55 protein-coding genes and 1 riboswitch (1 of these 56 running past the window's edge) are annotated in these 57,671 nt (G+C 63.0%); of the genes, 39 read left to right on the forward strand and 16 right to left on the reverse strand.

Annotated elements, in window-relative coordinates:
• Positions 1-560: the start of an ABC transporter ATP-binding protein gene (locus M4J40_RS16780; protein WP_251755530.1), read on the reverse strand. The gene continues 1,000 nt to the left of window position 1, outside the view; only the first 560 of its 1,560 coding nucleotides appear in the window; the start codon lies at positions 558-560; the stop codon falls past the left edge of the window.
• Positions 557-1,669, reverse strand: coding sequence for a BMP family ABC transporter substrate-binding protein (locus tag M4J40_RS16785; protein WP_251755531.1), 1,113 nt, complete (start codon positions 1,667-1,669; stop codon positions 557-559). Before M4J40_RS16785 ends, M4J40_RS16780 begins: the two co-directional genes overlap by 4 nt.
• 181 nt (positions 1,670-1,850) lie before the next feature.
• Between M4J40_RS16785 and M4J40_RS16790 the strand changes: the two genes are divergently transcribed.
• Positions 1,851-2,873 (forward strand): LacI family DNA-binding transcriptional regulator, encoded by a 1,023-nt coding sequence (locus M4J40_RS16790; RefSeq protein ID WP_251755532.1) that lies wholly within the window; start codon positions 1,851-1,853, stop codon positions 2,871-2,873.
• Positions 2,874-3,000: 127 nt separating this feature from the next.
• Here the strand turns inward: M4J40_RS16790 and M4J40_RS16795 are convergent, their stop codons facing one another.
• The 5 genes from M4J40_RS16795 to deoC (M4J40_RS16815) all read right to left on the reverse strand — a co-directional run bounded on the left by M4J40_RS16795 (position 3,001) and on the right by deoC (M4J40_RS16815) (position 7,351).
• On the reverse strand, positions 3,001-3,903 hold the full coding sequence (locus M4J40_RS16795) for a sugar phosphate isomerase/epimerase (protein ID WP_251755533.1): 903 nt from the start codon (positions 3,901-3,903) through the stop codon (positions 3,001-3,003).
• Positions 3,904-3,976: 73 nt separating this feature from the next.
• Entirely contained in the window at positions 3,977-5,080 is a 1,104-nt protein-coding gene (locus M4J40_RS16800; RefSeq protein WP_251755534.1) for a Gfo/Idh/MocA family protein, read from the reverse strand.
• Between the two features lie 67 nt (positions 5,081-5,147).
• Positions 5,148-5,648: a D-ribose pyranase gene (gene rbsD / locus M4J40_RS16805; RefSeq protein ID WP_251755535.1), complete on the reverse strand. Its 501-nt coding sequence runs from the start codon at positions 5,646-5,648 to the stop codon at positions 5,148-5,150.
• Positions 5,649-5,705: 57 nt separating this feature from the next.
• The gene (locus M4J40_RS16810) at positions 5,706-6,620 is read right to left on the reverse strand and encodes a ribokinase (RefSeq protein ID WP_251755536.1); all 915 of its coding nucleotides are present in this window, start codon (positions 6,618-6,620) and stop codon (positions 5,706-5,708) included.
• Between the two features lie 29 nt (positions 6,621-6,649).
• Entirely contained in the window at positions 6,650-7,351 is a 702-nt protein-coding gene (gene deoC / locus M4J40_RS16815) for a deoxyribose-phosphate aldolase (RefSeq protein WP_251755537.1), read from the reverse strand.
• A 375-nt stretch (positions 7,352-7,726) separates the two neighbouring features.
• Between deoC (M4J40_RS16815) and M4J40_RS16820 the strand changes: the two genes are divergently transcribed.
• On the forward strand, positions 7,727-8,809 hold the full coding sequence (locus M4J40_RS16820) for a LacI family DNA-binding transcriptional regulator (RefSeq protein WP_251755538.1): 1,083 nt from the start codon (positions 7,727-7,729) through the stop codon (positions 8,807-8,809).
• A 59-nt stretch (positions 8,810-8,868) separates the two neighbouring features.
• On the opposite strand, the gene M4J40_RS16825 is transcribed toward M4J40_RS16820, so the two are convergent.
• The 5 genes from M4J40_RS16825 to M4J40_RS16845 form a co-directional block, all read right to left on the reverse strand.
• A complete protein-coding gene (locus M4J40_RS16825; protein ID WP_251755539.1) occupies positions 8,869-9,768 on the reverse strand; it encodes a dihydrodipicolinate synthase family protein in 900 nt (299 codons plus the stop codon).
• Between the two features lie 85 nt (positions 9,769-9,853).
• The gene (gene fucO, locus M4J40_RS16830; RefSeq protein WP_251755540.1) at positions 9,854-11,005 is read right to left on the reverse strand and encodes a lactaldehyde reductase; all 1,152 of its coding nucleotides are present in this window, start codon (positions 11,003-11,005) and stop codon (positions 9,854-9,856) included.
• A 25-nt stretch (positions 11,006-11,030) separates the two neighbouring features.
• Complete coding sequence (locus tag M4J40_RS16835; RefSeq protein WP_251755541.1) at positions 11,031-11,903, reverse strand: amidohydrolase; 873 nt, start codon at positions 11,901-11,903, stop codon at positions 11,031-11,033.
• A gap of 132 nt (positions 11,904-12,035) precedes the next feature.
• The gene (locus M4J40_RS16840) at positions 12,036-12,986 is read right to left on the reverse strand and encodes an aldo/keto reductase (RefSeq protein ID WP_251755542.1); all 951 of its coding nucleotides are present in this window, start codon (positions 12,984-12,986) and stop codon (positions 12,036-12,038) included.
• Between the two features lie 35 nt (positions 12,987-13,021).
• On the reverse strand, positions 13,022-14,167 hold the full coding sequence (locus M4J40_RS16845) for a mandelate racemase/muconate lactonizing enzyme family protein (RefSeq protein ID WP_251755543.1): 1,146 nt from the start codon (positions 14,165-14,167) through the stop codon (positions 13,022-13,024).
• 212 nt (positions 14,168-14,379) lie between these two features.
• Here M4J40_RS16845 and M4J40_RS16850 point away from each other — a divergent pair, with 212 nt between their 5' ends.
• Positions 14,380-15,156 carry a FadR/GntR family transcriptional regulator gene (locus M4J40_RS16850; protein WP_251755544.1) on the forward strand — a complete coding sequence of 259 codons (777 nt, stop codon included), beginning with the start codon at positions 14,380-14,382 and terminating at the stop codon, positions 15,154-15,156.
• Positions 15,157-15,191: 35 nt separating this feature from the next.
• Here the strand turns inward: M4J40_RS16850 and M4J40_RS16855 are convergent, their stop codons facing one another.
• Positions 15,192-15,545, reverse strand: coding sequence for an L-rhamnose mutarotase (locus tag M4J40_RS16855; RefSeq protein WP_251755545.1), 354 nt, complete (start codon positions 15,543-15,545; stop codon positions 15,192-15,194).
• 78 nt (positions 15,546-15,623) lie between these two features.
• Positions 15,624-16,916 (reverse strand): MFS transporter, encoded by a 1,293-nt coding sequence (locus M4J40_RS16860; RefSeq protein WP_251755546.1) that lies wholly within the window; start codon positions 16,914-16,916, stop codon positions 15,624-15,626.
• Positions 16,917-17,831: 915 nt separating this feature from the next.
• Between M4J40_RS16860 and M4J40_RS16865 the strand changes: the two genes are divergently transcribed.
• The 28 genes from M4J40_RS16865 (at position 17,832) to M4J40_RS17000 (ending at position 48,232) form a co-directional block, all read left to right on the forward strand.
• A complete protein-coding gene (locus tag M4J40_RS16865) occupies positions 17,832-18,854 on the forward strand; it encodes a LacI family DNA-binding transcriptional regulator (RefSeq protein WP_251755547.1) in 1,023 nt (340 codons plus the stop codon).
• 22 nt (positions 18,855-18,876) lie between these two features.
• Complete coding sequence (locus tag M4J40_RS16870) at positions 18,877-19,875, forward strand: ABC transporter permease (protein ID WP_251755548.1); 999 nt, start codon at positions 18,877-18,879, stop codon at positions 19,873-19,875.
• Positions 19,872-21,368, forward strand: coding sequence for a sugar ABC transporter ATP-binding protein (locus M4J40_RS16875; RefSeq protein ID WP_251755549.1), 1,497 nt, complete (start codon positions 19,872-19,874; stop codon positions 21,366-21,368). The genes M4J40_RS16870 and M4J40_RS16875 overlap by 4 nt, the downstream gene beginning before the upstream one ends.
• Positions 21,369-21,450: 82 nt before the next feature.
• Entirely contained in the window at positions 21,451-22,413 is a 963-nt protein-coding gene (locus M4J40_RS16880; protein ID WP_251755550.1) for a sugar ABC transporter substrate-binding protein, read from the forward strand.
• A 148-nt stretch (positions 22,414-22,561) separates the two neighbouring features.
• Positions 22,562-23,506: a ribokinase gene (locus tag M4J40_RS16885; protein WP_251755551.1), complete on the forward strand. Its 945-nt coding sequence runs from the start codon at positions 22,562-22,564 to the stop codon at positions 23,504-23,506.
• Positions 23,503-23,976 carry a D-ribose pyranase gene (rbsD, locus tag M4J40_RS16890; protein ID WP_251755552.1) on the forward strand — a complete coding sequence of 158 codons (474 nt, stop codon included), beginning with the start codon at positions 23,503-23,505 and terminating at the stop codon, positions 23,974-23,976. The genes M4J40_RS16885 and rbsD (M4J40_RS16890) overlap by 4 nt, the downstream gene beginning before the upstream one ends.
• Complete coding sequence (locus M4J40_RS16895; protein ID WP_251755553.1) at positions 23,976-25,133, forward strand: uroporphyrinogen decarboxylase family protein; 1,158 nt, start codon at positions 23,976-23,978, stop codon at positions 25,131-25,133. The genes rbsD (M4J40_RS16890) and M4J40_RS16895 overlap by 1 nt, the downstream gene beginning before the upstream one ends.
• Before the next feature lie 59 nt (positions 25,134-25,192).
• Positions 25,193-26,251 (forward strand): uroporphyrinogen decarboxylase family protein, encoded by a 1,059-nt coding sequence (locus M4J40_RS16900; RefSeq protein ID WP_251755554.1) that lies wholly within the window; start codon positions 25,193-25,195, stop codon positions 26,249-26,251.
• 133 nt (positions 26,252-26,384) lie between these two features.
• On the forward strand, positions 26,385-27,032 hold the full coding sequence (locus M4J40_RS16905) for a corrinoid protein (protein WP_251755555.1): 648 nt from the start codon (positions 26,385-26,387) through the stop codon (positions 27,030-27,032).
• A 74-nt stretch (positions 27,033-27,106) separates the two neighbouring features.
• Complete coding sequence (locus M4J40_RS16910) at positions 27,107-27,988, forward strand: AraC family transcriptional regulator (protein WP_251755556.1); 882 nt, start codon at positions 27,107-27,109, stop codon at positions 27,986-27,988.
• Positions 27,989-28,116: 128 nt separating this feature from the next.
• Positions 28,117-28,818, forward strand: coding sequence for a deoxyribose-phosphate aldolase (gene deoC / locus M4J40_RS16915; protein WP_251755557.1), 702 nt, complete (start codon positions 28,117-28,119; stop codon positions 28,816-28,818).
• A gap of 58 nt (positions 28,819-28,876) precedes the next feature.
• Entirely contained in the window at positions 28,877-30,559 is a 1,683-nt protein-coding gene (locus M4J40_RS16920; protein ID WP_251755558.1) for an ASKHA domain-containing protein, read from the forward strand.
• Between the two features lie 12 nt (positions 30,560-30,571).
• Entirely contained in the window at positions 30,572-31,285 is a 714-nt protein-coding gene (locus tag M4J40_RS16925; RefSeq protein WP_251755559.1) for a DUF1638 domain-containing protein, read from the forward strand.
• Between the two features lie 145 nt (positions 31,286-31,430).
• Positions 31,431-31,633: riboswitch (cobalamin riboswitch) on the forward strand.
• Positions 31,634-31,917: 284 nt separating this feature from the next.
• Positions 31,918-33,756 carry a TonB-dependent siderophore receptor gene (locus tag M4J40_RS16930; protein WP_251755560.1) on the forward strand — a complete coding sequence of 613 codons (1,839 nt, stop codon included), beginning with the start codon at positions 31,918-31,920 and terminating at the stop codon, positions 33,754-33,756.
• 13 nt (positions 33,757-33,769) lie between these two features.
• Positions 33,770-34,684 carry an ABC transporter substrate-binding protein gene (locus tag M4J40_RS16935; RefSeq protein WP_251755561.1) on the forward strand — a complete coding sequence of 305 codons (915 nt, stop codon included), beginning with the start codon at positions 33,770-33,772 and terminating at the stop codon, positions 34,682-34,684.
• A complete protein-coding gene (locus M4J40_RS16940; protein WP_251755562.1) occupies positions 34,681-35,679 on the forward strand; it encodes an iron ABC transporter permease in 999 nt (332 codons plus the stop codon). Before M4J40_RS16935 ends, M4J40_RS16940 begins: the two co-directional genes overlap by 4 nt.
• Complete coding sequence (locus tag M4J40_RS16945; protein WP_251755563.1) at positions 35,676-36,467, forward strand: ABC transporter ATP-binding protein; 792 nt, start codon at positions 35,676-35,678, stop codon at positions 36,465-36,467. Before M4J40_RS16940 ends, M4J40_RS16945 begins: the two co-directional genes overlap by 4 nt.
• On the forward strand, positions 36,468-37,193 hold the full coding sequence (locus tag M4J40_RS16950; protein WP_251755564.1) for an adenosylcobinamide amidohydrolase: 726 nt from the start codon (positions 36,468-36,470) through the stop codon (positions 37,191-37,193).
• Complete coding sequence (locus M4J40_RS16955) at positions 37,190-38,176, forward strand: TonB family protein (RefSeq protein ID WP_251755565.1); 987 nt, start codon at positions 37,190-37,192, stop codon at positions 38,174-38,176. Before M4J40_RS16950 ends, M4J40_RS16955 begins: the two co-directional genes overlap by 4 nt.
• Positions 38,177-39,176: 1,000 nt before the next feature.
• Entirely contained in the window at positions 39,177-40,199 is a 1,023-nt protein-coding gene (locus M4J40_RS16960) for a substrate-binding domain-containing protein (RefSeq protein WP_251755566.1), read from the forward strand.
• Positions 40,200-40,414: 215 nt separating this feature from the next.
• Positions 40,415-41,680 (forward strand): sugar ABC transporter substrate-binding protein, encoded by a 1,266-nt coding sequence (locus tag M4J40_RS16965; RefSeq protein WP_251755567.1) that lies wholly within the window; start codon positions 40,415-40,417, stop codon positions 41,678-41,680.
• A 147-nt stretch (positions 41,681-41,827) separates the two neighbouring features.
• Positions 41,828-42,859 (forward strand): carbohydrate ABC transporter permease, encoded by a 1,032-nt coding sequence (locus M4J40_RS16970; RefSeq protein WP_251755568.1) that lies wholly within the window; start codon positions 41,828-41,830, stop codon positions 42,857-42,859.
• Positions 42,859-43,737 (forward strand): carbohydrate ABC transporter permease, encoded by an 879-nt coding sequence (locus M4J40_RS16975; protein ID WP_251755569.1) that lies wholly within the window; start codon positions 42,859-42,861, stop codon positions 43,735-43,737. Before M4J40_RS16970 ends, M4J40_RS16975 begins: the two co-directional genes overlap by 1 nt.
• Positions 43,738-43,804: 67 nt before the next feature.
• Complete coding sequence (locus tag M4J40_RS16980; RefSeq protein WP_251755570.1) at positions 43,805-44,782, forward strand: hypothetical protein; 978 nt, start codon at positions 43,805-43,807, stop codon at positions 44,780-44,782.
• 73 nt (positions 44,783-44,855) lie between these two features.
• Positions 44,856-45,980, forward strand: a complete 1,125-nt coding sequence (locus M4J40_RS16985) for an ABC transporter ATP-binding protein (RefSeq protein ID WP_257235235.1) — start codon at positions 44,856-44,858, stop codon at positions 45,978-45,980.
• A 474-nt stretch (positions 45,981-46,454) separates the two neighbouring features.
• Positions 46,455-47,489 (forward strand): fatty acid desaturase, encoded by a 1,035-nt coding sequence (locus M4J40_RS16990; protein WP_251755571.1) that lies wholly within the window; start codon positions 46,455-46,457, stop codon positions 47,487-47,489.
• A gap of 201 nt (positions 47,490-47,690) precedes the next feature.
• Positions 47,691-48,053, forward strand: a complete 363-nt coding sequence (locus M4J40_RS16995) for a PilZ domain-containing protein (RefSeq protein ID WP_251755572.1) — start codon at positions 47,691-47,693, stop codon at positions 48,051-48,053.
• Positions 48,050-48,232, forward strand: a complete 183-nt coding sequence (locus M4J40_RS17000) for a hypothetical protein (RefSeq protein ID WP_251755573.1) — start codon at positions 48,050-48,052, stop codon at positions 48,230-48,232. The genes M4J40_RS16995 and M4J40_RS17000 overlap by 4 nt, the downstream gene beginning before the upstream one ends.
• A gap of 64 nt (positions 48,233-48,296) precedes the next feature.
• Here M4J40_RS17000 and M4J40_RS17005 read toward each other — a convergent pair whose 3' ends face one another.
• Entirely contained in the window at positions 48,297-48,926 is a 630-nt protein-coding gene (locus tag M4J40_RS17005) for a response regulator (protein ID WP_251755574.1), read from the reverse strand.
• Positions 48,923-51,037, reverse strand: coding sequence for a 7TM diverse intracellular signaling domain-containing protein (locus tag M4J40_RS17010; protein ID WP_251755575.1), 2,115 nt, complete (start codon positions 51,035-51,037; stop codon positions 48,923-48,925). The genes M4J40_RS17005 and M4J40_RS17010 overlap by 4 nt, the downstream gene beginning before the upstream one ends.
• Positions 51,038-51,289: 252 nt before the next feature.
• Here M4J40_RS17010 and M4J40_RS17015 point away from each other — a divergent pair, with 252 nt between their 5' ends.
• The 8 genes from M4J40_RS17015 (at position 51,290) to M4J40_RS17045 (ending at position 57,634) form a co-directional block, all read left to right on the forward strand.
• Positions 51,290-51,571, forward strand: a complete 282-nt coding sequence (locus tag M4J40_RS17015; RefSeq protein ID WP_251755576.1) for an HdeA/HdeB family chaperone — start codon at positions 51,290-51,292, stop codon at positions 51,569-51,571.
• Positions 51,572-51,850: 279 nt separating this feature from the next.
• Positions 51,851-52,177: a hypothetical protein gene (locus M4J40_RS17020; RefSeq protein ID WP_251755577.1), complete on the forward strand. Its 327-nt coding sequence runs from the start codon at positions 51,851-51,853 to the stop codon at positions 52,175-52,177.
• Between the two features lie 257 nt (positions 52,178-52,434).
• Positions 52,435-52,569: a hypothetical protein gene (locus tag M4J40_RS22435; protein ID WP_257235236.1), complete on the forward strand. Its 135-nt coding sequence runs from the start codon at positions 52,435-52,437 to the stop codon at positions 52,567-52,569.
• A gap of 298 nt (positions 52,570-52,867) precedes the next feature.
• Positions 52,868-53,956, forward strand: coding sequence for an HD domain-containing phosphohydrolase (locus M4J40_RS17025; protein WP_251755578.1), 1,089 nt, complete (start codon positions 52,868-52,870; stop codon positions 53,954-53,956).
• A gap of 468 nt (positions 53,957-54,424) precedes the next feature.
• A complete protein-coding gene (locus tag M4J40_RS17030) occupies positions 54,425-54,742 on the forward strand; it encodes a hypothetical protein (RefSeq protein ID WP_251755579.1) in 318 nt (105 codons plus the stop codon).
• On the forward strand, positions 54,739-55,107 hold the full coding sequence (locus M4J40_RS17035) for a response regulator (RefSeq protein ID WP_251755580.1): 369 nt from the start codon (positions 54,739-54,741) through the stop codon (positions 55,105-55,107). Before M4J40_RS17030 ends, M4J40_RS17035 begins: the two co-directional genes overlap by 4 nt.
• Positions 55,104-57,134: a chemotaxis protein CheA gene (locus M4J40_RS17040; RefSeq protein WP_251755581.1), complete on the forward strand. Its 2,031-nt coding sequence runs from the start codon at positions 55,104-55,106 to the stop codon at positions 57,132-57,134. Before M4J40_RS17035 ends, M4J40_RS17040 begins: the two co-directional genes overlap by 4 nt.
• Positions 57,131-57,634 (forward strand): chemotaxis protein CheW, encoded by a 504-nt coding sequence (locus M4J40_RS17045; protein ID WP_251755582.1) that lies wholly within the window; start codon positions 57,131-57,133, stop codon positions 57,632-57,634. Before M4J40_RS17040 ends, M4J40_RS17045 begins: the two co-directional genes overlap by 4 nt.
• Positions 57,635-57,671: the final 37 nt, after the last annotated feature.

A 57,671-nucleotide genomic window follows, 5' to 3' on the forward strand; every position in this document is an offset into this window, starting at 1 on the left:
GGAGACAAGACGGCGGTCGGCTCATCGAGGATGAGAACGCGGGTGTCGCGCGACAGCGCCTTCAGAATTTCCACCTTTTGCTGGGCGGCAACCGGCAGCCGCCCGGTGATGGCGTCGGGATCGACGGCGAGGCCATATCTTTGCGACAGGGCCTCGACTTTGGCCCGGGCGGCGGCGCGATCGATCAAGACGCCTTTCTTGGGCTCGTGGCCGAGGATGATGTTCTCGGTCACCGACAAGGTCGGGATGAGCGAGAAGTGCTGATGCACCATGCCGATGCCGTGGCGCCCGGCGAAGTCGCGCGTGGCGGTCGATACCGGCTGGCCATCGAGCAAGACCTGACCGGACGTCGGCCCTTCGAGGCCGAACAGGATCTTCATCAGCGTCGACTTGCCGGCGCCGTTCTCGCCGCAAATGGCATGAATGGTCCGCGCAGGGATCGAGAAGGACACGTCGCGGAGCGCTATGGTTCCGTTGGCGTAGGTCTTTGAGATATGGTCGAACGCGACGACGGGCGCAGGCCCGGCGGCTCGCTCCCCATCGTCGCGTCGATCTGTCATGGCTTCACGGAGTTGCGCAGGGCATTGAGGTCATCACTGGACATGCCAAAGGCGCTTGGCACCTCGACCTCGCCACTGGCGATCTTTTCCTTTGCCGTCTTGATGGCGGCAAGGAGCTTCGGCGTCGCAAGCTTCTCGAAGTTGCCGCTTTCCACCAGACCGACGGCGCCTTCCGCCAGACCGAGGTTTTCGACGGACCCGAACTTCAGTTCGCCCGCAACATACTTGTCGTAGGCCTGCAACAGGCTGACATCGACGTTCTTCAGAACCGAGCTGACCACCTGGGAGGCGATGGCCGGATCGCTGGCGGCAAAGATGGCTTCCTGGTCGGAATCGACGCCGAGCACATACCTACCGGTCTCCTTGGCGGCCGACAGCTGCCCCAGGCCGGCCTGGGAAGCGGCGGTGAAGCCGATGCCGACGCCGGCACGATACTGGGCCAGGCCGAGTTCCTTGCCCTTGGCGGCGTCAGTGAACGAGCCGACGTAGGAGACAGCCACCTTGATGTCCGGCGTCACCGACTTGGCGCCGGCGATGTAGCCGACCAGGAAATCGTTGATGACCGGGATGTCCATGCCACCAAGGAAGCCCAGCGAAGAACCGATATCTCCCTTGAGCTTGCCGGACTTCAACAGCTCGGCATTGTAGACACCGCCGAGATACGAACCCTCGTTCTGCTTGTAGGAAATCGAGTAGACGTTCTCGTAGCCGCCGTCCTCGTAGGGAACCGAGGCATCGAACAGAATGTACTTCTTGTCCGGATACTGCGTGGCAACCTCGGCCAGCGTTTCCGAGATCGAATAGGTTCCGAGGATGATCAGGTTCCAATCCTGCTCGGAGGCGTCGAGCAGCGCCGGCTCCCACTTGGTTGCGTCGTCACCGATTTCGAGAACTCGGGTTTCGACCTTGTCGGCATACTTCGCCTTGATCAGCTCGATGCCATGGTTGGCGGAGTCAAAGAATGACTTGTCGCCGAGCGCCCCATTGATGATGAGTAGAATCTTGTCGGCAGCCGAAGCCTCGGCGACGGTGACGACGCTCAGAAAGCCGGCGGCGGCGAGAGCCAGACCGGCGCGCAAGGCGGAGCGCCTCGTCTCGAAACGGATCATGATTTCCCCTTCTTATTGACGACACGCGCATTCCCTCACGCTGACGAGCCGTCGTGCCGTTGCCGGGTCGCCAGAGCAGCGCCTAATTTAAACGTGTAAACGAAGATTTCTTGATCTCCGCAGCCTTGTCAAGGCTGGATTTACACGATTAAACCGAAATGGTTAGCTTCTGAGTGACGTAATGGCGGCGGGAAAGTCCGGCGAGAGAACTCCAACGATCAAGGACGTGGCGAAGGCGGCAGGCGTGTCGCAAGCGACGGTCTCCTACGTTCTCAACAACCTCAACAAGGTGACGCCGGAAGTCGATGCGCATGTACGCCGGGTGGCTCGCGAGCTCGGCTACAGCCGCAATCGAGTGGCGCGCGCCTTGAAGACCGGACGCAACAACGTCATCGGCTGCATCATGCCCTCGCTGCTCAGCCCGGTGTTTCCGGAAATCGCCCAGGCGGTTCAGCAGCGCGCCGAGGAGCACGGCTTTGCCACCTTCGTCATCGACTCCGGGCTGCAGACCGCCACCCGGGAAGCCGAGGCGATCCGCATGCTGGCCGACCACGGCGTCGATGGCGCCATTGCCGTTCTTGCTTCGCCACGAGCCGTTTCGGACCGCCGGGCCCTGCCCCTGGTCGTCATCGACCAGCCGATGGACGGGATGGATTCGGTCTATGCCGACCATCGTGGCGGCGGGCGATTGCTGGCCGACTATGCGATCGGCCTCGGCCACCGCCGCGTCGGACTGCTCTCCGGGTTGCAAAACCTCTACAGCAGCCGCGAGCGGCGAGAGGGATTCATCGAAGCGGCACGGGGCAGCCTCGACATCGTCTGGGACATCGAGGTCCCGCTGGTTCCCAGCCTTCCGTCGGAAGCCTTCGACGCCCTGGGCCGGCGCGACGCGTCGCTGGTCGTCTGCGTCAACGACCTGATCGCCATGACCGCACTCAGCGCCCTGCGGCAAATGCGCATCCGCGTGCCGGAAGACATGTCGGTCATGGGGTTCGACGACATGCAGTGGTCGGGTTGGCCGCTTCTCAACCTGACGACCGTACGGCAGCCGCTCGGCCAATTGGGCCGAGACGCCGTCGATCTCCTGGTTCGCCGTCTTGACGCACCGGACGCGGAGATCTCCAACATCACCCTGCCGGTTTCCCTCGTCGAGCGCGGCTCGACCCAACCGCAGGTGAAAGATCAGGAACCTCGCCCCACCTGAGATCGAGGAATGCGCCGGCCGGCACTGTCCGACCGGCAAATCGCGACGATCCAGCCCTCTCATGCGCCTCAAACGGGGGGATTCTGGGCCGACCGGCTGCTGGCTCAGCCGGTCGGCATGCGCCTGATCAGGCGCCGATCTTGCGCAACACCCCGTCGACGAAGCGCTTGGCGCGGGGCACGTCGGCTTCATCGAGGTGCTCGATGATCAGGGGCATGTTGGGATGCAGGACGGCGAGACGCTTCAGGTAGAGCTCGTAGTTGAGCGAGCCGAGGCCGGGAGCCGGCAATTCGACCGCGCCGGCGCCCCGGAACGTGTGGGCTTCGGACGCGTCGATGTGGGCGTGCTTCTCGGCGGCATTTTCGGCGCGCTTGCAGTCCTTGGCATGGGCAATGCGGATCTTCGGACCGAGCGCATCGAAGATCTCGTTCAGCGTCTCGTCGATGTGGCCGATATGGGCATCGTCGAAGTAGTTCGTCGGATCCATCAGCAGGCCGAGACCGGGATGCGGCACATCGGCGAACAGTCGCTGCAACTCGCGCACCGAGCCGATGACGTTGTTGACGTAGTTCTCGACCAGGAACACCGCGCCGTGGTCATAGGCTTCCTGGGCGAGCTCCTCGATTACCTTGACGCAGGTCTCGTAGCCTTTCTCGGTCTTGTTTTTCGGGTCATGCACCCAGTCGCTCTCCGTGTTGTAGGTGCCGGTTTCGGAGATGACGTAAGGCGTGCCGAGGTCGCGGGCGTGACGGATGATCTCCTTCAGAGCTTCCACCCGGCGGCGGCGCTCGGCAAGGTCGGGATGAATGATGTTGGTGTAGCCGGAGATGCAGCTGATCGGCAGGTTGGCGTCGCGGAAGGCGTCGCGCACCTTGTGGCACTTGTCCTTCGTCACTGTGCCGGGCGTGAAGTCGATGTCCTTGAAGGCCAGATCGAGCTGAACGGTACTAAAGCCGTGCCCCTTCAGCTTGGAAATGGTTTCGGCGAGAGCATAGGGGAAATAGCCGGTAAAAATGCCAACGGGGATCATGTTGTTTCCTCCCTTTTTGCAAGGTGTTGATGGTGCCGTCCGGATCCTCCTCCGGACGGTCCGCCGTCGTTGATCAAAGATCGAACTCGTCGAAGCGCACGGTCCGTTCCTCGGCAATCGACCGATAACAGGCCTCGACGCAGGCGAGCGTCTTGAGGTTGTCTCGACCCGACAGTTCCGGTTCGGTGCCGTCCTCGATGGCGCACATCAGCTGGGCCATGGGGCCGGCAAAGGCATCCGGGAACCACACGGCATCCCAGCTCGGCGCGATCCAGGCCTTGGGCGTGCGCTTTGTCGTGAAGGCGAAGGTCGAGGGGGTACGAGCCGGGTACTTGGGCCAGCCGATGCTGCCCTTCGCCAGTCCCTCGGTCCCCTCGACGCGCCAGCGGATGTAGATGTCGTCGTCGCTCTCGCCCTTGGGGCCGGTCCAGACGTCATCCAGGCTGGTCGCCATCACGCCGTTCGCATACTGGAACGTGTACTGGGTGATGCCGTCGATATGCTCGAACTGCGTCCTGGGATCGCGGCGGGCAAGGCAGGTGATCTTCTCGGGATCCCCGAACAGGAAGCGGAAGGCATCGATGTGGTGGATGCCCATGTTGATGAGCTCGACCCGGCTATACTTGTGCAGGAAATCCTGCCAATGGGGGATTGCCCGCATTTCGATGGTGGCCAACACCGGCTCACCGAGCCAGCCGCGATCCAGCACCGACTTCAGCGCCCGCATCGACTGGTCGTAACGCATGTTGGAGTTGACCGAGAGGGCGATGCCGGCGTCGGCGGCGATCTTGACGGCCTCGCGGGCATCGTCGAGCGACATGGCGAGCGGCTTCTGCGCCTGGATGCCCCGGATATGCGAGGCCTGCCGCGCCGCCGCACGAATGACGTCCACCTGCAGGTCCGGCGGAATGGCAATGTCGAGGATCTCGACCCGAGGGTCGGCGACAAGATCCTGCCAGCTATCGTAGACGACGCCTATGCCGTGGCGAGAAGCCGCAGCCTCGGCGTGCGCACGGTTGCGGGACGCAATGGCGTAGGGATTGAAGCCGACCTGCCCGTAAGCTTCCAGATGGCAGTCGTTCATGATGAAGCCAGAACCGATGCAGCCGATACGCATCGAACGGTCGCGCGGCATCTTCGGCGTGATCCCGAAGTCGAGATCGATATCCAGGGGCATGCAGGTCTCCTCCCTTTTGGTGTCGGAGCCGGCCTCCACCGGCTCCGCTTATCGTTCCTGGTGCGGTTCAGCCGAGAGCCGGCACCTCCTTGGCGGTCATGCGGGCGCGGCGCTCCACATAGGCCGGCAGCGGTTTCACTCCCGAGTTCGCAGTGAACCAGGCAAAGGGATCGGTGCTGGCGACAAGCGCGAAGTTGGCCCAGGGCTCGAAGGAGCCCGAGCGGATGACGACCTTGGCGCGGTGGGCAAAGTCGCCGCACAACGTCTCGTGGGTCGTTCCCTTGAAGGCCGCGCCGGAACCGGTGAAGATCTTCTGGACATCGGCATAGAGCGAGGGATGACAATCGCGGACTTCAGTGGCGAAGTGGACCTCTTCGAAAAAGGCCTCGCCGACGATGACCCGCAGAATGTCGCGAACATCCGGGATTCCCTCCCAGAAGCCGAGATCGATGCGATTGGCGTCCTGCGGAATCGGGAAGCCAGCGTCGGTGACCATCACGATGTCGGTGTGCCCGAGCGTGGCGATCGCCTCGGCCAAGGCCGGATGGATGATACGTCCTGGTCTCATTTGTCTTTCTCCCGACAGAGCGCCTCGCGGCGCCCCGCCTCCAGTTATCGGTCGCGTTCACTGGGCGGCCAGGAACGCGTCCACTTCGTTGCGATTGTGATAGGAGGGAACGGTCTCCCAGCGTGTGCAGCAAAGACCGGCGACGGCGTTGGCAAAGCGCGCCGCGTCCGGCAGGGACTTGCCCTCCGACAGCGCCACGGCGAGACCGGCGTTGAAGCTGTCCCCGGCGCCGTTGCTGTCGACGACGTCGACCGGGCACGGGGCAATGGCGGTCGAGCCTTCATGGGTAAAAACCCGGGCGCCTGCGTCGCCAAGGGTCATCACCACGGCGCGGCAGCCCCGATCCAGCAGGATGGCGGCAATGTCCGACAGCGGCACATCCGCTTCCGGCGGCAGGCCGGCGACGATGCGCGCTTCGGTCTCGTTCGGCGTGACGATATCGACGGACGAAAGATCGGCGTTGCGCAGGTCGCGGGCGGGCGCCGGGTTGAGGATGGTGGTCGCTCCCGCCGCCTTGGCCTTGGTGAGGCCGTAGAGAGCCGTTTCCAAGGGGATTTCGAGCTGTGCCAGCGCCACCTTGGCGCCCTTGAGGATCGGCTCCGACGCATCGACGTCCGCCTTGCCGAACAGGCCGTTGGCGCCCATGTCGACAACGATGGCGTTGTGGCCGCGCGTGTCCTTGATGATGATGCCGACGCCGGTTGGCTTGCCGGGGTCGACCCGCAGACCGGTGACGTCGATCTTCTCGGACCGCATCAGCTCGGCGAACTCGCGCCCGTGGGTGTCGTCACCGACGACCCCCACATAGGCGACCGAAGCGCCGAGGCGGGCAGCCTGGACAGCCATGTCCGACCCCTTGCCGCCATAGGTTTCACGATAGTCGCTGCCGAGAAGCGTCTCACCCTCTCCGGGAATACGATCGGCGGTGATGACCAACGCCTTGGCATAACTGCCGATGACGACAACAGACATGGCTGTCCTCCCTTGCCTCTTATGCCAGCTCAGTAGTTCGCCAGGTCGCCGACGCGGCTTTCGACGATTTCCGGACCGGAACTGGTGCCGACCAGCTCGGCGCCGGCTTCGAACATGGCCTTCATCTTCTCGATGGTGTTGACCTTGCCGGACACCTTGACGCGGCACGGCGCCTTGATGTTGGCCTTGAGGATACGCACGTCCTCCTCGGTGGCCGCGCAACCGCCCTTGCCCCAACCGCTCGACTGCTTCACCCAGTCGATCCCGGCCTCGCAGGCGTAGCGGGCCGCCTTGATCTTCAGCTCTTCGGTGGTGATGTAGCCGAACTCCAGCATGGCCTTGACCTTCATGCCGCCCTCATGGGCAGCTTCGGTGACGGCCTTCAGCTCCTCGAAATACTCCTTCTCCATTCCACCGAGCAGGAAGCCGGGGTTGGGCGGGAAATCGAACTCGTCGGCGCCTTCCTTGGCCAGCTCGCGAACGACGGCGACCTTCATGGCGGTGGTGTCGTTGGCGATCGGAAAGTTGCAGGTGGTGGCAACGCGCACGCCGGTGCCCTTCAGCACGTCCTTAGCAAGCTTCACCCAGCAGGGTCCGATCATCGCGGCGTCAAAACCATACTTCTGGCAGATCTCCAGATGCTTCAGCAGGCCTTCGCGGGTGAGGTCGGGGTTGACGTTGGTGAACTGAATTGCCTTCGCGACCTGCTTGGGATCGTTGAAGTCGATCATCTGACTCTCCTTGCGCAGCCCTCAATGAGGAGCGCCAAGCGCAACCCCGGGACTGAGTGATGCATTTTGAAACTAAAATTTCAGAAAGGACCAAAATCCTTCTGCAAGTGACGTCTATATTCGACGCTAAATGGTGTCAATTATGGAATCATGGGTGTTGCGAAATGGTGTTTTTTGATGCTATGTCACGGTCCATCGGCTTGAGCAGCAACGCGTTGTCAAAACTGCCGAATTGGAAGCCATCGGTGAAAGCCACTAAGCCTAAAGGCTGAGGTAGTCACCGTCGGAACTCGCCGCCCGCAAGCAAGGCGAAGGCGTTGGACATCATTTAGGTTCGCTCGGGGCATGCCTCGCGGGAAACCTTCGGGGGTGGAATTGGACAACAGACGAGCCACGCTGACCGACATCGCCGCCAAGGCCAAGGTCTCGAAGACGACGGTCGACCGCGTGCTGAATGGCCGGGATGGCGTTAAGGAGCGGACGCGAGCGCAGGTTCTGTCAACGGCAGTTGCTCTTGGCTATCTCTCGGAAGAGGAAGCCGGCCTGCAGAAGCCGGCCATCGCGATCGAAGCCAACACCGATGTGCCCCCTGCGGTATCGGCCCATCCAGCGGCGCTCGATTTCGTGCTGCCCGGGGGGGCCAACACCTTCATGACCATGCTGGCGACGGGCATCGTCCGCGCCGCCCAGAAGGAGGGCGTCGAGGCCCGCGTCCGCTCCATCAAGGGATTCGACTCCGAGGCGCTCGCCCAGGTCCTCTCCGGCCTGGTCGGCAAGTCGGAAGGCATCGGGGTCATCGGCATCGACCATCCCACGGTGCGGGAGGCCATTCGCAGCGTGGTGCGTTCGGGCGTCCCGGTCCTCACGCTGGTCTCCGACATCTCCAACGTGGCGACGGCCGGCTATGTGGGAATCGACAACCGGACCGCGGGGCGGCTTGCCGGCCATCTGCTCGGCCGGTTCGTCGGCAAGCGGTCGGGGTCGGTAGCGCTGTTCGCCGGCGCTTTGGCCTACAGAGGACATGAAGAGCGCGAGATGGGATTCCGCCATATCTTGCAGGAACGCTTTCCCAATCTTTCCATCGCCGTGCATCGCGAAATTCAGGACGACCCATCCCGCGCCTACGACGAGGCCAAAGCGGTCCTGGCGGACCTGCCCGACCTCGTAGGACTCTACAACATCGGCGCCGGCAATCGGGGTATCGGACAAGCGCTCGGGGAGTCGGGCCGGGCCGGCGAGATCGTCTTCGTCGGGCACGACCTGTCCGAGCACACGAGACGCCTGTTGCTCTCCGGGGTGATGGACGTGGCGATCGATCAGAATCCGGAGTCTCTCGCCCGGCTGTCGGTTCAGCGGCTGATTGCCGCCGTACGAGGGGACGCGCTGCCGACCTTGTCGCCCCTGCCGGTTTTGCCGGTGTTCAGCGAGAACATTCCCGCCGACTTCGAGGACCTCTAAAACAAAAAGCGGACAGCGACAGCCGAGCGACCAGCCGGCGTCGCCATCCGCTCATCCTCTCAGAGAAGACCTGCTCTCCGGAGCGCAGCTTCAACCACCGGCTTGTTCGCCGGGTCGATGGGGGCGGCCGGTGGCAGGACCGCCCCGGAAATATCCTGGCCAGTGAGGCGCATGGCCTCCTTCACCACCGCGTAGAACGGATTTTCGATGGCGTAGAGGTTGGGGATGTGCACGAGCCGCTGCTGCAACGCCACAGCCGTGGCGTGGTCGCCCTTCCGATAGGCCTCGTAGATGCCAACCGTCAGCTCCGGGGCGAAGTTGGCCGAAGCCGGAACCACACCGTCGCCACCCATGATCAACGTGCCGTAGAGATACTCGTCGTAACCGGCGAACACCAGGAAGTCGGGGCGGGCTTCCTTGATAACATGGATCGACCTGCGGATATGGCTCAGGGTGTCGACCGTGTCCTTGAGGCCGGCGATAACCGGGCAATCGACGGCCAGGCGCTTCAGAAGGTCGGGCGACAGGTCCTGCTTGGTGACGCCGGGGAAGTTGTAGATCATCAAGGGCAGCTCGACCGCTTCCGCCGTGTCGCGGAAATAGCGGTAGATGTTCGCCTCGGACAAGGCCGCGTAATAGGGATTGATCGCCACCACGCCATCGGCGCCGTGGGCCTTGGCATGGAGACCGAAGCGGATGGTCTCCCTGGTGCTGGGCCACGAGATGCCGATCAGCGTCGGCAGGCGACCGGCGACCTTGTCGAGACAGAACTCGGCGATCTCGAGACGCATCTCGGCTGACATGTGGGCCGTTTCGCCGGCACTGCCGAGAAAGAACAGGCCATGCACGCCGCTGTCGACGAGACGGTCGATCAAGCGACCCTGACCTTCGCGATCGAACTTGCCTTCATCGGTGAACAAGGTGACGACCGGGGGGATTACGCCGTGAAAGAGTGACAACAGACCATCTCCTCTCTGGTTCATGGTCGAGGGCGCGGCCAGTCGGTGACCGCGCCCTTCGGAAAAAACAAGGAATTAACCTCTCTCAGAGGATCGACCTGTAGAGCGCCTCGATCTCCGCCACGTTGGTATCGCGCGGATTGCCGCCGGTGCAGACATCGGCGAAGGCCGCCGGGGCAAGCGCCGGAATGTCCTCGGCCTTGACGCCCACTTCCGAGAGCTTGGCGGGAATGCCGACATCCTTCGAAAGCGTCTCCACCGCCGCGACCGCTGCCTTGCGCGCCTCGGCGATCGGCATGGCCTCCGTGCCCTTGACGCCGAGGGCGGCGGCGATCGCACGGTACTTCTCACCCGTGTAGTCGGCGTTGTAGGCCATCAGCGTCGGCAGCAGCACCGCGTTGGCGACGCCATGCGGCGTGTTGTAGAAGGCGCCGAGCGGGTGGGCCATGCCATGCACCAGACCGAGACCGACGTTGGAGAAGCCCATGCCGGCCACATACTGGCCGAGCGCCATGTCCTCGACGCCCTTGGCGTCGCCCGCACAGGAGGCGCGCAGCGACCGACCGATGATCTCGATCGCCTTGATGTGCAGCGCGTCGGACAGTTCCCAGGCGCCCTTGGTGATATAGCCCTCGATGGCATGGGTCAGCGCGTCCATGCCGGTTGCGGCCTTGAGCGGCGTCGGCATGGTGGCCATCAGCTCGCTGTCGATGATGGCCACCACGGGAATGTCATGCGGGTCGACGCAGACAAACTTGCGGCGCTTCTCCTCGTCGGTGATGACGTAGTTGATGGTCACCTCGGCGGCGGTGCCGGCGGTGGTGGCCAGCGCGATGATCGGCACCGACGGCTTCTTGGTGGGGGCGACGCCTTCAAGGCTGCGCACGTCGGAGAACTCTGGATTGTTGGTGATGATGCCGATCGCCTTGGCGGTATCCTGAGGCGAGCCGCCGCCAATGGCGACAAGATAGTCGGCCTTGGCCTCGGCGAAAGCGGCGACGCCTTCCTTGACGATGCCGATCGTCGGGTTGGGCATCACCTTGTCGAACAGTTCGTAGGCAAGGCCGGCCGCGTCCATCAGGCCGGTCACCTTGGCCACCGTGCCGGCCTTCACCAGCACCGCGTCGGTGACCACCAGCGCCTTCTTGTAGCCGCGACGCTGCACCTCGCCGATCAGTTCGGCGCGGGCGCCGGCGCCGAAATAGGATGTCTCGTTGAGAATCATGCGATGGGACATTGGATTCTTCCTTGTTGCGGGCGGATCAGCCGGCGATCCGGTAGACGCGGGCCGCGTTGAGCGCGAAAACCTTCATGAGGGCAGCTTCCCCGCGCGGAGCGACGGCGCCATGAACGGCGTCGAGCCATGGACGGAGAGGCGTGCCGAGGTTGCAAACGGGGTAGTTCGACGCCCAGATCAGCCGATCCTCGCCAAAAACGTCGAAGAGGTAGTCCACGCCGCTCTGGACCGTCTCCCTGTTCGGACCGAGGTCCAGGCCCGAAAGTTTGCACACAACGTTGGGGCAGCCGCCCAACCGGGAGAGGCCGGCGCACCAGGCTGCCAGCTTGGAACTCTCCGGTCCTTCGCCGAGAAAGGTGGGGCCGGGATTGCCACAGTGATCGAGTATGATGCGCGTCTCGGGGGCGGCCTCGGCAAGAGACGCGAGATCGCCAAGTTCGTCTTGGCGCATGCAGGCGTCAAACGCGAGATCCAGTTCTCCGAGACGCTTGATATTGGACGCGAACTCCGGCTTGAGGCAGGTACCCGCCGGGCTGGCTGGCGTGTGGAGCACGTGCCGGATGCCCTTGAGGCCCGGGTCGCCAAGCCAGGGCGCCAGTTCACGGCGCACATCCGCGCCCAGAATGTCGGCTGCGATGACAGCGCCGGCCAATGGGCTGTCGCCCTTCCTTATGCGATCGAGGATCTGACGGTTCTCGCGCGGCCTGTCTTCCGGCGCCGCGTCGATCTCCACGTAAATGGCGCGATCAAGCTGCCAACCGTCACCCGAGAACCCAGTGGAAGCGTGCCAGTCATCCAGGGTGAAGGTGCGTAGAAGCGAGGGAGCCTCGGGAAGCCAGGGCGGCACGAAGTCGGCCGTATCCCAGAGGTGCAGGTGGGCATCGATGATAGGAAGCATGGAAATCCCTCCGGGACGATCTCAGCCGGAGGCGTGCTGTCCTGACCGAGGGCAGACCGTCGCTTCGGGCATGTTGGCGGTCATCCGCCAATCGCCGACCGGATGGACGGCGAGGCGGATGCTCCATGGCGGTCAGCCGCCGGCCTTGCCGCCGTTTCCGGGCAGAACGTCCCAACCGGCATCCATCACGGGAGCCAGGATTGCCTCCACCTGCCCGAGCAGATCGGCATCGGGTGCGCTATCGGCCCAGCGGGCGTTTTCCCTGACATTGCGGGCGTTTGCCGTACCGACCACGGTGGTGGCGATACCGTGCCTATCACCCGTCGTCAGCGCGAAGCGCATCGCCAGCTCGGAGATGTCCGTGCCCGCGAGCGTACAAAGGCGCGCCGCCGCCGCCACCAGCTCGAAAACGCGCTCGTTGCCCGGATGCCAGGATGGCGCGCCACGCGTCGTCAGCAACCCCATTCCGAGCGGACTGGCATTGAGCACACCGATTCCAGCAGCGGCGAGACGCTCGGCCACCGGCGCCAGCCGGCGGTCCTGCAAGGTGTAGGTGCAATAGGCCATAACCGTATCGACCTTCTCATCGAGAGCGACTTTCTCGATGATATCAAGACGATAGCCCGTTATGCCGACGAAGCGGACAACACCCTCTTCCTTGAGCTTGCGTAGCGTCGGAAGTGCCTCGTTCCTGAGCTGGTCGAGATTGCCATATTCGATGTCGTGGCACTGGATGACGTCGATATGATCGGTTCCCAGGCGCCCGAGACTGGCCTCGATGGAGCGCTTCGTCGCATCGGCGGAGAAATCCCAGTCCTGATCGCCATACCGGCCGATCTTGGTGGCGAGCGTGTAGCTCTTGCGATCGAAGCCCTTCAACGCCTTGCCGAGGGCCGTTTCGGCCGTCGTCAGGCCATAGTAGGGCGCAACGTCGAAATAGTTCAGCTCGCATTCCAGAGCCGCCGCCACCGTGGCGTCCGCTTCGTCCTGCGATACGGGATGATAGATGCTGCCGAGCGATGCGGCTCCCATCGCCAAGGCCGGAACGCGAATCCCGGTTCTCCCCAGATCATGGCGCTTCATTTTGTTCTCTCTCCTCGATGTGATTTCGTTTGGACCTATTCCTCGCCGTCGGGAACCAGCCGCAACCCGGCACGCTCTGGCCTGACGTGCGGCCCCTGCGGGACCGTCCATGCTCCGCTGCACTGGCGAGCCCCGATTGCCGCCTCGTCGATGCCGATGCCGAGCCCCGGCTCGTCGCCGAGCCGAATGCCGCCGTTCTCGATCTCCTGGTCGAGCCTGACGCCGAAGGGTGGCTCCAGATTCTGGATTTCGTGGGCGATGTGGTTGGAAACCGAGGCGGCGGCGTGCGACACGGGGTTGCCGTTGTACCCGACCGGGCTGATCGGCAGATCGAAGGCGCGGGCGAGATTGGCGACGCGCAGAAAATGGGTGAGCCCCCAGCAACTGCCGGTCTGGAGAATGTCGATGGCCGCGGCCGCGACGAAGGGGCGGAACTGCTCCAGGCCCGTCAGGTTCTCACCGGAGGCGACGGAGGCACGAATGCCTTCGGTGACTGCGCGATGGCCATCCACATCCCACCGGCGGACAGGCTCCTCGATCCAGGTGAGATCGACGTGTTTCTCGATGGCCGAGACGTGGCGAATGGCCTGCTTTCGGGACCAGGCTTCGTTGGCGTCGAACATCAAGGCAGGCTTGCGGCTGTTGACCGACAGTACGTCCCGGATGGCGAGCAGGCGGCGGATATCGGCATCGACATCACGCCCGCCTTTCAGCTTGGCGGCCGAGAATCCCCGTTCCGCCCAGTCCTTGTAGAGCGCCAGGAGGGCGTCGTCGTCCAAGCCGCCGTCGAGCGCCGAGGCGTAGCCCGGAACGAAACGATCGGCGGCGCCGAGCAAACGCCAGACCGGTTCGCCGACGAGCTTGCCCTTGATGTCCCACAGCGCCATGTCGGCAACGCCGATGGCACCGAAGACGCTGCCGCAATGGCCGCTCTTGAACACATGCGCCTGCATGCTGTCGTAAAGGGAAGTTACGGCACGAGGGTCATTTCCCTCCAGCGCCTGGAAGATGCGATCGATATCCGCATGACCGCCAAGGCCGACCCCCTCAACACCGACATCCGTCTCCAGTATGAGGACGGGAACCTCGGTGACACCCGACGCGATCACCCCGTTGACATCACCAATCGGGCGGTTCCATTCGCAAACGGTCGTAAGGCTGCGGTAGCCGGTGATCTTCATGAGTTTTCCTTTCGCGTGCAGCGACAAGATGATAGGAGACTCTCGCCCGCAGCAGTCGTGATACATAATATGTATTATGATTCTGCGAGGCAACCCTTGTGGGGTACGTCGGACCGCGTAGATGTGGTCAGCGGCGCTTCTTGGCGACGATCGGCTCGCAAGAATCGTCCTGTTGTTGACGATTCAAGTGACGTGATATGAGGATGGTCTCAATGGCTGACGGCGGACGAGGGGCAGAGGTGATCGACAGGCAGGAGACGACGGCTGATCCGGCCGCACCCGATCAGACCGCGTTCGCGCGACGGCCGCGCTTGGCCAATGCAGTCGTCGACCACCTGACGCATGCGATTGTCACCGAGATCTACCCGGCAGGCACACCGCTGCCGACGGAAAGCGCCCTCTGCGACATCTACAAGGTCAGTCGGACGGTCATTCGGGAGGTGTCGACGACGCTCGCCGAGAAAGGGCTCGTCAACAGCCAGCAAGGCCGCGGCACCATCGTCCTCGATCAGCTTCACTGGAACATGCTGGATCCCACGGTGCTTTCGGCACTGTTCCAGCGGCGCGATGGCGTGGAGTTCCTCGACAACATGATCGAAATCCGCACGTTGCTCGAGTGTGCGATGGCCGCCAAAGCAGCTGACAGGATCAATGACGTCGAGATCAGCGAGCTCGGACGTCTTCTCGGGCGGCTTGAGGGGATGATGGATGATCCGGTGGCCTATGCCGCTGGCGACATCGAGTTCCACAACTTCATCATGTCAGTGTCGAGCGACCGGCTTGGCAGAGCCATCGTCACCGGGCTTCAAGGGCAAGCTCTGGCGACCCGGGGCTACAGCGGGCACCCGACAATTACAGACATTGCCGAAACGCATCGGGCCCACGTCGCCATTGTCTCTGCCATAGCGCGTCACGATGCGACCGCGGCGTCGACCGAGATGGGCGCCCACATAGCGAGCGCCTGGAAACATCGTCGCCAGGCGCCCTGAACCATTTGCTGGGCACCCCCAGGCCCGCCATGCCGTCACGGCTGTTCGGTCAGCGAGTAGATGCGCTCCGTCTCGAGCCAGGTCGACCCCTCCGGCCCGAAGGGCAATGTCTTCTGGAACGTGCGCATCAGCGCATCCCAGGCCGTGACGTCCTCGTTCGCAGCGTCGCGCTTCGCCTTGGCCAAGGAATCGAAGTTGTCGCCCTGCTCCATGATCATGAACATGCGGTTGCCGATCAGGTAGATCTCCAGCTCGCGAATGTCATCGGCGCGGATCGCCGCCGTGACGGCCGCCGGCGGTCCGCCGGCCCGATGCCAATGGCGATAGCGGGCGATGAGTTCGGGATCATCGTGCAGGTCGACGGCGAAGCATTTGCGTGTGGTGGTCATGAGTTCCTCAGCTAGATAGCAAGCGCCCGCCCCGACGGACTCGACAGGGCGGGCGGATTATCCTTTCTTCACATAGTGTTACTTCACCGACCGGATCGGCAGGACGAAGAAGGAGCCGAGGCCGACGAAGATGACGGCGGCGATGAACAGCACCTTGTAGTCATGACCGAACATGCCGAGCAGTACGGCGGCCATCGGCGGGCTGATGATCTGCGGGATGTTGATGGCGGTGGTCAGCACGCCCAGATCCTTGCCCGCCTCGCCCTGCTCGGTCTTCGGCAGCACCTGCGTCATCAGGGCCAGGTCGATGGACATGAAGGCGCCATAGCCGATACCGATCAGCGCGGCATAGACGTACATGCCGTTCATGTTGGGCATCCACAGCGGCATCAGCATGGCGAGCGCCATGATCAGGCTGGCGAAGAAAACGAACGGTTTGCGGCGATTGCACTTGTCGGAGAGATAGCCGCCCAGCAGCGAGGAGACGACCACGAAGACAAACGTGACGGACGACAGGTTGCCGATGCTGATGTTGGCTTCCTCGTTGGACAGCTTGATGTAGTCCTGGAGGATGTACAGCAGATAGGTGGCAATGGCCTGATAGCCCATGTAGATCGCAAAGCGCCCCGCAAAGGCCCATGCGAAGTCATGCGACTTCAGCGGCCGCCAGAAGCCGTTGAGGAAAGAGACGAAATCGAACTTCTCGGACTTCATCTCGACCGACGGCGCTTCCCGGTTGATCAGTACGAATGCGAGACAGGTCACGGCGATGGCAATGGCGAAAAGGCCATAGGCGGCGACGATGTCGCCGGCCATGCGCCCGGCGACCACGGCGCCGGCCGCCACGCCGGCCGTCATGCCGGCGCCGACGAAGCCGCCTGCGAGACCACGGTTACTTTCCGAAAACCGATCGGCCACCACCGTCGTCAACGCTGGTTGCATGGAGTTGAGGGCCACGGCCGCCATCACCCAGATGACGGTGATCGATACCAGGCTGGTCATCAGGGAGACGCCGAACAGCGCCGCCGCGCCGACCAGAGCTCCGATGGCGATCCACGGCGAACGGCGGCCCCAGCGGCTGCGCGTCCGATCGGACAGAGCACCGGCGATCGGCGTCGTCAGTGTCGAAAAAATCGAGGTGATGGCGAAGACGATCGCGAGGTTGTTCGCCTTGTTTTCCGGGTCGAGCGCGGCGATCTGGTTCGGAAGCAGCACGCCGAGAACGCCGACGTAAAGCGCCAGCAAGACGAAATTGTTGATCAGAAGCGAGATCAACAGGGTCCACTTTTGTGATCCCGCCACGTAGGGCGTGCCACTGGCCGGGTCGTAGTTCGCCTCGACCAGCCGGCTGGCTGGGCTGATGTCCGACATAAAGGGGTCCTCCACTTTGTAATATATAATATGTATTACAAGTATGGTGATGACGCGCAAGGGCCTTTCAATGCGACCAAATACGTAGCGCCGACTGGAGCGGAAGCCCTCTCACGCAAGGCCGCGACTCGGGAGCACGGGGCTCGCCCCCTCCCCGACCATCCACGGCGCGTCACTTGGGCGAGGGGTCATCCCCCTACGATGTCGACCGATTACCCGCCCTCACCTTTGCATTAGCATTTGGGCTAATGCCCACGTCAAAGGGAGCAGGAACGCCGGCTTGGCAGGACAAGATCTTTGCTGCCTCGCTCAGTCCGGAATTTGCCAAGGCTTTCCGGGGATTGTCGCGTCCGTCGCTTCCGAAGGCCATGGCCGGCTCCGTCGGGTTTCGCATAAGGACCGCGCATGACGCCACCTCCTATGGCCGGCAAATGAAACTCCTTCAAGCCAGTCAAGAATTTATATGTTCTTGACGGGAGAAAGTATTGATGCCAACATTCGGATTAAGAGAGAGTAAACGTTTACGTTGACCCCGCAGGGAAGGAAATGAAGCGGAAGATCAACGGAGACGCGTCGCGCCAGACGGAGGAGCACAGCTTGGGCGCGGCACTCAGTGAGCCAGAAACTACGGAACGACAAGGCGTCGCCTTGTCGAAGGGTTGGGTTTTGCCTTGAACAGATGAGCCAGCGGAGCGGTGTGCCTCCGCGGACTGTCATTGCGCCTCATAGGGACAGGGGTGCTGCATTGGGCCGCCCCACCGCGCCGAACGGCGCGGTGGATTGACCAAAGGGGACCAGCCCCCGTCACGAATACCGCCTAGATGTCCGGAGACTCCCACGACCCCGAGAGGGGGAGAAACCTGACAATCCCAAGAGAGAAAACGTTTACTCGACCATTACGAAAGGGGAGATAACATGGCCGAACCGATCACGATCAAAGACATCGCGAACTTGTGCGGCGTCTCGATCGCAACGGTCTCCCGCGTGGTCAACAACAGCCCCAAGGGTGTGGGCGAGAAAACCGTCGAGCGCATTCGCAAGGTGATCGAGGAGGTCGGCTATCGCCCCAACCGCCTCGCCCAGAGCATGATCACCAAGGTGACCCATACGATCGGCCTGGTCATTCCGGATGTGCGCAACCCGTTCTTCTCGGAGCTGGTGCGCGGCGTCGAGGACGTCTGCAATGAGAACGGGTACAGCTGCTTTCTCTGCAATACGGATGGAAAGCTAGACAAAGAGAACGAGTATATCGACATTCTCCGCGACCGTGTTGTCGATGGTTTGCTGTTCACGACGCAGAACGACAAGGAATTCAATCCGGCTTTCCTTGATTTTCACAAGAACAGGACCCCCCTTTGCTTCATCGAACGCTACGTCGACGAGCTCCCAGAAACGCCCGGCGTATTCTTCGACAACGAAGGCGGCGCGGCCCTGCTCACCCAGTTCGTTCTGGACAAGGGACACCGGCACATCGCCTTCGTTTCCGGACCTCTCAGCACCATGAACGCGCGGATGCGCAAGTCCGGTTTCATGGCGACGATGCAGAACAACGGCGTCGAGGTCGACGACAGACTCGTCGTTGAGGGCAACTACAAGCTCGACAGCGGGTATGCGGCAGTCGACCAACTCCTAGCCCCTGGCAAGCCAAAGTTCACCGCCCTCATCGCCGGCAACGACCTGATGGCGCTCGGCGCATACCAGGCCCTTGTCGAGCGCGGCTACGAGGTGCCGAACGACATCTCCATCGCCGGCTTCGACAACATCACCTATCCGGCGGTCTTCCGGCCCCTGATCACCACCATCGAGATCCCCGGCTACAAGCTCGGATCTTGCGGAACACAGATGCTGATCGCCCAGATGAAGGGACAGCCTCTCGCGGTTACGCGGCAGGTCTTCGCTGCCGCCCTGCGAGATAAGGGAAGCATCATCCAAATATAATATTCTACTGGGAGGTCACACCGTGAGTGTCGAAGCCGAAGTCCACGTTTCCCGTCTGAAAGGCGTGCTCACCTCCAAGAAGGAGGTAGGCATATTTATCGCTTTCGTCGCGATATTTTTGTTCTTCTCCGTCATGTCGCCGTATTTTTTCAATGTTGAGAACCTGATCAACGTCCTGCGTCAGGTTTCCCTTCTTGGCATCATAGCCATGGGAATGTGCCTTGTGATCGTCTGCGGCGAGATCGACCTTTCCGTCGGCTCCATTTACGGAGCCTCGGCGATCCTGACCGCCGTCATGATGATGAACGGCTTCCCTATCTGGCTTGCGTTCGTGTTGGGCATCGCGGCCGGTACGCTTTTCGGCCTGATCAACGGCGTCCTGATCACCTACACCAAGATTCCCGCCCTGATCGTCACCCTCGGCATGATGAACGTCGTGCGCGGCATTTCGCTGATCATCAGCAGCGGCCGTGTCGTCAACATCTCGCCCCGGACGGTCGACGATCCGACCCTGCCCCTGTTCCTGTTCCTCGGCCAGGGCAAGATCGCCGGCATCCCCGTGATGTGCCTGTTCTTCATCGCGACGGCGATCGGCGCCTACTTCCTCTACAGCAAAACCCTGCTCGGCTTCCGCATGAAGGCGGTTGGCGGAAGCGCCAGGGCGGCCCGCGCCAGCGGCATCAACTCCAACATCGTCAAGACGGCCGCCTTCGCCATCGTCGGCTTTCTGTCGGCACTGGCCGGCCTGCTCAACATCGCCTTCCTGGGCAGCGTTCAGGGCACCACCGGACAGGGCATGGAGCTCAACGCCATCGCCGCCGTGATCATCGGAGGAACCTCACTGGCCGGCGGCCAGGGAACGATCATCGGTACGGTCATCGGCGTCCTGATCATGGGTGTGCTCAACAACGGCATCATCCTGCTCGGCATCTCCCCCTTCTGGCAAATGACCATCGTGGGCGCCGTGATCATCCTTGCCGTGGCCCTCGACATCTGGACACGAAAGAGCGGCCGGTCATGAGCAACATCATCGACTTCCGCAACATCACCAAGATTTTCGGAGCAGTCACCGCTCTCGACAATGTCAGCTTCTCCATCCAGGAGGGTTCGATCCACGCCATCGTGGGCGAAAACGGCGCCGGTAAGTCGACGCTGATGCACATTCTCGGCGGCGAGTACACGCCCGACGGTGGCGAGGTCGTCTATCGCGGTCAGCCGGTGCGGCTCGACAGTCCGCATGCCGCTCATGAGATCGGCGTTGCAGTCGTCTACCAGGAGTTCCGTCTCTGCCCCAATCTCACCGTGACCGAGAACCTCTTCCTCGGCCGGGAGAAGGAACTCGGCAACGGCAAGGTCGACTGGCCGCAGATGCAGACGCGAACCGCCGAGATCCTCGCCGGCCTTGGCAGCTCGATCCCGCCTGCGGCCCTGGTGGACGATCTCAGCATCGCCGACCAGCAAATCGTCGAAATCGCCCGGGCGCTCGCTCTCGACGCCGAGGTGATCATCATGGACGAGCCGACCTCGGCACTGACTCTCAAGGAGGCGGAGGAGCTGTTTGTCAACCTCAAGGCACTTCGCGCCCGGGGGGTGACGATCCTCTACATCTCGCATCGGCTCGAGGAGATCTTCCCGCTTTGCGACCGCATCTCGGTGCTGCGCGACGGCAAGTTCGTTGGCGGGTTCGAGATCGCCGACATCGATCAGGCTGGCGTTGTCCGCCTGATCGCCGGCGGCGACCTCGCCGACCTCCATGCATCCGAGGTCCGCGACCATACCAGTCGCCAGAAGGTACTGGAGGTCAACGGCCTCAGCCGGCCCGGATGCTTCTCGGACGTCTCCTTTTCGGTACATGAAGGCGAGATCGTCGGCATCTACGGTCTGCAGGGATCTGGGCGAACGGAGGTGCTCGAAACCATCTTCGGACTGGCGCCCGAGTGGACGGGATCGATTTCCGCCTTCGGCAAACCGATGCACAACCGCAGTCCGAGCGACGCCATTCGCAACGGCATCGCCATGATCCCGGAAAACCGCCGCGACGCCGGCATTTTCCCCGACATGAGCATCATGGACAACGTCAACACCGCCAATGCGGACGACATGAGTGGCTTTGCCGGCGTTCTCCGGAGCCGCTTCATGGCGGACACGACGGAAGACTTCATCCGGAAGCTGAAGATCAAGACCAGCTCTCGCTTCAAGAAGATCAGCCAGCTGTCAGGCGGCAATCAGCAGAAGGTCATCATCGCGCGCTGGCTCGCGTCTCATCCGCGGATCGTCCTCGTCGACGAGCTCACTCGCGGCATCGACGTCAGCGCCAAGTTCGAAATCTACAAAATTCTGAAATCTCTGCGCGAGTCCGGCCTTTCCATCCTGATGGTCTCGTCGGAACTCGCCGAGATCCTCGCCGAAAGCGACCGCATCCTGGTCATGAAGAACGGCGCAATGGTCGCCGACCTTCGCGGCGAGAAGAGAACAAAGGAACAAGTCATCCGCCACGCCCTGTCGGGCCAGTAAACGCAAGGAGACAGTATAGAAAAAATCTCGATCTCAACTGGTACACAAAATACGTTCTGATTTCTTATGGGAGGTTACACGAATGAGGAGTAAGTCTTTCCGCATCGGCATCGGCTCGGTACTTTTTGCCGCTGCCATGGGATCCGCCGCTTTCGCCGGCCCGGACGCCAAGGACATCGACATTACCGTGGTCTATCATGACACCGGTATCGAGTTCGCCCAGGTCATCAAGGCAGGCGCCCTCGCCGCCGGCAAGGAACTCGGCATCAACGTCGAGTTCGTCGGCCCGATCGGCATCAAGGTCGATGAGGAAGTGGCCTTCATCGAGAACGCCATTACCAAGAAGGTCGAAGGCCTGGCGATTTCCAACGTCAACGGCGAAGCCTTGAACCCGGTGATCGACAAGGCCATGGCCGCCAACATCCCGGTCGTGACCTTCAACAGCGAGGCGCCCGGCTCGAAGCGCATTGCCTTCTTCGGTCAGGACCTGATCTCCTCGGGCAAGGCTGCGGCCGAGTCTCTGGTCAAGACCATGGGAACCGATGGATCGGTGCTGATCATCACCGGCGAGGCCGCCGCCTCGTGGTCGCAGGACCGAGAGAATGGTGCTCGTACCGAGCTCGCCAAGTATCCTGGCATCAGCGTCGTCAACACCATCAGCACAGGCTGGGAAGAACAGGCCCAGTACGCCGCCATCGAGAACGCCATCCGGGCCAATCCCGACCTCAAGGGCATCATCTCGCTCGATGCCGCCACGACTCCGGCCACCGGCCGCGCGCTGCAGCGCGCCGAGCGCGCCACCAAGATCCACCACGTCGGTTTCGACCTCATTCCCGAGACGCTCGACAACGTCAAGGCGGGCGTGACCGACGCGGCCCTCAGCCAGAACCCCTACATGCAGGGCTACCTGCCGGTGAAGGCTCTGTTCGACTTCATCACGACAGGTCAGGCGATCGAGAACGTCGACACCGGCATCCTGCAGGTCGACCAGTCCAACATCGACGAATATCTCGAGAAACTGAAGAAGGGCGAACCGATCGGCTGATCGAAATCGCCTCGGAGCCGTCCGCCGAGCCAGAGCCGGACGGCTCCCCCTTCCTCAACGAAAACATCCCTTTCTCAGGTCCCATTTGCCCCCAAGTCCGGCCCATCCGCTCCGGGGGAACGACCATCCATTTTTCAGGATCAAGGACATGGACGGCGGAAAAGCTCGTATTACCGTCATCGGCAGCTACGCGGTCGGCATGACGATCTCGTGTGCCCGCTTCCCCACCGAGGGCGAAACGGTGCCGGGCAGAAACTTCAACATGCTGCACGGCGGCAAGGGATCGAACCAGGCCATCGCCGTTGCCCGCCTGGGAGGCGCGGCTGTGTTCGGTACGGCCGTCGGCACCGACACTTTCGGCGACAAGGCCATCGCCATGCTCAGGGACGAGGGCATCGGCATCGATTTCGTGACCCGCAAGTCCGGTCACTCCACTGGTGTCGGCCTCGTCATGGTTTCCGACAAGGGCAGCAACGAGATCGTCATCGACCTCGGAGCCAACGATGCCCTGTCGGTCGCCGATATCGATGCCATGAGGGACACCATCGCCGCGAGCGATCTCCTTCTGGTGCAGCTCGAGTGCAATCTGGACGCCGTGATGCGCGCGGTCGACCTCGCCGCCCAAAGCAACGTGCCGATCATCCTCAACCCGGCACCGTTCCGCAAGCTTCCGGACGCCACCCTCTCCAAGGTCACCTACCTCACGCCCAACGAGACCGAGGCCGCCGCGCTGCTTGACCTGCCGCAGGACAGCGTCGTCGAAGGCTCCGTTCTGGCCACGCGCCTGTTCGAGCGCTTCGGCACGACCGTCGTCGTCACTCTCGGCGAGAAGGGGGCACACGTCCGCTCGGCCAACCTCGACCGCGCCGTTTCGACCTATCCCGCCAAGTGCATCGACACCACCGGCTCGGGCGACACCTTCAGCGGCGCCCTCGCCGTGGCACTCGGCGAAGGCAAGGACCTCATCACCGCCGTTTCGTTCGCCAACATGGCCGCCAGCATGTCCGTCGAGGTCGAAGGCGTTGTCGAAGGCATTCCACATCGCGCCGACGTCGACGCCCGGCTCGCACAGGCTTCCAGGAGCAGCAAATGAAGAAGAGCAGAATCCTCAACAGCTATCTCAACGCGGCGATCGCCGACCTTGGTCACGGCGACCTGATCGTCATCTCCGATGCCGGATTTCCCATCGGCGACAATGCAAAGCGCGTCGATTTGGCGCTTGAGCAGGACGTGCCGGGCATCGTCGACATCCTCGACCTCATGATGAGCGACTTCATATACGAGGCCTGCTACGTCGCCGAGGAGCAGAAGAACTTCAACCCTCAGCTTTTCGCCAAAGTCAGCGCCCTGTCGACCCGCTGTCCGGTGACCACCGTTCCCCATGAGAAGCTGATCGGCGAGATGCGCAGCAAGCTGAAGTACGTGATCCGCACCGGTGCTTTCGAGCCATGGGGCAACGTCATCCTTCAGTCGGGCATCGACGCTCCCGTCTGGTTCGAGAAGCCCGGCGCGATTGCACCCAGCTACTACGAAGACCGCGTAAATTACAAGGAACCGAAATAATGTCTTCGAGACAGCGCGTTGAAACCGCACTCGCCCACCGGCAGCCGGATCGCACACCCGTCGACTTCCTGGCCGTGCCGGAAATCTGGCACCAGTTGGTCGACCATTTCGGCATCGAGCGGGCGAAGCCCGGCGACGATCAGTTCTTCGACCCGGTATGGGAAGCGGTGCTCGACAAGCTCGACGTCGATTGCCGAGTCATCTCCTTCGATCAGTTCTGCGTACCGCCGGCCAGTGCGTTCGCCCCGAAAGGGCGCCCCGAGGTCTGGAATGTCCAGAGCCGATCGACCCCGGCCCGCATGTGGCGCTGGAAGACCGACGGTTTTGCGACCGACATCTTCGGGCGTGGGTTCCGCGAAGTCGCCAATGCCTCCGGCGTCTATGAGGAAAACATCGCCACGCTCGCCGGGGCCAGCACGCTCGCCGAGATTCAAGCCCACACGTGGCCCGATCCTGACTGGTGGGACTTCAGCTCGGCCAAGTCGGTCGTCGAGGCGCTGAACCGCAACGGCGCCAAGCACATCCGCTTCCGCATGGGCACGGTCTTCGAACTGGCCTGGCAGATGCGCGGCATGGAGAAGTTCCTGATGGAACTCGCCGGCGAGCCGGAGATCCCCGTCTACATGATGGAGCGCATCACCGACATCACCATCGAGGTCACCAAGCGAGCTCTCGACGCCGTCGGCGATGCCGTCGACATGGTCTACTTCTACGACGACCTTGCGGCCAACGTCAGCTTGCTGATGTCGAAGAAAATGTGGCGCACCCATATCCGACCGCTGCATGCCAGGCTGGTCGAAGTGGCCAAGAGCTATGGCAAGAAGGTGATGTATCACACCGATGGCGCCGTCAGGCCGCTGATCCCCGACCTGATCGAAATGGGCGTCGACGTGCTCAACCCGATCCAGCCGGGCGTTACCGGCATGGAGGCGGATGGCCTGAAGCGTGACTTCGGTGACCGGCTGGCCTTCCATGGCGGCGTCGACATCGTCGGCCTCCTGCCCAAGGGCAGCCCCGACGACATCCGCACCGCCGTCAAGGAGCTCACCCGCGTGTTGGGAACCAATGGAGGATACGTGCTGGCAAGTTCGCATCACATCCAGTCCGACACCCCGCTTGCCAACGTTCTGGCGCTCTACGAGATCGCCCTGCGTTGAGCCGCGGTCGGTCCGGGGGACGGGCCCGGACCAGCCGCCGCTACGGAAAGACCGCCATTATGAATCGCAGCTTCTACATAGACCTGGCAAACCGCGGCCTGAAGATGCCGATGGGAACCGACATCGTCCTCAACGAGCACCCCGATCCCGAAGCGATCCGCGTCGATGGCCAAAAGCTCGGCGAGGTGATGATTGAAGCGGCCAGGCGCTATCGCACGCCGCTAGCCTTGCCGCAGATGAATCTCACCCTCGAGAAGGAGGCCCTGCTCGTCTTGATGGGCCTCGACGGCGGCACGGGCGAGTTCCACTTCTCGGCTCCCCCGTCCGCCGAAGTGCTTGCTCGCTTCGAGGCAGGCTTGAAAGGGCGACTCACGCCGGGCTGCGAAGCCAACATCGAGGCAATCGCCCACGTGGCCCGCTCTTCCGATCTCGTGCCGCTCGGAATGTGCATCGGCCCGTTCTCGCTGATGACCAAACTCCTGGCCGACCCGATCATGCCCGTCACGCTCGCCGGCATGGGCAACACCGCCGCCGAGAACGAGGAAGTCGCCTTGATGGAGGCGGCACTCGACGTGTCGACCCGCCTCGTACTCGAAATCATCGACCGCCAGATCAAGGCGGGCGCCAAGATGATCGTCATCGCCGAGCCGGCAACCAACAAGGTGTTCTTCTCGCCCAAGCTGATCCGGCGCGGATCGGACATCTTCGAGCGCTTCGCGCTTGCTCCCAACCGCAAGATCGCCCAGTTGCTGAAGGACAATGGCGTCGAGCTGTTCTTCCACTGCTGTGGGGAGCTGATCGACGAAATGGTGACGGCCTTCGCCTCCCTCGATCCGGCGATCCTCAGCCTCGGCAGCTCGCGCGTCCTGTGGCAGGACGCCGCTCTGGTGCCCAAAACCACCATTCTCTACGGCAACCTGCCCAGCAAGAAGTTCTACTCGCCGACGCTGTTCACGCGCAGCCAGGTCTCGGACAGCTCGCGCGAACTAATCGCCCGCATGCGAGAGATCGGCCACCCGTTCATCCTGGGAACCGAGTGCGACGTGCTTCACGTACCGGGCTGCGAGTGCACCATCCAGAGCAAGCTCGACGCCATCATGGAGGCGGTCGCGGTCTAGAGCATGTTCGGCGAACCCTGGGTCGCCAACATGCCCTATCTCTTTGTTTTTCATGAAACTCCGGACGCAGAATCGGCTCCACTTCTGCTGGAGTTTCTCTCGCGCCCCCGATCACGAAGAAAGAGAACTGTCCATGCAAGATTGGTCCAAACTCTACGATGCCATCGTCGATGGAGACGACAAGACCTCCGCCAAACTGACCAAGGAAGCGATCGAAGCCGGCGAAGACCCGTCAACCCTGATCTCCGAAACCATGGTGCCGGCCATGGCCGAGGTTGGCCGGCTATTCGAAATCGAGGAATACTTCGTCCCCGAGCTTCTGCTGGCCGGGCGCGCGATGAAAGCCGGACTCGAGCTGTTGCGGCCGATCCTCGCCGCCTCGGGCGTCGAGCCGACGGGCCGGATCGTCATCGGCACCGTCAAGGGAGACCTCCACGACATCGGCAAGAACCTTGTGGTGTCGATGATGGAAGGAGCGGGGTTCGAGGTCATCGATCTCGGCATCGACGTACCGCCGGAGACGTTCATCGAAGCGGTTCGCGACAAGAAGCCGCAGATCGTCGGCATGTCGGCCTTGCTCACGGTCACCATGCCGGCCATCAAGACCACCATCGAGGCGATGGTCGCCGCCGGCGTACGAGATGGCGTCAAGATCATGGTTGGCGGCGCTCCCGTGACGGAGGAGTATGCCCGAGAGGTCGGCGCGGATGCTTTTGGCGAGAACGCATCCGTCGCGGCAACCATAGCCAAGCGTCTTTGCGCCGAGGCCAAGGCGGCCTGACGTGGCGCAGCCGGAGGCGCGCGTTCCCCCCCCCAACGCGCCTCCGGCCAGTCTCGCCATAGCGAGGAGAATGGATGAGCAACAACGCGCCCCCGACCGATGGCGGCCCCTCCTCGCGGCCCATGCGCGTTTTCGAGTCGCACTATAGCGGCCTCGACACCTGGTCGAGCCCCTTCAACTATCGCCTGCTTCGGGCGGGCCACATCGCCGCGAGCGCCGACTATCGCATCGAGCGCGAGCGGGCGCCCGGCCACGAGTTCATCTTCTGCCTGGATGGCGCCGGCCATGTCCGGATCGGGGGTGCGATCCACCGCGTCGAGCCGGGGCAGCTCGCCTGGATCCCCGTCCAACGGCCGCATGCCCATTTTGCCGATCCGGTCACGCCTTGGGAAATCCTGTGGCTGCGCATGGATGGCGCCAACCTCAACCGCCTTGAGACGGCGCTCGCGGTCGAAGCCGATCCGATATTCGCCTTCACCGACGCCGCCCCCATCCAGGAGCTGATGCGCGACGCCCTGCGCCAGATCAGCACACACTCGATGCAGGCAGCGGCGGCCACCGAGCGGATCGCGGCCACGTTGCTTGAAAAGCTGACCGAGAGCCGGAGATCCCATCTGCTCGACCCCGTCGAGGCAAGTCACCGCGGCCTGGCTCGCCTCGTGCGCGAAGTGCGCTCGCACTATACGGAGGCCTGGACAGTCGACCGCTTCGCCGAGACATGCCGGGTCAGCAAGTCCCATCTGTTCCGGCTGTTCAAATACGGATTTGGCCAGACGCCGCACAACTGGCTGCGTGGCTACCGCCTCTCCCAGGCCAAGCGGCTTCTGGTCGAGACCGACGAGACCGTCGGCGCAATCGCCCTTGCCGTCGGCTACGACGACCCTCTGCATTTCTCGCGCGATTTCCGAAAGAACGTCGGCGTCTCGCCCCGCCAGTTTCGCGCCCTGGAGCGCTGATCGGAGGCCGTCACGGATACCCGAAACAAATGAGATTCCTATCCATGTTTTTGAGAGAGCCCACCATCCACCGCCATCGGAAACACCGCTAGATTCCTGGGCGAAGGACAAAACAGGAGGTTCATTCCATGATCGATTTCACCGACAAGAAGGCCGTTGCCAAGGCAATCCAGTACACGAACGTCAGCTCGGAGCTGACGCGAGAGGGCATGGCCGCCCATCTCAAGACCTGCGTCGCCTACGGCTTCCAGGCCGCCATGATAGCGCCCTGCTTCGTATCGTTCGCCAAGAGCGTGCTGGCCGGCACCGGCATCAAGATCGCCTCGACGGTCAACTTCCCGACCGCCAACGACACTTTGGAAATGAAGATCGCGGTGCTGCGCCTGCTGGCCAAGGAAGGCGCCGACGAGCTCGACTTCCCCCCCAACCCCGGCCTGCTGCTCGGCGGTCAGGAGAAGGAGTATTTCGAGGAGCTGCGCCAGATGGCCCATGTCGCCCACGAAGAGGGCATGGTCATCAAGTCGATGCTGGAGTTTGGCTACATCACCACCCCCGAGCTGCAGGCCAGGGCCGGACGCTACTCGAGCGAGGCCGGTATCGACTGGGTTAAGCAGTCGAGCGGCTGGGGCAAGGGCGGCTGCGAGGCCATCGTGGAGCACGTCAAGATCCTCAAGGCCAACGTCGAGTTGCCCTGCCGCGTGAAGGTGTCGGGCAAGGTCAACACCCGCGAGAAGATGCAGGCGCTGTTCGAGGCTGGCGCCGAACTGGTGGGCACCAGCTCCGGACCGGCCATCGTCGACGGCGTGGTCGGCAACCCCAACGCCTACTGATCCAGACCTTCGGATATCCCGGGCGATGCGTCTCGTCTCGCATTGCCCGGGAAGCCCGATGGCCAGAGCGGCCAAAGCGGGCGCCGCCGCGAACATCGACGAGATCATGTCCCAACTGCATGCGATTACCTTCCAACCCTCGGGTCTTGCCGCGAGCACTGACGGCAACCAGTCGATTCTGACCATTGCCCGCCATGTGGGGCTGGCCCTCGAGTCGGCATGTGGCGGGCATGGAACCTGTCGATCCTGCGCCGTTCGCATAGAGGGGCGGGGCCTTCCCGCTTCGTCTTCGCAGGAGCATGGATTTACCGACGAGGAGATCGCCGCCGGCTGGCGGCGAGCCTGCAAGACCTTTCCGGCCGGCGACTGCACGGTTCACGTTCCCGAACGGGGCAGCGTCCGTTCCGTCTCGGCTGGCAAGCAAGCGACACTCGACCATGTGCCCATCGAGAGACCGCTTCTTGTGCCGGCCATGGACCGATGCTGGCGGCGCGGCGCAGCGCTCGTCGGCCCCGTGGCAGGACCGGCGCCCCTCGGGCTCGCCGTCGACCTTGGAACCACCAACCTCGCGGCGGCCGTCGTGGACATGACGTCCGGACAGGTGTTGCGAAGTGGTTCGCGGCCCAACCCCCAGACCGTCTTCGGAGGCGACATCATCGGTCGGCTCACCCATGCGCTGGCCGGCGACGAGCAGCGACGTCAACTGCAGGCTTCCGCCGTGAGCGGCATTGCCGCCCTTGCCGACGAACTCACCGATGGCGAAACGACACGGATCGGCGAAGTCGCCGTAGCCGGCAACACCGTCATGCAGCACCTGCTTTTGGGGCTCGCCGTCGATGGTCTCGCCAAAGTGCCGTTCACCCCGACGACCAAGGCGGCGGTCGAGCGACCGGCGGCCGATTTCGGCCTCGCCGTCGCACCGGGCGCTCAACTCTATTGCGCCCCGAGCATTGCCGGCTTCGTTGGCGGCGACCACATCGCCGCCCTGATCGCGGTTCTTGCCAATCCGCCGTCCGGAACCTGGGCGCTGCTCGACATCGGCACCAACACCGAAATATCGCTCCATGCCAACGGCAAGCTGACGAGCGTGTCCTGTGCCTCCGGTCCGGCCTTCGAGGGGGCGGGCCTTTCCTGCGGAATGCGCGCGGCTCCAGGGGCGATCGACTACGTCCACATCGACGACGACCTCCATCTGTCGATCATCGGCGAGCAACCGCCGGTCGGCGTCTGCGGCTCCGGTGCGTTGTCGCTGGTCGCCGCCCTCCGGCGCTCGGGGATCGTCAATGCGCGCGGGCGCCTAGATAAAGATCGATTGCGCGTCCGCGAACAATCCGGAAAGCGTGAGTTCGTTCTGACGGACGAGCGTGCCGATCCCCCCCTCGCCTTCACGCAGACCGACATCCGCGCCATCCAGCTCGCCAAGGGAGCCATCCGCACCGGCCTCGACCTCCTGCTGAGGGAAGCCGGGCTGTCCAGCCAGGATATCGACCACATTCTTGTCGCCGGCGCCTTCGGGAACTTCATCGATATCGACGACGCGATCACCGTCGGTCTTCTGCCCGACGTGCCCCGCAAATCAGTCGAGCAGATCGGCAATGTCGCCGGTACCGGGGCCTGCCGGCTCGTCGCTTGCGGCGGCGCACGGAGCCAAGCGGTTCGACTTGCGACGGAAGTCCGCTACCTCGAACTCGCCGTGCAGCCTGATTTCGATACCGTCTTCGCCTCGAACTGCCTGATGTGACGGATCATCGCCATGACACCCAAAGTCATCGCCTGCCAGGTCATGCTGAACGAGCTCCGAGCGCTGATGCCGGCCGACTGGGCGTTCGAAAGCCTGGAGATCGGCTTGCACAACCGCCCTCGCCGCCTGCACGAGGCCCTTCAGGCGGCCATCGAGGCAGCCGACGGCAGCTATGACCCGATCTATCTTGGCTACGGTCTTTGCGCACAGGCAACCGTGGGCCTGTCGACACGGCAATCGCGGCTCGTCCTCTTGCGCACGGATGACTGCATCGGCGCGTTTCTTGGCTCACGCCAGGCTCGCAACGACCTTCTTGAGAGCGACCCGGGCAGCTACTTCCTGACACGCGGCTACATCGGCGATGGCACCGGCTCGGTGTTCGACGACTATCCGCGCCTCGAAAAGCGCTTCGGCCAAGAACGAGCGGCGGCGGTCATGCAAGAGATGCTCGGCCACTACCGAAGGCTCGTCTATATCACCGTGCCCGGAGTGGAGCCGCTTGAAAGCGATCGTCGCTACGCTCGCACTCACGCGGCAAATTTCGGCCTGGAATACGTGGAGATGGAGGGCAGCCTCGCTCTTCTGAAACAGATGGCGGACGGCGACTGGAGCGGCGATGTCCTGATGGTTCCGCCGGGAGAGCGGATCACGCTCGACATGATGATGGCGAGCCAACCGGCAAGGTGTGAACATCATGCCGGTTGCAGGGGCGCAACCGAGCCATGAGCCTGCGACTCGCCTTATAGTGTAAGGCCGCCCGCTCGGCTTTGAGCAGGCAACGACCGACAAGGAGGACTACGAGACCGCTGGCTCTTCATGGACTGGGCCAGCCAGTGAACGGGGCGACTGAGGTCTTCAGTGTGCCCGCATGCTACCCAAGGTTTGAAGCGGTCCGTCGCGAGACGGGCAAAGGGAACAGCGGTGAGATCCCAGAGTGGATCGAGTCCGCGGCTACCCCCGTAACTGTGAACGACGAGTCGTTCCCATGAAGCCACTGGCGGCGCTGCCACCGGGAAGGCGGGATACGACGATGACTCGTGAGCCAGGAGACCTGCCGCTTCTGTCACTCCTGATCCCGATACGTGGGGTATTGGGTCACGGGTTTCCGCGTGAGTGATGACGACAACGCCGTTCGCGACGCGGGACCGACCGATGGCCTTTACCTGCCGATCATCAGCCCGCGAGCCGACGGCTCCGAAACCACCGCCCTTGCGCGATCCGCGAGGGAGCGGTGCGACACTTGACGGCGGAGGTATGGGCGCGTGACGAATACGAGTACAAGAAAGCGATTTGGAAACGGTAATTTACAGCTATTTCTGGCTTGTCGTGCGGCACCCCTTGCCGCGTTGGCCGCAGCGTTGTCCTGGCAGGGCGCACTGGCCGACGAGACCGGCGCGCATGACCTCGGCAAAGTGGTCTTCTCGGCGAACCGGACCCCGACCGAGGAAGCCGCGGTCGGATCGGCCGTGACGGTCATCGGCCGCAAGGAGATCGAACGGAGCGGCGAGACAACGGTCCTGGACCTGCTCGCGCGAGTTCCCGGTCTGGGGTTTTCGCAGGCGGGGCCGGCAGGCTCGACGACGACGATGCAGATGCGCGGCCTCGGCGCCCGCTATGTTCTGGTCCGCGTCGATGGCATCGACATCTCCGATCCGACCCAGCCCCAGGCAGGGCCGAGCATCGAGAATCTTCTGCTCGGGGACGTCGAGCGGATCGAGGTTCTGCGCGGCTCCCAGTCTGCCCTTTATGGCGGAACGGCGGTCGCCGGCGTGATCGACATCACCACCCGGACAGCCGATGAAAAGGGCGTGCACCATACCGTGAATGTCGGCGGCGGATCCTACGGGACCAAGTCGGTTCGCTACGGCGTTTCGGCCGCGACCGACGCACTCGAAATGGGCGCTTCGTTCCAGCGCTTTCAAACGGCCGGCTTTTCGTCCGCCGATCGCGACAATGGCAATACCGAAGCCGACGGCTACGGCAACAGCACCGCCTCCGCCAACGCCAGCTATCAGGCCAACGAGGACCTGCGCCTGTTCGCGGCCGCCCGCTACACCTACCGGCGCAGCAACTATGACGACTTTTCCTACGACTGGATGACCGGGTTCGGTCGCCCCGTCGATGAGACCGGTGCGCTGCGGTTTCACACCATCGGACGCGAGGTCGGGGCCAGGATCGGGGCCGATTTCAACCTGTTCGACGGCAAGCTCAAGAACACGATCGCGGTGCAGCATTACGACCTCACGCGTGAGGTCTACGATTCCACCCCGGGGCGCTACGAGGGGCGCCGGACGAAGGTCGAGTATCTTGGCAATCTCACTCTGACCGAGGCGATCGGCCTTTCCGCCGGCATCGACTACACGACGGAAGACGCCAAGACGACCGGAGGCGGCGACGACGGCATGAACAACGCCGGCATGTTCGTGCAGGCTTCGTGGAAGCCGATAACCGATGTCACGCTGACCGCCGCCTTGCGCGACGATCACCACTCGGACTGGGGCGATCATCTCACCGGGCGCGTCACCGCCGCCTGGGAGGCCACCCAGTCGACCAAGCTGAGGACGAGCTGGGGAACGGGCTTCCGCCCGCCGTCGCTTTACGAGCTTCACGCCCCGACCTACGGCAACGCCAACCTGAAGCCCGAGGAAAGCCGCAGCTTCGACTTCGGCATCGATCAGCAGGTGTGGGACAATCGCGCCCGCCTGTCCCTGACCTACTTCGACATCGATACCGACAATCTCATCGGTTACGACACCTCGACCTGGGCCTACACCCAGACCGAGGGCACTTCGAAAAGCCGGGGCATCGAGTTCTCCGGTCGACTGAAGCTGCTCGACAACCTGACGCTGGACGCCGGTTACACCTTCACCGAGGCGGTCGACGCCACCGACAGCAGGTTGAAGCGGGTTCCGAGACACAAGGTAACCACCGGCGCGACGCTCAAGGCGACCGACCGCACGACGCTGACGTTGCGCGGCACATGGGTGGGCGACAGCATCGACACCGACTATTCGGTCGGCCAGATCCGCCAGTTGCCCAACTACTTCCTGCTCGACGCCGGCCTGACCTGGGAGTGGACCGACAACGTGTCCATCTCGTTCACAGGCAAGAATCTGCTCGACGAGCACTACCAGACGATATGGGGCTATGGCACTGCAGGCCGCGCGGTCTATGCCGAGCTGAAGGCGCGCTATTGAGAAAGACGTCGCAATGAACGAACCCACGACGAGCGGGCAGTCAGCGAAGCGGCGACGGCGGCGTTTTGTCGCATGCGCCGCTCTGGGCACTCTCGTCGTGGCGTTGACGGGACCCGGACAGGCGGCGGACGGCACGCCCGTCCGGGTCGTGTCCATCAACCTTTGCACCGATCAGCAGGCCATGGCGATCGCCGGCCCCGGCCAGCTCGCGTCGGTATCGCGCCTCGCGCGCGACCCGGCCTTGTCCAACATGGCGGACACGGCGGCTGCCCTGCCGGCCAACGACGGACGTGCCGAGGAAGTCGTGTCTCTGGGCCCCGATCTTGTTCTGGCCGGGAGTTTCACATCGAGAGCAACCGTCGGGATGCTGCGCCGGCTCGGGGTGCGGGTGGAGGAATTCGCGCCCGCCAACTCTTTTGACGACATCCGCGAGAACCTGGCGCGAATGGGCCAGCTCCTGGGGCGGACGGAACGGGCGGACGAACTCGTTCGCGAGTTCGACGCCCGTCTTGCCGTCCTTGAGAGCGACAAGAGCGAGACCACTCAAAAGCCGGTCGCCGTCGTCTATCATATCGGCAACGGCACCGATGGCCGAGGAACCCTGGCCGACGAGATTCTGACGGCCGCCGGTTGGGACAACCTTGCCGCCAGATTGGGGCTCGGTTCCTATGGCGCCCTGCCGCTCGAGACCCTCGTGACCGGCAAGCCGGACCTCGTGTTGGTCGGCGGGGCCGAGGCAAGCTGGTCGACGGAGGCGCTTCCGAATGCTCGGCATCCCGCCATCATGGCGGCAACCGACAACGGCACCCGCCTGATGGTGCTGCCCGACCGCTCGACCGTCTGCGGGACGCCATTCGTCGTCGACGCCGTGGCGCGTCTCGTCGACGAACGTCATCGGCAAGCAACCCATCGGAGACCCGTGCCATGAGACGCCTGCCATTCCCGGCACTCGTCGCGCTGCTCGCCATTCTGACGGCGGTCCTGTTCGCGAGCTCGCTGCTGGTCGGTCCATCGGACATCGGCCTTGGCGACGCATTCGCCGCCCTGTTCGGCAACGAGGGCGTCACGACCATGGTCATGCGTGAAATCCGTCTTCCGCGCGCCATCCTCGGCGTCTGTGTCGGCGCGACGCTCGGCCTGTCCGGCGCGGTGCTGCAGGGGTGGCTGCGCAATCCGCTGGCGGATGCGGGCGTTCTCGGTATCGGATCCAGCGCAGCGCTCGGAGCCGTGATCGCCATCGTCAGCGGCCTCGCCTATGCATCGCCGCTGGCGCTGCCTGTGTCGGCCCTCGCCGGAGCCGGGCTCGCCGCCATACTGGTTTTCGCCCTGGCCGGACAGGGCGAAGGCGGCAACAGCCTGATCTTGGCCGGCGTCGCCGTGGCCAGCCTGACGTCGGCGCTTACCGCACTGACGCTCAACTTGTCGGCCAACCCGTTTGCCACGCTGGAGATCGTGTTCTGGAGCATGGGGTCGCTGGGCGACCGTTCCCTCGACCACGTCTATCTCGCCCTTCCCTTCATGGCGGTCGGCTGGCTGCTGCTCGCCAGCGTCGGCCGCTCGCTCGACGCCATGACCCTCGGCGCCGAGACCGCATCGAGCCTCGGCGTGCGCCTAGCGTGGGTTCGCGCCGTCATTCTGTTCGCGACGGCCGCCGCCGTCGGTGGAGCGACGGCCGTCACCGGGGTCGTCGGCTTCGTCGGTCTTGTGGTGCCGCATGTGTTGCGGCCGCTGGTGGGCTCCCGGCCAAGCCGCCTGATGGTTGCCAGCGCACTCGGCGGAGCAACGCTTCTGACCATGGCGGACCTGGCTGTTCGCCTGGTACTGCCCAGCCGGGACCTGAAACTCGGAGTCGTGACGGCCATCGTCGGCGCGCCTTTCTTCTTCCGCCTCATCCTCCACGAACGCCGGAGATCGATGCGATGAAACTGAGCGCGCATGATCTTGCCGTCCGGGTCGCAAACCGGACGATCCTGCAAACGATCGACCTGACGCTCGAACCCGGCGAGTTCGTCGGGCTGATCGGTCCGAACGGAGCGGGCAAGTCGACCTTGCTGCGAGCGCTGGCAGGGGCCTTGCCGTACCGCGGCGAGCTGACCCTCGACGGTCGCCCGCTGGCCGGATATTCCGCCCGCGAGAGAGCACGCCGGATAGGCTATCTCGGGCAGGATCGGCATGTTGCCTGGCCGCTGACCGTCGCCGACGTCATCGGCCTTGGTCGGATACCCTACCGTGCGCCGCTTTCCCGTGAAAGCGACGCCGACCGTCAGGCGGTTGCCCGGGCGCTCCGCATGACGCATCTGGAGGACTTGGCCAGCCGGCAGTCCGACAGGCTCTCCGGCGGCGAAGTCGCCCGCATGCTGCTCGCCCGGCTCATTGCCCAGGAGACACCCATCCTGCTGGCCGACGAGCCGATCGCCGGGCTCGACCCCGCCCACCAGTTGGCAACCATGCAGATCTTCGCCGATATGGCGCGAGCGGGACATACAGTCCTGGCCTCCCTCCACGATCTCACCCTGGCCGGGCGCTGGTGCGATCGACTCATTTTACTGGAACGCGGCCGGATCGTGGTCCAGGGCTCCCCCAGGGCGGTGTTGACGCCCGAGCGGATCGCCGAAACCTACGACGTGGAGGCGCGGTTCGACAGTGACGCCGACGGATTGATCGTCGTGCCATTGCGTCTCATCGGGCAACATCGCCGGGAGGTGAGGTAGATGGACCCGACCGGCTTGCCTTTCGTCATCGACCTTCGTCGTCCGATCCTTGCCTTGCGATTTGCTGAACCGCGACGCATGCTCAGTTGGTCGATTTCCCGGCCGGGTCTGACGGTTGCCAAGACTGTCGCCTGGCTCGAAGTCAACGACTCCGACCTGCCAATCGGGCGCGACCCCGTCGCCGTTCTTGAGGACGCCTTTGCCAGGGAAGGCCTCACCGATACGGTCGGTCTCATGACGGCCTGCGATGTCAGCGCCTACGAGATCTGCCGCACGACAGTCGAAGGCATCGAAGCGATCGCCATCACGACCGTCGGGCTTGGCAATGGTGAGTTCGTCGGGCGGCGACGCTTTGCCGTCAGCGCCGAGGAAGCGCCAGCTCCCGGCACGGTCAACACCTTCGTCCACGTGTCCCAGCCTCTCAGCGACGGCGCCTTGGTCGAGACAATCGCCATCGCCGCACAGGCCCGCACCGTCGCCATTCTGCGGACGACCGAGAGCATCGGACGCGAAGTCGTCACCGGCACCGGCTCCGACTGTATCGTGGTCGCGGCTCCTCTCGGTGGAACGGCTTGCTATTCCGGCTTGCATACCGCCATTGGCGAGGCTGTCGGAGCGTCCGTGATGGAGGCGACGAGGGCAGGCACGGCTCGCTGGATCGGCCAATCCGCGCGATGGACAGTGTCCGAGGTCGACGCCAACCAACCACCTGGCATCGAGCCATGAGCGACAGCGACGTCTGCCTCTCCCGATTCTCCGAGACCACGCCGCTGGCGGCAAATCCCTGGTGTTTCGCCACAGCGGTCTCGCTTGGCCTGCATGCCGCCGTCTTCATGTGGATCGGCAGTGGACCCAAGCCGATCGACATCGGACTGGAGGCGAAGGTGGACGTCGTTAACGTGGAGTTCGTGCTACCCAGCGAGTCCAGTGCCGTTTCGCCCTCGGCCACCGGCAGCCTCGCGACAACCGCCCCTCAACAGGTGACAACGGCGCCGCCTCCTCAGCCCGCCACCGAGCAGACGCCCAGCAACGATCCGCAGCCGAAGCCGGTGACGGTCACCACCCCTCCAGAGACAACGCCCGTTGTCATCGAAAAGCCACCCCCCGCCTTGGTGCGGGACCACGTGGATGCCGAGGCCCCAGCCCCCCGAGAGCGCCCTCAGCCGCCCCTCGAAACCAAGAGTGAGCTTCGACCAGTCGAGGCGAGCGCTCCACACATAGAGCCCTCTCCCGCCGAAGCGAAGAGCACCGACCATCCCGCCCCCATACCGAAGCCGGTTGCCTCGCAACCCAAGCGTCCACCGGTCGAGCATCAGGCGGAGGATCGCAAGCCGCCCCCCGCCCACCAACCCAAGTCCGGTGCCGTCGCGAAAGCGGGCCAAGCCGGATCGGCCAAGCTCGCCGAACAAGGAGCGGTGGCAGCGCCAACCGGAAAGAACGAGCCCCTGGCGCTCTACCTTGCTTCGATACGCGCCAAAATCGCGGCGCAGCAGTCCGGCAGGCCGAGCGCGGAGCGCGGCCGGGTGGAGGTTCGCTTCAGCGTCGCCGCCGACGGCCGGCTTGGCAGTGTGGTTGTCGAAAGAAGCGACGACGAGTCACTCGAAGACGAAGCCCTGAAGATCGTCCGCCGCTCCTCGCCGGTCGCTCCGATCCCACCGTCCACTGGGAAGACGTCTTTGACGATGTCGATCGTCATGGAGTTCAAATGACGTCGCATCGACCTGCACGGCAACAGGTTCTCGGCTCAAGACGGGCTACTGCATGACCTCGGGATTCGAGGAGTCAGGGGCTACCTTGAGGCCGCCGCTCGTACGCACTCGGCACACCAGGGCGCCACAGTCGCTTGCCGGGGCGACCTTTGCCGTCGGCCAGCTCCGCTGCCGTTGCCCGTGTCCATGAGAAAGCCTCGGCGACGACTTACCAGACGCCGTCGCGGATCCGGGCAATGCTCCGGCAGAGACCGGTCGCTCCCGCCGCCAGTGTTTCAGGCTGAGTCTGCACGTCAAGGACTGCGGCATCCCGGCAATCAAGCGAAGCGACGGGACATGCAAGTCGCCTTGACTGGCGCATATGGGACAAGCTGGCACACGCGACCTGGCCGAGCCGTCCAACCGCCCATCAAGGAACCACGATTGCCCCAATCCGGAAATGGATAGTCCCAAAGCCCGGTCCGGATCCTCGCCAGGAATGACACCGTCGTCGGTTTGATCCAAATCCGCCGCCGCTTCGCCGACAGGCACTGAGACTGAGCGGACAACATGAAGCCCGACAGGCGTCGTCACCGATGCCGATGGCGGTGATGACAGCCGATATCGAGGCAGCCGACGCCCATGTCCCGCACGCGCCAATTTCTTCGACAAAGGTCTTAGCGCTGACGGAACGCGCCAAAGCGGTTGTCCTGCAAAATGTCCCACACCCAATCCCCTCGGATATCTGGCAGCCATCCAGCCGGATCGATCGCCAAGCGGATAGTCCCAGTTGGCGGGGGCGACAGGAGCTCGCCACGGAGTTCTCCAACATCGTCCATCTCAGAACCGCGCATGGGGCGCCCTTGGCGGCATGTCTCATGGAGACATTCTCCATGTCAAAAAAGTTAATTACGAGACATATCCTGTCCCAGCGCCTGACCGCGATTGGTTGACAAGCCCCGGACGACCGTCAATCCTTGCCCAAGAACCGAGCTCGAAAAGAGGCCCGGAGGGTGGATAAGTGGTCACGCTGAGAGACATTGCGAATGAGGTGGGCGTCTCCGCCAAGACCGTGTCGCGCGTGGTCAACCACGACCCGGCGGTCAGCGATGCCACGCGTGACGCCGTCATGGCGGTGGTCCGCCGCCGCCGCTACCTGCCCGAGAACGCCGCCAAGGCGATGCGAACGGAGGTGGCGCCAGCCGTCGGCTTCATCGCCGATCGCATCACCACGACTCCCTTTTCGGTCGACATCATCCGTGGCGCCCAGGCCGCCCTGAAAGCCCAATCCCGCAGCATGGTGATCATCGATCACGAAGGCGACCGCGAGACCGAAGAAGCATCCTGGCAGATGTTCCGGTCCTACAACGTGTCCGGCGTCATTTATGCCACGATGTTTCATCGCCCGGTCGAGTTCGACCAGCCGGCGTTCTTCCGCAACATCGTGCTGGCCAACTGCTACTCGATGAAGCGCAACCACCCCTCGGTCCTGCCGGACGACGAAGGCGGAGGCTATCGTCAGGCCAGACACTTGATCGAACTCGGCCACCGGCGCATCGGCGTCATCACTCTGAACCCGGCCATCCGGGCGACCGTCCTGCGCGGTGGTGGCTATCGCAGCGCCTTCGCCGAGGCGGGACTCTCGTTCGATACCTCGCTGGAAGTCCCCGGTTCGCGGGGGCCGGTCGGCAACGACCACATGATCGCCACCGAAGTGGCCACGGCGATGTTGTCGCAGAAGGACCGGCCAACGGCCATCATCTGCGGCAACGACCAGACCGCCGTGCAAGTCTACGCGGCCGCGGCCAACCTCGGCCTTTCGATTCCCGACGACCTCTCCGTCATTGGCTTCGACGACATGCAGGTCATCTCGACGACGCTACGCCCGATGCTGACATCGGTGGCGCTTCCGTATTTCGACATCGGTCGGATCGCCGCCGAGGTGATGGCCATGCTTGGCGAGGAAACCGAAGGGCCGATGGCCCGGCAGATCCTCGTCCCCTGTCCGCTCGTAGAGCGGAAGTCCTGCCGCCCCCTGGTCTAGGGACGGCAGCAAAGGTTCGGCTCGCAGGGAGCGAGACGAACACCGAGATCGCCGCCGGGAGTGTCTTTCACGGCGACGATCCCTTGAAACGACATCTGACTTACCAGCCCCGGCAGCGCTGCGCCGCCGGGATCGGTTGACTGTTGCCTTGAAGAACGAGGCTGGCCGCACAGCAAGAGCTGTTCCCGGCCTGCCGACCAAGCGGAGGAAAAACTATGGGACGGTTCGCAAAACTGACTGGTGTTCTAGCCTTGACGACGGCTCTCGCCGGACCGGCATTGGCCGCCACCGAGCTGTCGATGTGGTATCATGGCGCGGGCGGCGATAGCGCCGAGCGCGATACTTTTGCCCGCATCATCAAGGAGTTCAACGAATCCCAGAGCAATTGGGAAGTGAAGCTGCAGGCCTTCCCCCAGATCGCCTACAACGACGCCATCACCGCCGCCGCCGTTGCCGGCAAGCTGCCCGACATCATCGACGTCGATGGTCCGATCATGCCGAACTGGGCCTGGTCGAAGTACATGCAGCCGCTGCCCATTCCCGAAGAGAAGTTCGCCAAGTTCCTGCCCGGCACGCTCGGCCACTGGGATGGCAAGCTCTATTCGGTCGGCCTGTGGGACGCCGCCGTCGCCATGTATGCCCGCAAGTCGGTGCTCGAGGAGAACGGCATCCGCATCCCGACGCTGGACAAGCCCTGGACGCTGGAGGAGTTCGACGCGGCGCTGGTCAAGCTCAAGGACAGCGGCAAGTTCGACTATCCGCTCGACCTCGCCATGAACGACAAGGGCGAGTGGTACCCCTATGCCTTCAGCCCGTTCCTGCAGTCCTTCGGCGGCGATATCGTCGACCGGTCGACCTACAAGACCGCCGAGGGCGCCCTCAACGGTGAGGCTGCAGTGAAGTTCGGCAACTGGTGGCAGAGCCTGTTCGAGCGCAAGCTGGCGCCGGGAACCTCTCAGGACACCGGTGACCACGACACCGGATTCCTCGAAGGCAAGTACGCTTTGCAGTGGAACGGCAACTGGGCAGCGCTGAAGCCGCTCGACAAGTTCGGCGACGACATGCTGTTCCTGCCCGCCCCGGACTTCGGCCACGGCCCGAAGATCGGCGCTGCCTCCTGGCAGCTCGGCATCTCCGCCGCCAGCAAGCACGCCGACGGCGCCGCCAAGTTCATCGAGTTCGCGACGCAGGACAAGTATCTCGCCGCCTTCTCCAACGCGATCGGCCTCATCCCGGCGACCGCCGAGGCGGCACAGATGACCGAGAACTACAAGGACGGCGGCAAGCTTGCCGTGTTCTACGACCTCTCGGCCAAGCAGGCGCTCGTCCGCCCGGTGACGCCGGGCTACGTCTTCGCGGCCAAGGAGTTCCGCAAGGCGCTGAGCGATATCGCCGACGGCGCCGACGTGCAGGACACCCTTGATGCGGCGGCGGACGCCATCACCGCCGACATCGAGAAGAACAGCGGCTACGGCCACTGACAAAAGGCCGGGGCCGGCACATGCCGGCTCCGGCTCCCCCGTTGTCCGACAAACGACCGCGCCGCCGGGGCGCCTCCAGCAAGGCCGAGGAACTTGACCCAACGATCTCAGTCCAGGTTCGGCAGGAACACCGTGGCAGGTTGGCTGATGGCCGGCCCCAGCCTCGTCATCCTCGCCGTCTTCCTCATCCTGCCGTTCTTTCTGGCGTTCGGGCTGTCGTTCACCAACCAGCGGCTGATCTCCCCCAACCCGACCGAGTATGTCGGGTTGCGCAACTTCGAAAGTCTGCTCGGCGTCGGAACGCTGACGCTCGAACCCTTGCGCGGCGAAAATGGCGACCTCATCCTTGGTGACGACGGCGCACCGACCTATCCGCGGCTACGCGGGTACACGCGCAACAATCCCGACTACCCGCATCTCAATGGCATGCGCGAGTGGATCTCCTGGTCGTGGGGGGAGAACCGCATCTACCTACTCGCCTCGGACGTCGTGTTCATGCGGGCGCTCGTCAACACCTTCCTGTTCGTGTTGATCGTCGCCCCGCTCCAAGGCGCGCTTGCGCTCGGCCTCGCACTCCTGGTCAATCAGAAGCTCAAGGGCATCAACGCCTTCAGGGCGATCTTCTTCATGCCGGTCGTTGTGTCGATGGTGGTGGTGGCCTTGTTATGGCGCTTCATCTACGACGGGCAGAACGGCCTGCTCAACACGCTGCTCGCCTTCCTCACCTTCGGCGGCTTCAAGCCGGTCGACTGGCTCGGCAACACCTCGACGGCCTTCGGCGCCATGATCGCCATGTCGATCTGGCAGGCCGTGGGCTTCCACATGGTGATCTGGCTGTCCGGCCTTCAAACCATCCCCGAGCATCTCTACGAGGCAGCGCGCATCGAAGGCGCCAGCCGCCTCCAGACCTTCGTCCACGTCACCTGGCCGGGCCTCAGGAACACCGCCGTCCTGGTGTTGATCGTCATCACAATGCAAGCCTTCGCCCTGTTCACGCAGGTCGACGTGATGACCAACGGCGGACCGATCGACAGCACCCAATCGCTGGTCTACCAGGCCGTCCAGCGTGGCTACGGCCAGCAGGATATCGCCGGCGGCTCGGCCATCTCGGTGCTGCTGTTCCTCATCGTGCTCTCCATCTCGCTGATCCAGCGCTATCTCACGAGGGAGCGGACCTGATGTCATCCCGCACACCCGAAACCCGCGCGACGTCTCTGTTCATGCGCTATGCCATCCTCGTTCTGGTGGCGCTGATCTTCGTCTTCCCGCTGGTGTTCATGCTGGTGTCGTCGCTGAAGCCGTCCTTGCAGCTTCTGTCCGACACCTCCTCCATCCGCGCCTTCCTGCCGGTGGGCAATATCTCGCTCGACAACTACACGGCGAGCTTTGCCCGCGCGCCAGTGGCCCTGTTCATCTTCAACTCGATCTTCATCACCTCGGTGACGGTGGTGCTCAACCTCGTCATCTGCTCGATGGCCGGCTTCTCGTTTGCCTTCCTAGACTGGAAGGGCAAGGACGTCATGTTGTCGGTGGTCATCGCCACGCTGATCGTCCCGCTCGAGACCATCGCCATCCCGCTTCTTCTGGTGGTCAACAATCTCCCCTGGGTCGGGCTCCACGGCATCGAATGGGGCTGGCTCAACAGCTACCGGGTGCAGATCGTCCCCTTCCTGTCGGATGCGCTCACCGTCTTCCTGTTCGTGCAGTATTTCCGAGACCTGCCGCGCGACCTGATCGAAGCGGCCCGGATCGACGGCGCCTCCTGGTTCCAGATCTACGCCAAGGTGATCATGCCGATCTCCGGCCCGGTGATCGCCACCGCCGCCATCCTGCGCTTCCTCGCCATGTACAACCAGTATCTGTGGCCGCTGATGGTGACCCAGTCGGAGCAGTACCGGCCGGTGATGGTGGGCCTGCAATACTTCTTCCAGCTCAACACCGACTGGGGACAGGTGATGGCCTACCTGTCGATGATCACAGTGCCGGTGCTGGCCTTCTACCTCGCCCTGCAACGCGCCTTCATCACCTCGATCGCCTCCACAGGCATCAAGGGGTGACGCTGCGCCCACGTGTTTTCTCGCCGCTCCGACTTCCATCGGATCGGCTCAGCATGGAACGATAATCGTGACCCTTTCACTCGACGACAAATGGATATGGGACTTCTGGCTGGCCAGGGATGGCGAGGACTGGCACATCTTCCACTTGCAGGCCCCGAAGTCGCTGATCGACCCGCACAAGCGCCATCGCAACGCCAGCTATGGCCACGCCACGTCCCGGGATCTCCGCAACTGGACCCACCATGGCACTTGCTTCGGCCCATCAACCGACGGGCCGGCGTGGGATGACCTCTGCACCTGGACCGGCTCGGTGGTGAAGGGCGACGATGGCCTCTGGCATCAGTTCTACACCGCCAATAGGCGCGACGAGGACTGCATGTACCAGCGCATCGGCCATGCCACCTCGCCCGACCTCTTCACCTGGACGCGCGTTGGCAATGGCCTCATCCTCGACATCGATACCCGCTGGTACGAGGAGTGGGAGCCGGGCATCTGGGGCGACCGGGCGATGCGCGATCCGTGGGTGATGCGAGATCCGGCCGGCGACGGCTGGGTGATGTACTTCACCGCCCGCGTGCCGGTCGGCAACGAGATGAACGCCCGCGGCGCCATCGGCTTTGCCCGGTCACCCGATCTCTTCACCTGGACGCTCGAACCGCCGATCTATGCCGGCGGCGACTTCGGCCAGCTCGAGGTTCCGCAGGTCTTCGAGATCGAGGGCAAGTGGTACATGCTGTTCTGTACCGCCAGCGTGCACTGGTCCGAGGCCTATGCGGCAGGGGCCCCGACCGCCCCGGTCAGCGGCACGCACTATCTCGTCGCCGACAGCCATCTCGGCCCCTGGACGGTCGCACCCGGCCCATTCCTGGACGGGGCGGCGAACAGCGGCCAGCGCTATGCCGGCAAGATCGTGTTCGCCGACGAGGGGCTGCTGTTCATGAGTTTTGCCAACCATCCGACACCGGACACGTTCGGCGGCTATGTCGGCGATCCCGTTCCGGTGACGCGCGATCCGAAGACCGGCCTCCTCCACGTCGAAGGCTGAGCCAGCAGGGTGACCGGCCACAAAGTCGGCCGGTCACCACAACGAACGGACATTCCAGGGAGACTATCGCATCATGGCCAGCCTCAGCATGAAGTCGGTGCGCAAGAGCTATGGCGCCGTCGAGGTCATCAAGGGCGTCGATCTCGACATCGCCGATGGCGAGTTCGTCGTGTTCGTGGGCCCGTCGGGCTGCGGCAAGTCGACGCTCTTGCGCATGGTGGCGGGGCTTGAGGAGATCACCGCCGGCACGATGGAAATCGGCGGCCGGGTGGTCAACAACCTCGAGCCGAAGGATCGCGGCATCGCCATGGTGTTCCAGTCCTATGCGCTCTATCCGCACAAGACGGTCTACGACAACATGGCCTTCGGCCTGCATATCGCCAAGGCGCCCAAGGCCGAGGTGGACGCCAAGGTCAAGAAGGCCGCCGAGATCCTGAAGCTTGAGCCCTATCTCGACCGGCTGCCGAAACAGCTCTCCGGCGGCCAGCGCCAGCGCGTTGCCATCGGCCGCGCCATCGTGCGCAATCCGGAAGTGTTCCTGTTCGACGAGCCGCTCTCCAACCTCGACGCCGCCCTGCGCGTCAACACCCGAGCCGAGATCGCCAAGCTGCACCGCGACCTCGGCGCGACGATGATCTACGTCACCCACGACCAGGTCGAGGCAATGACCCTGGCCGACAAGATCGTCGTCCTGGAAGGCGGCTACGCCCAGCAGATCGGCACGCCGATGGAGCTCTACCACACGCCGGCCAACCTGTTCGTCGCCGGCTTCATCGGCTCTCCCAAGATGAACTACATCGAGGTGACGGTGGCGGGGGTGTCCGCGGACGGCGTCAAGGTGGCCGCTCCGGACATCGGCGAGGCTCTCCTGCCCATCGATCCCGGCAAGGCGGCGGTCGGAGACAGGGCAACGCTCGGGATTCGGCCGGAGGACATGCGCCACGGCAAGACGGACGGCATCACCGTCAATGGTCGCGTCGAACTCGTGGAACGGCTTGGACACGAAACGCTGGTCGAGATCACCACCAACAACGGCCTCGACCTCAAGGGCATCATCGACGGCACGACGCTGATCTCGCTGGGCGAGACGACGGACCTGAGCTTTGCCGCCGCGTCCTGTCACCTGTTCGACAGCACGGGCAAGGCCCTGACTCGGCGGGAGGTGCCGGAAGTCGTGCGCGCCCGTCGCGGAACCTGACGGGAGGGAGGTCGCATCGCCCATAGGCTGCCCAGCGACAGCCATGCCCGTAGCAAGATAATCCGTCGTTCGGGAACAAGTTCAACGCCGAGCTGGACATCAATCCGGAGAAATGGCAGCGTCTTCATCAATACGACCATCGCCGCTGGATACATGAAAAGGCCGCAATGGTAGGATAAGTCATTCGCAGACTGCGATGCCGTGTCAGAAGCGGCGACACAATTGGTGCTTGGTCCGCGTTCGTCGCTGTCAATCATCCCGATAGACCAAGCTTTGCGGGGTAAGCCGCATCAAGGGCTTGAGGCACTATCCTGGCAAGCACGGCGCTGGCTCGCCTGAAAAGCCGAATCGAGCGTATGCGCAGCTCGCCCGCGGAAGCATCCAGGCAGGCGACGAAATCGAGACGGATCGTCTCCGCACACGTGCCGAGCGCCATTCTCGCGCAGCAGCCCAACAGAATGCAGGCCATCAACAATGATAGCGGAACCGATTGCCACCATCCCCGAGGGCTCGGAGAAGACTTGGCTCAAGCGCCTGTCGAAGTATCGCACGCCCCATCTGGGACGCAGTGTGTTCGAGCTGGCGGTGACGGCCCTGCCTTTTGTCGGCCTGTGGCTGCTGACCTGGGCCGCTGTCCATTACGGCTTCTGGTGGGGGCTGATCCTGATCATTCCGGCGGCCGGCTTTCTGGTGCGGCTGTTCATGATCCAGCACGATTGCGGCCATGGCGCGTTCTTCGCCCGGCGACGCTTCGATGACTGGACAGGTCGCATCCTCGGCGTCCTCACGCTCACCCCCTATGACTATTGGCGAAGGGCACATGCCACGCATCACGCCTCCGCCGGCAATCTCGACGAGCGCGGCGTGGGCGACATCACGACCCTTACCGTCACCGAGTACTACGCGCGCTCCCGATGGGGGCGGATCGGATACCGCTTTTACCGTCATCCTCTCGTGATGTTCGGCGTTGGCCCTGTCTGGCTTTTCCTGATCCAGCAACGCCTGCCATTCGGCATGATGCGCGGCGGCGTCCTTCCGTGGATGTCGACCATGGCGACCAACGTCGCGATCGTCATGATTGCCGTGTTGTTGATCTGGGCGATCGGACCCGCGTCCTTCTTCATCGTTCACCTGCCGATCGTCTTGCTGGCTGGCTCAATCGGCGTATGGCTGTTCTATGTGCAGCACCAGTTCGAGGAAACGCACTGGTCGAAAGAGCCTGAGTGGGAGTTTCCCAAGGCCGCGCTGCGTGGGGCCTCCCACTACGATCTGCCACCTGTGTTGCGTTGGGTGACGGCCAACATCGGCATCCACCATGTGCATCACCTCTCCAGCAAGGTTCCCTACTATCGCCTGCCGGAGGTTCTCCGGAACCATCCCGAACTTGCTCAAATGGGCAGGATCACGCTCCGGCAAAGCCTGAGATGCGTGAAGCTGGTCCTCTGGGATGAGCAGAGCCGGAAACTGATCTCGTTTCGCCAGGCCGCCGGCATGCCAAGAGCTGCCTAGGAATATGCCGTGAGCCTTCCACGAGGGCGGGGGCATACCAGTAAAGCGGGGAGCATCGCCGAACGGCATGCGGGATCAGCCAACACCGAGATGGTACCGCCGAACGAAACATCCGGATTGCTACTCTGAACTGCATTGGCACCCGCCTTGCTCCGAATAGGAGCAAAACGTATCCATGTGTTTCAAAGAAAGGCATTTCCAATGCTTGATCGGCGCAAAGAGCATCGGGGGCGTACCTATTTGGGAGGCCAGGTCGCCTTCAACAACCGCTGGTGTACCATCAATTGCCTGGTCCGAAACATGTCGGAGAGCGGAGCGAAGCTCGATTTTTCCGATCCTGTACAGGTGCCCAGCGAGCTGGACCTGCTCATTCCCCTGAAGGGCCACAGCCGCCGGGTGAAGGTGGTCTGGCGGCAGGCAAAGTCGGTGGGCGTCTCGTTCGTTGAGGAAAAGGACACCGGGACAGTCGTCTCTATCGAGGTGGCACGCCAGATACGGAAGCTGAAGGACGAACGCGACATGCTGGCTCGACGGGTCAGGGAGCTGACCGAGCCTGTAATATGATCAGGTGGCTTCTGACGCTCGTCGTGAACCGGCTCATTCTGATGGCAGTCTTCCTGTTCGCCTTGAACGCGTTCTCACAAGATTCCAGCGCCATGAACGGCGGGAACACGCAAACGCTTCTGCAAGCCCTGTCCAACCTGCCGGACGCATTGAAGACCCTGAGCGGTTCATTCCGCTGAGACAATAGCGTCCCCGGCACGGCGGTTTGAGCCGCGGGATGGCTGCGGAGCGCTCAAGTACGACCTATTCGTTGAAGTGGCGGATAGCGTATTTCCGAAGGTCCCTGACGCTCAGCGAAAGATCCAGCTTCTCGCTGATGCGGGCGTAATAGGTCTCGACAGTTCGCACACTGATACCGAGCGTTGCCGCGATGCCGATATTGCTTTCCCCCTGCCCCATCAGAGACAGGACCTGCCGCTCACGTTCGCTTAGCTCCTTGCCTTGCGTGGTACCGTCGGCCTCGCACAGCGCGCCGGCAGCCCGAACCGAAAGATAGGACTCGCCTCGGCGAACATGATCCACCGCGTCAAGAAGACAGGCCGGGTCATCGCGTTTGGTAACGTATCCGAGGACCCCATACTGGAGAGAACGCCGGATTGTCCGAGCGTCCTCAAACATCGAGTAGACAATCACGCGCGCGCCCCGACCAGTGAGATCGGGGACGAGATCCAGCCCATCCCCGCGCTCAAGCGAAAGGTCGATAATGGCGAGGTCGATCTCGGTCTCTCCGGCTATCGCACGCGCCCCCTCGATCGTCGACGTTTGCAGAGGGGGCTCAAGCCCACTCGAGACCAGAAGGGCGGCGAGCCCCTGCAATACGGCGGGATGATCATCGACCAAGAGAACCACACAGGCGAGGGACGCTGCCTTCACGATGCAACCTCCGAACAGGTTCTATTCTCGCACGGGGCGCAACATCTGACGACTGTTCCGCCACCGGGCGACCCCTCGATCGAGAACTCCGCCCCGATGGCACTGGCCCGATGCCGCATGATCCGAAGCCCCAGGCCGCCAAGAGCAAGACCTGATGAACCCGGTCCGCACGTACGGTCTATCCTGTTGTTTTCACGTGCCTCCGGATGCGATCCCGGCGCCCGTCTTTGCCGAAGCTGCCGAGCCCCGTCAGGAGTGGCATCGGTCAGTAGGCCCGCACCATCATCCTTGACCTCGAGCCTCGTCGCCCCATCCTCGCAAACCAGTGAAACGTCGATGCGCGTCGCGCCGGCGTGCCGGACCGCGTTGGCAAGCGCTTCCTGCGCGATCCGCTGCAAAACACCGAGGTTCTCTCCCGCGCAGCTCGCGCAAGGCCAGTTCTGGGTGAGGTTGATCTCTATGCCGCTCGTCCGTCTCGCGCTTTCCACAAGTTCGCCGATTGTCGGGCCAGTGAGAGCGGTGTCGTGCTCGACCGGCCACATCCCGCGCGACAGGGCATAGGCATCCTCCGCCGCCTCCGACAGAACTCGTCCGAGTTCGATCATTGGCGGAGTGTCCTTCACGGCGGCAACCCCGGACAACATCGAGTATCTCAGACGCGCCGCGGTGAGTTGCTGGCAAAGGCCGTCGTGAATCTGGTAGCTGACGCGGCGACGCTCCTCCTCACTGACCCGCACGACCTCCGCTTCGAGGTCGCGGCGTCGCTTCATTTCCGCCTTGAGCGCATCCAGATTGTTGTGAAGGTCTTCCGATAAACGCTCCGCCATCTGAAAGCTTTGGACATGGCGCATGGCCAACGCCGAGGACTGAAAGAGGACGAGCGCGAACAGACCATAGAGGATCATGTACTCGCCCTCGACGATGTCGGCATGAACGAGTACGTCGTGAATACTGGTGGAGGCCAGCAAGACCGCGCCGGAAAACAGAAGAATCGCGCCCGGTCTACGCCTCATGACACAGACGGACAACCGAACCAGATAATAGGCGGTGAACGCCAAGCCAGCCAGCATCAGCAGCACGACCAGCCATGATCGCCAGATCGGTGGCAGCGCGAGTTCGGACAGCAGGAACACAACGGCACGCAGGTCGGAGACCACTTGCAGGCGTCTGGATATGTCTGACGGAAAGAGGCCCCGGTAGAAGCGATAGATGATCGCGCCGGAAAGAGCATAGCAGACAAGGGCAAACTCATCGAGCGCTGCGGGGCTGATCCACCCGGGAACGACGGCGCGCGAAAGCCAGTAGGTCGAGTTCGAGTTGGCCGCATATCCGAAGATCAGAAGACAGTACGTTCCGAAGTAAAGGAAGGAAACCTCCCTGGGACGCAGGAAGTGGATCAACAGGTGATATGTACCCGCGACGAGCAGGACGCCGCAGAAGAAGGCCGAGAAGATCCATACCCGGTCACGAGCGGTCTGGAGGACGCCCGACTTGGCAAGCAAAATCGGGTCGCCGACCCCGCCTTGGCGAAATCCATGGTTGGATACTTGCAGAACCAGATCAACCGGCCGCCCGGTCATCTCGATGGGGGCAAGGACGAGCGACCTGTCGGCCAGCTCCGTGGCTGCATCCAGTCCCGGCCTGCCGCTTTCTGCCACGAGGGTTCCGTTGGCCCACAGCCGATAGGCAAGACGCAGATCGAACAGGCGAAGCGTCAGCGCCCTCTTGCCGCCCGGCGGGTCGAGGCGGAGGCGAAAGGTGGCCGCCCCGGCCGCCCCCGCGACTGCATCTCCGAAACGATGCCCGCTCCAGGAGCCCGGGAATCGAAGCGCCCCGGTCGGCTTCGGCGCGTCCTGGCGCTGAAGATCCTCAGGCGTGAGCAGATGCCCCCAGAAAACCTGCCAGGGGCCGCTCAGGGCAAAGACTTGACCACTGTCGAGGAGCTCTTCGGGAACCGTAGCAACACCGTCCCGAGCGTCGAGTTCGGCGATGGTTCGATTGTCGGTTGCGCTGAATATTACCCAGAGGATGGCACAGAATAGGAGAACAACGCAGGCAAGTGCGGCCTCGAGCCCCTTTGCGCCTTGCCCCAGGTTCGCCTCATCTTTCATGCCGACCGCCTCGCCACCACCGTCCAGCAATAGGACGAGCCCCGGCGGGCAACAAGAGCCGATAACCAGAATAGCTTAAATATTTCATTGCGTTGTCCGCCAATTCCCGGACAGACAACGTCGCGCCCATTGTCCTAGGTGTCGTCCGCGACGCGTCGATGGGATTGCCGCCATCGAGAAGGCGCTGGCTTGGGGCTGCCTCACGGAAGGCTTCGAAGGTTCTCGCCAGTGCTGTCCAAACTGGAGAAGAACATGAAGACCATTATGATCACGGTCGCTTCGTTGGCGTGCCTGACGGCCCTTCCAACCATCGCGTGTGCGGGTCAGAAAGTGGACATGGCCGAGCTCACCTGCAAGGAGTTCATGGCCGATCCCGACGGCATCATGCCGACCATTTTCTGGATTGACGGCTACCTCAGCAATGCCTCGGGTAACACTGTCATCGATCCGGACCAGATGGGCCAGAACGTTCAGGACGTTGCCAAGGAGTGCAACGGCAATCCCGACCAGAAGATTCTCGATCTCTTCAACTGAGACTGAAAGGCGAGGCGGGCGCCTCGAGGGGTACCGCCTCCCCCCAGAGCACGTCCGGCGAACCCTGGTTCGCCAACATGCTCTATCTCTTTGTTTTCACGCAACTCCGGACGCAAAACCGGCTCCCACTCTTGTGGGAGTTGCTCCAGAGCCTTCGACGACCAAACTGAAACATTCGGTCGTCAAGCGAAGACTCCAGGCTTGTTTACAGGAGTAGCCGCTCTTCGATCAGGTTGAGTCAACCTGATCGGCGGATGCTCTAGCCCGAAAGGATCGGATGTGGCCATTCGCTCGCTCTCGATATTGCCGGTCGCCTTGCTGCTCCTTGTCGGAAACGCTGCGGCGGCGGACAGGCATGTCACCATCATCAACTCGACATCGACGACCATGAAGATGTTCTTCGCATCCAATGTCGACGCGAAAAAGTGGGAAGAGGACATTCTGGGCGACGATGTCGTTCTGCCCGGCGATTCCATCGACATCGACATCGACGATGGAACTGGACACTGCCAATACGACTTCCGAGCCCTGTTCAACGACGGCGTCGAAAGCATCAAGCACCACGTAAATGTGTGCAAGGTTGGCAATTTCTACTTCAACGACTAGGGCAGCTCCGGAAAGATGAAGCTCTGCTTGCGTCCGGAGCTAAGCCCAAACGACAGGTCGACATGTTGGCGCCCGATGCGCGTCGGACATGTTCTACGCCCTTGCCTCGAAAATGGCTGACCAGGCGGCTTGGCGCGACGAATTTCGCGCCAAGCCTCTTCCGATGCCCAGGCGCCCTCAATACGACCGCCCTCAGCAAGCGGGAGCACCCTGGCGGGTGTCCGGTCTGCACAAGCCTGCGGCAGCGGATGTCGGCCTTGCCGCGTCTCGCCATCGACCACGATTTCTTCACCTTTCCTGAACGATCTTTCGAACGGTCCGAAGCGCGTGGCTCGGCCGAGGCCGGGTTGCGCACCGCAGGCGAGATTGGCCTGACCTTCGCGGAATACTGAGCTAAAATCTCGATGTAGCACCATCCGCGACCGCGCCCCACGCTGCCAAAGATCATCATCTCTTCGAAATGCACTTTTAGGACAAACCCTTATTTCACTCTTTTCTGGCATGACCAGTTTATGCTTTGTCTGGTCAGAAGCTATTACCCCTCGCCCGACCGGATACCAGCAAAGCCAGTCCACCAATGCCGAAGCCAGAAGCGCGTCGCGGCTTGCCTTCCCTTCTGATTGTTGCCGTTGGAGAAGCACCAGTTGTGCAGAGATGAAGTCACGACGCATCGGACAGGACCGTGATCCGATGCGCGCGTTGATCATTGATGACAGTAAGTCGGTTTTGTTGTGGATGGGCGCGGCCTTGACCGACGTGCCGGATCTGACTCTCGATCTGTGCGAAAGGCCTGAGGATGCCTTGGCCCTCGCCACGACACGGCAGTACGATCTTGTCGTGGTCGACTATCTCATGCCCAACCTCACGGGCATCGAGGTGACCGAGACCCTTCGTCTGCGCCCCGAGTACCACGCCATCCCAATCGTGATGATCACTGCCGAGCGGGATAGCGAAATAAGGCTCAAGGCCCTTATTGCCGGCGTCAACGACTTCCTGAACAAGCCTTTCGACCCGATCGAGCTGCGAGCCCGGGTCACCAACCTGATGTCGCTTAGGCGCACCCAGGTAGAGCTTGCCACCCAAGCCCATCGCCTGGAAGAAGCCGTGAGCCAGGCCACCGCCGATCTTGTGTTGCGCGAGGAGGAAATGATCTGGCGGTTGGCGCGAGCCATTGAGATGCGCGATGGCGGCACCGGCGCACACATATCGCGCGTAGCGGCAATTAGCCGGCTTATTGCGGAGGGGCTGTCGCTGGATCCGCACCTCTGCCGGATGATCTACCTCGCTGCCCCGTTGCACGACATCGGCAAGATCGGCGTCCCCGACGCGATCCTGAACAAGCCGGGACGGCTCACCACCGAGGAGATGACTGCGGTCCGCGAACACGTCAACTACGGCGCGAGGATGCTGGAGAACGGAACCTCCGACCTCATCCGGGTGGCGGCAGCCATTGTTGGCGGCCATCACGAGAAGTGGGACGGTAGCGGATATCCGCGCGGTCTGTCGGGACAAGCCATTCCTATCGAAGCGCGCATAACCGCCGTCGCCGATGTGTTCGACGCCCTGAGCTCGGCACGGCCTTACAAGGAAGCCTGGAGCCCGGAACGGGCCTACGACGAGATCGTCCGAGGTTCGGGCAATCACTTCGATCCCGAGTGCGTTCGCGTCTTCTGCGAGAAGTGGCGGGACATCGAAGAGGTGGCTCGCACGCTCCGCGACGAGGAAGAAGGGCCGGCGGCTTGGGCCAAGCAGAGCGCCCCTCTCCCTGTCGGCAAATAGGGTCATCACCGGAGATACCGGTGAGTCTCCGTCAGACACACTGCTTTTTATTGAAAAGGAATACCCGTTCCTCTTGTGTGGAACGACGGCCCGACGGCGGTGTCAAAGCTGCCGTCTATTCGAGAACAGGACGAAAATAGGGCGCCTAGCCATAAGCTCAAATACGTACGTATTTGTACCTAATATGACATTTTCACTCGGATAAATCGCGAGGGCGCCAGACAACTCTCACGAGTCTGCCTTCAACCAAGGTGGCTGCTTCCAAGCGCTTTGCACGCGATTCCCGTCATTTAGCCTCGCACTAGTACTCGCAAAACGAGTCTCGTGACTCTTGAGTATTAATAACTCCCCTCGCCCTTTATTGAATTTATCTCATGCCTTTTGAATCAATTTTACAGTGTAAAAATGCAGTTTATAGAAATTTAGCATTTGTCTTACACAACTTTATGGCCAGCAGGAGTGGCCTCCATGGAGAACTCAATCGTCATTCGGATGCACTCAAATCTATGTGTTTCTGACATAAGGACATCTTACTCTACTTTGGTCGAGGCTATGGACAAGTTCCCAAGTATCCGCCTCGCCGTACCAGCCGATGCGATAGTAGACATCAGCTTCCTTCAGATCATCGAAGCAGCAAGGCAACGAGCTGCCGAACAGGGCAAGTCCCTGTCTCTTCTTGAACCGGCCAACGGCGAGCTTCGGCGCGCGCTGGACCGGAGCGGCCTCATGACGGCCGCCACAGCTGCCGATCGTTCATTCTGGCTCCACGAGGAGACCGCCCAGTGACCGCGAGTATTCTGACCGTCGACGACTCGGTCTCGGTGCGCATGACGACGCGTATCGCCCTGACCGGCGCCGGCTACAAGGTGACGGAGGCCGTCGACGGCCTTGATGGCCTCAACAAGGCCAAGGCGAGCCGTTTCGATCTCGTCATAACCGATCTCAACATGCCCAACATGGACGGCTTGCGCATGATCGAAGAGGTCCGGCGTCTGCCGAACCAGATCGGCGTCCCGATCCTGTTTCTCACCACCGAATCCGACGCCGCTCTCAAGGGGCGAGCCAAAGCCGCAGGGGCCACCGGTTGGCTGACCAAGCCTTTCGAGTCCGACCAGTTGGTCCGCCTCGTACAGAAGGTGTTGGCAAAATGAGCACCCCCGATCCAGCGGACATCTTCCGCATTGAAGCTGCCGAGCTGCTCGAGCAAATGGAGCAGGGCCTCCTCGATCTCGAACATTGTCTTGACGACCGCACGCTGGTCGACGCCGTCTTTCGCGCCCTTCACACCCTCAAGGGGTCGGGCGCCATGTTCGGCTTCGATCGGCTTGCCGCGTTCACCCATCACTGTGAAACCGCTTTCGACCGCGTTCGCAAAGGGCTGGCCGACGCGACGCCGGAACTGGTTTCCGCCGTGCTCGATGCCCGCGACCATATGCGCGCCCTGGTGGAGAACCCCGGCGGCGACGACGCCGACGAGGAACGCTATCTCCTCGAGCGTCTTCAGGCAGCTGTTTCCGGAGCGCCCACTTCGCCAGTCGAGACAAGCATCGAGCTCCCCATCGCCAAGCTCCCGGATGCGCCGACGACCTGGCGCATACGCTTCGGTCTGCCGGAGAACACGTTCGTCAACGGCACGAATCCCCTGAGCTTCCTCGACGAGCTGAGGGAGATGGGTGACTGCCGCGTCGTTCTCGACAGATCGGCCTTGCCGCCCTTGGAAAAGCTTGATCCGACGGCGCTCTATTTTACCTGGGACGTGACTCTGACCACCAGCAAGAGCCGCGCCGACATCGAGGACGTGTTCCTGTTCGTCATGGACGACATGACGTTGGCGATCGAAGAGCTGACCGGCGACGAGCCCCTCGTCGAGGTTGCTTCGCCGGTCACCACGGAGGAGGCGACACAGGCCGCGCCCGCTCTCGGCGAAGTACCTGTCGAGCGTCAGACGGCGGATGCAACCAGCCGTTCGGTCGCTGAGGTCGCGGATCCGAAACTGCGCCGCAAGGTGGAGAGCGTGCGTGTCCCCGCCGAGCGGCTTGACGAACTGATGGATCGCGTTGGCGAGTTGGTGATCGTCCAGTCCCGCTTGCAGCAGATCGCCGCCAGTGGCGCCGACATCAGTCTTCGGACCGTCAGCGAGGAGATGGAGCGTCTCTGCAGCGAACTGCGCGTCACCATGATGGTGCTGCGCATGGTGCCGGTCGCCACTCTTTTCGATCGGTACCGTCGCCTCGTGCACGATCTTCAGCGCGATACGGGCAAGAAGATCGAGCTGTCGACCAACGGCGAGAGCACCGAGATGGACAAGACCGTGATCGAGCGTCTGGCCGATCCGCTGGTCCATCTGGTGCGCAACTCCGCCGATCACGGTCTTGAATCGACCGAAGAGCGCATCGCCGCCGGCAAGCCGGAAACGGGCAGCATTCGTCTGTCGGCCCGCCAGACCGGCGGGGAGGTGATCATCTCGGTCACCGACGACGGTCGCGGCATAGACAGGACCAAGGTCCGCGCCAAGGCGGAGACAGCGGGGCTGATCCAGCCGGGGGCGACAATCCCCGATCAGGAGCTGCTTCAGCTGATCTTCCAGCCCGGCTTCTCGACGGCATCGTCGGTCACCAACCTGTCCGGTCGTGGCGTCGGCATGGACGTCGTCAAGAAGGCCATCGAGTCGCTGCACGGCTCGATCGACGTCACCAGCCGTCCCGGCGAAGGATCGACCGTCTCGCTCCGCATTCCGCTGACGCTCGCCATCATCGATGGCCTGCTCGTCAGGGTGGGCGAAGGTCACTACGTGATCCCGCTCCCTGCCGTCGAGGAGTGCATCGAGATCAGCCAGGAAGAAGACCTGCGCTCGCGCGGTCGTGCCTTCCTGTCGCTTCGCGATGCCCTGGTGCCGTTCATCCGCCTGCGCGAACTGTTCGCCACCGGGACCAAACCGGACCCCTACCAGAAGATGGTCGTGGTTTCGACCGGAGAGGATCGCGTTGGCTTGATCGTCGACCAGATCATCGGCCACCACCAGACCGTCATCAAGTCGATGTCCAAGCTGCATGACGACGTGACTACCTTCTCAGGGGCCACCATCCTCGGCGACGGTTCCGTTGCGCTCATCCTAGATGTGGCCAACCTGGTATCGCTCGGCCAGGAGCAGGAGGCGCAGTTGCGCGCGATCGCATGAGTGACTTAGCCATCAAGACCAAAGCCGTCCACGATGCACCGGCCGACGAGATCGAGGTTCTGACCTTCGAGGTTGGCGGCGAAACCTTTGCCCTCGAGGCGGCCATCGTGCGCGAGATCCTCGATCTCCTGCCGGAGACCATCGTCCCGGGCAGTCGGCCATTCGTCAACGCCGTGATCAACTTTCGCGGCAAGGTGATCCCGCTCGCCGACATTCGCGTCGCCATGGGAATGCCGCCGGCGGCGGCAACCATCGACAGTCGCATCGTGGTGGTCGAACTCGATCTCGACGGAACGCCATCGCTGATCGGACTCAGGACCGACAACGTCAACGAAGTCACGGCGTTTTCAAAGGCGAGCGGCGAACCACCGCCGCGCGTTGGCCTCAAATGGCCGCCGCAGTTCATCGAATGCCTGGTCCAGCGGGAAGGAGCTTTCATCATCTTCCCTGACCTCAAAGCCATTTTTACTTCCAAGGGCCGTGCGAGCCAGCCGGGCTGAGTCGACACCCCTTCCCCACCCCTTCCATCAGATGCTC

The organism is Pleomorphomonas sp. JP5 (assembly GCF_023721815.1).
Taxonomy (GTDB): Bacteria; Pseudomonadota; Alphaproteobacteria; order Rhizobiales; family Pleomorphomonadaceae; genus Pleomorphomonas.

Excerpts from the sequence above, each read along its gene's own strand:
- fucO (WP_251755540.1), bottom strand. The coding sequence starts at position 11,005 with ATGTCCCATCGCATGATTCTCAACGAGACATCCTATTTCGGCGCCGGC.
- M4J40_RS16965 (WP_251755567.1), top strand. The coding sequence starts at position 40,415 with ATGGGACGGTTCGCAAAACTGACTGGTGTTCTAGCCTTGACGACGGCT.
- M4J40_RS16860 (WP_251755546.1), bottom strand. The coding sequence starts at position 16,916 with ATGTCGGACATCAGCCCAGCCAGCCGGCTGGTCGAGGCGAACTACGAC.
- M4J40_RS16880 (WP_251755550.1), top strand. The coding sequence starts at position 21,451 with ATGAGGAGTAAGTCTTTCCGCATCGGCATCGGCTCGGTACTTTTTGCC.
- M4J40_RS16835 (WP_251755541.1), bottom strand. The coding sequence starts at position 11,903 with ATGCTTCCTATCATCGATGCCCACCTGCACCTCTGGGATACGGCCGAC.
- M4J40_RS16990 (WP_251755571.1), top strand. The coding sequence starts at position 46,455 with ATGATAGCGGAACCGATTGCCACCATCCCCGAGGGCTCGGAGAAGACT.
- M4J40_RS17025 (WP_251755578.1), top strand. The coding sequence starts at position 52,868 with ATGCGCGCGTTGATCATTGATGACAGTAAGTCGGTTTTGTTGTGGATG.
- M4J40_RS16900 (WP_251755554.1), top strand. The coding sequence starts at position 25,193 with ATGAATCGCAGCTTCTACATAGACCTGGCAAACCGCGGCCTGAAGATG.
- M4J40_RS17015 (WP_251755576.1), top strand. The coding sequence starts at position 51,290 with ATGAAGACCATTATGATCACGGTCGCTTCGTTGGCGTGCCTGACGGCC.
- M4J40_RS16810 (WP_251755536.1), bottom strand. The coding sequence starts at position 6,620 with ATGTCTGTTGTCGTCATCGGCAGTTATGCCAAGGCGTTGGTCATCACC.
- M4J40_RS16970 (WP_251755568.1), top strand. The coding sequence starts at position 41,828 with ATGGCCGGCCCCAGCCTCGTCATCCTCGCCGTCTTCCTCATCCTGCCG.
- M4J40_RS16795 (WP_251755533.1), bottom strand. The coding sequence starts at position 3,903 with ATGATCCCCGTTGGCATTTTTACCGGCTATTTCCCCTATGCTCTCGCC.
- M4J40_RS16985 (WP_257235235.1), top strand. The coding sequence starts at position 44,856 with ATGGCCAGCCTCAGCATGAAGTCGGTGCGCAAGAGCTATGGCGCCGTC.
- M4J40_RS16910 (WP_251755556.1), top strand. The coding sequence starts at position 27,107 with ATGAGCAACAACGCGCCCCCGACCGATGGCGGCCCCTCCTCGCGGCCC.
- M4J40_RS16950 (WP_251755564.1), top strand. The coding sequence starts at position 36,468 with ATGGACCCGACCGGCTTGCCTTTCGTCATCGACCTTCGTCGTCCGATC.
- M4J40_RS16995 (WP_251755572.1), top strand. The coding sequence starts at position 47,691 with ATGCTTGATCGGCGCAAAGAGCATCGGGGGCGTACCTATTTGGGAGGC.
- M4J40_RS17045 (WP_251755582.1), top strand. The coding sequence starts at position 57,131 with ATGAGTGACTTAGCCATCAAGACCAAAGCCGTCCACGATGCACCGGCC.
- M4J40_RS16845 (WP_251755543.1), bottom strand. The coding sequence starts at position 14,167 with ATGAAGATCACCGGCTACCGCAGCCTTACGACCGTTTGCGAATGGAAC.
- M4J40_RS16785 (WP_251755531.1), bottom strand. The coding sequence starts at position 1,669 with ATGATCCGTTTCGAGACGAGGCGCTCCGCCTTGCGCGCCGGTCTGGCT.
- M4J40_RS16925 (WP_251755559.1), top strand. The coding sequence starts at position 30,572 with ATGACACCCAAAGTCATCGCCTGCCAGGTCATGCTGAACGAGCTCCGA.
- M4J40_RS16840 (WP_251755542.1), bottom strand. The coding sequence starts at position 12,986 with ATGAAGCGCCATGATCTGGGGAGAACCGGGATTCGCGTTCCGGCCTTG.
- M4J40_RS16895 (WP_251755553.1), top strand. The coding sequence starts at position 23,976 with ATGTCTTCGAGACAGCGCGTTGAAACCGCACTCGCCCACCGGCAGCCG.
- M4J40_RS16850 (WP_251755544.1), top strand. The coding sequence starts at position 14,380 with ATGGCTGACGGCGGACGAGGGGCAGAGGTGATCGACAGGCAGGAGACG.
- M4J40_RS16800 (WP_251755534.1), bottom strand. The coding sequence starts at position 5,080 with ATGCCCCTGGATATCGATCTCGACTTCGGGATCACGCCGAAGATGCCG.
- M4J40_RS16920 (WP_251755558.1), top strand. The coding sequence starts at position 28,877 with ATGGCCAGAGCGGCCAAAGCGGGCGCCGCCGCGAACATCGACGAGATC.
- M4J40_RS16865 (WP_251755547.1), top strand. The coding sequence starts at position 17,832 with ATGGCCGAACCGATCACGATCAAAGACATCGCGAACTTGTGCGGCGTC.
- deoC (WP_251755557.1), top strand. The coding sequence starts at position 28,117 with ATGATCGATTTCACCGACAAGAAGGCCGTTGCCAAGGCAATCCAGTAC.
- deoC (WP_251755537.1), bottom strand. The coding sequence starts at position 7,351 with ATGATCGACTTCAACGATCCCAAGCAGGTCGCGAAGGCAATTCAGTTC.
- M4J40_RS17030 (WP_251755579.1), top strand. The coding sequence starts at position 54,425 with ATGGAGAACTCAATCGTCATTCGGATGCACTCAAATCTATGTGTTTCT.
- M4J40_RS16905 (WP_251755555.1), top strand. The coding sequence starts at position 26,385 with ATGCAAGATTGGTCCAAACTCTACGATGCCATCGTCGATGGAGACGAC.
- M4J40_RS16955 (WP_251755565.1), top strand. The coding sequence starts at position 37,190 with ATGAGCGACAGCGACGTCTGCCTCTCCCGATTCTCCGAGACCACGCCG.
- M4J40_RS16940 (WP_251755562.1), top strand. The coding sequence starts at position 34,681 with ATGAGACGCCTGCCATTCCCGGCACTCGTCGCGCTGCTCGCCATTCTG.
- M4J40_RS16885 (WP_251755551.1), top strand. The coding sequence starts at position 22,562 with ATGGACGGCGGAAAAGCTCGTATTACCGTCATCGGCAGCTACGCGGTC.
- M4J40_RS16875 (WP_251755549.1), top strand. The coding sequence starts at position 19,872 with ATGAGCAACATCATCGACTTCCGCAACATCACCAAGATTTTCGGAGCA.
- M4J40_RS17010 (WP_251755575.1), bottom strand. The coding sequence starts at position 51,037 with ATGAAAGATGAGGCGAACCTGGGGCAAGGCGCAAAGGGGCTCGAGGCC.
- rbsD (WP_251755535.1), bottom strand. The coding sequence starts at position 5,648 with ATGAGACCAGGACGTATCATCCATCCGGCCTTGGCCGAGGCGATCGCC.
- M4J40_RS16790 (WP_251755532.1), top strand. The coding sequence starts at position 1,851 with ATGGCGGCGGGAAAGTCCGGCGAGAGAACTCCAACGATCAAGGACGTG.
- M4J40_RS16975 (WP_251755569.1), top strand. The coding sequence starts at position 42,859 with ATGTCATCCCGCACACCCGAAACCCGCGCGACGTCTCTGTTCATGCGC.
- M4J40_RS16945 (WP_251755563.1), top strand. The coding sequence starts at position 35,676 with ATGAAACTGAGCGCGCATGATCTTGCCGTCCGGGTCGCAAACCGGACG.
- M4J40_RS17000 (WP_251755573.1), top strand. The coding sequence starts at position 48,050 with ATGATCAGGTGGCTTCTGACGCTCGTCGTGAACCGGCTCATTCTGATG.
- M4J40_RS16855 (WP_251755545.1), bottom strand. The coding sequence starts at position 15,545 with ATGACCACCACACGCAAATGCTTCGCCGTCGACCTGCACGATGATCCC.
- M4J40_RS16935 (WP_251755561.1), top strand. The coding sequence starts at position 33,770 with ATGAACGAACCCACGACGAGCGGGCAGTCAGCGAAGCGGCGACGGCGG.
- rbsD (WP_251755552.1), top strand. The coding sequence starts at position 23,503 with ATGAAGAAGAGCAGAATCCTCAACAGCTATCTCAACGCGGCGATCGCC.
- M4J40_RS17040 (WP_251755581.1), top strand. The coding sequence starts at position 55,104 with ATGAGCACCCCCGATCCAGCGGACATCTTCCGCATTGAAGCTGCCGAG.